The organism is Rhizobium leucaenae USDA 9039, from assembly GCF_000426285.1.
Classification (GTDB): Bacteria; Pseudomonadota; Alphaproteobacteria; order Rhizobiales; family Rhizobiaceae; genus Rhizobium; species Rhizobium leucaenae.
This window is the reverse complement of the sequence record NZ_AUFB01000032.1, coordinates 1-44,514: the sequence shown is the minus strand read 5'-3', so window position 1 is coordinate 44,514 and position 44,514 is coordinate 1. Positions and strand designations below refer to the sequence as shown.

The 44,514-nt window shown below is 57.2% G+C and carries 40 protein-coding genes and 3 pseudogenes; 25 read left to right on the top strand and 18 right to left on the bottom strand.

What is annotated here, in order from left to right; translation table 11 throughout:
• Positions 1-91: 91 nt before the first annotated feature.
• From K290_RS36635 to K290_RS0128665, 9 genes and pseudogenes are all read right to left on the bottom strand, one after another.
• Positions 92-442 (bottom strand): annotated as a pseudogene (locus K290_RS36635) (transposase); the annotation flags it as partial.
• A gap of 441 nt (positions 443-883) precedes the next feature.
• Positions 884-3,241 (bottom strand): hypothetical protein, encoded by a 2,358-nt coding sequence (locus tag K290_RS0128700; protein WP_004118330.1) that lies wholly within the window; start codon positions 3,239-3,241, stop codon positions 884-886.
• Positions 3,238-4,452 carry a DUF2357 domain-containing protein gene (locus tag K290_RS0128695; RefSeq protein WP_240535433.1) on the bottom strand — a complete coding sequence of 405 codons (1,215 nt, stop codon included), beginning with the start codon at positions 4,450-4,452 and terminating at the stop codon, positions 3,238-3,240. Before K290_RS0128695 ends, K290_RS0128700 begins: the two co-directional genes overlap by 4 nt.
• A 287-nt stretch (positions 4,453-4,739) precedes the next feature.
• Positions 4,740-6,758: an McrB family protein gene (locus tag K290_RS0128690; RefSeq protein WP_004118326.1), complete on the bottom strand. Its 2,019-nt coding sequence runs from the start codon at positions 6,756-6,758 to the stop codon at positions 4,740-4,742.
• Between the two features lie 33 nt (positions 6,759-6,791).
• A complete protein-coding gene (locus K290_RS0128685) occupies positions 6,792-8,186 on the bottom strand; it encodes a coiled-coil domain-containing protein (RefSeq protein ID WP_004118324.1) in 1,395 nt (464 codons plus the stop codon).
• The gene (locus K290_RS35280; protein WP_004118322.1) at positions 8,158-10,356 is read right to left on the bottom strand and encodes an AAA domain-containing protein; all 2,199 of its coding nucleotides are present in this window, start codon (positions 10,354-10,356) and stop codon (positions 8,158-8,160) included. The genes K290_RS0128685 and K290_RS35280 overlap by 29 nt, the downstream gene beginning before the upstream one ends.
• 138 nt (positions 10,357-10,494) lie before the next feature.
• Entirely contained in the window at positions 10,495-11,289 is a 795-nt protein-coding gene (gene istB, locus K290_RS0128675; protein ID WP_004118321.1) for an IS21-like element helper ATPase IstB, read from the bottom strand.
• Positions 11,279-12,799, bottom strand: coding sequence for an IS21 family transposase (gene istA, locus K290_RS0128670; protein WP_028754964.1), 1,521 nt, complete (start codon positions 12,797-12,799; stop codon positions 11,279-11,281). The genes istB (K290_RS0128675) and istA overlap by 11 nt, the downstream gene beginning before the upstream one ends.
• A gap of 55 nt (positions 12,800-12,854) precedes the next feature.
• Positions 12,855-13,742: a hypothetical protein gene (locus tag K290_RS0128665; RefSeq protein WP_183932624.1), complete on the bottom strand. Its 888-nt coding sequence runs from the start codon at positions 13,740-13,742 to the stop codon at positions 12,855-12,857.
• Positions 13,743-14,501: 759 nt separating this feature from the next.
• Here K290_RS0128665 and K290_RS35275 point away from each other — a divergent pair.
• Positions 14,502-15,230, top strand: coding sequence for an SNIPE associated domain-containing protein (locus tag K290_RS35275; protein WP_051043305.1), 729 nt, complete (start codon positions 14,502-14,504; stop codon positions 15,228-15,230).
• Here the strand turns inward: K290_RS35275 and tnpC (K290_RS0128650) are convergent, their stop codons facing one another.
• Genes tnpC (K290_RS0128650) through tnpA (K290_RS37535) form a run of 3 tightly spaced genes read right to left on the bottom strand, consistent with a single transcriptional unit; the run spans position 15,231 to position 17,607 of the window.
• Positions 15,231-16,796, bottom strand: coding sequence for an IS66 family transposase (gene tnpC, locus K290_RS0128650; protein WP_004118315.1), 1,566 nt, complete (start codon positions 16,794-16,796; stop codon positions 15,231-15,233). It lies immediately after the preceding gene.
• A 54-nt stretch (positions 16,797-16,850) separates the two neighbouring features.
• Positions 16,851-17,204: an IS66 family insertion sequence element accessory protein TnpB gene (gene tnpB / locus K290_RS0128645; RefSeq protein ID WP_004118312.1), complete on the bottom strand. Its 354-nt coding sequence runs from the start codon at positions 17,202-17,204 to the stop codon at positions 16,851-16,853.
• Entirely contained in the window at positions 17,185-17,607 is a 423-nt protein-coding gene (gene tnpA, locus K290_RS37535; protein WP_240535431.1) for an IS66-like element accessory protein TnpA, read from the bottom strand. Before tnpA (K290_RS37535) ends, tnpB (K290_RS0128645) begins: the two co-directional genes overlap by 20 nt.
• Here tnpA (K290_RS37535) and K290_RS37530 point away from each other — a divergent pair.
• Complete coding sequence (locus tag K290_RS37530) at positions 17,494-18,438, top strand: GIY-YIG nuclease family protein (RefSeq protein ID WP_240535430.1); 945 nt, start codon at positions 17,494-17,496, stop codon at positions 18,436-18,438. The two genes, tnpA (K290_RS37535) and K290_RS37530, sit on opposite strands and share 114 nt — an antisense overlap.
• A gap of 244 nt (positions 18,439-18,682) precedes the next feature.
• On the opposite strand, the gene K290_RS0128630 is transcribed toward K290_RS37530, so the two are convergent.
• On the bottom strand, positions 18,683-19,405 hold the full coding sequence (locus tag K290_RS0128630; RefSeq protein ID WP_245276698.1) for a hypothetical protein: 723 nt from the start codon (positions 19,403-19,405) through the stop codon (positions 18,683-18,685).
• Positions 19,406-19,956: 551 nt separating this feature from the next.
• Between K290_RS0128630 and K290_RS35265 the strand changes: the two genes are divergently transcribed.
• Positions 19,957-20,367: a helix-turn-helix domain-containing protein gene (locus K290_RS35265; protein ID WP_004118308.1), complete on the top strand. Its 411-nt coding sequence runs from the start codon at positions 19,957-19,959 to the stop codon at positions 20,365-20,367.
• Positions 20,368-20,694: 327 nt separating this feature from the next.
• Here K290_RS35265 and K290_RS0128620 read toward each other — a convergent pair whose 3' ends face one another.
• Positions 20,695-21,729, bottom strand: coding sequence for an IS110 family RNA-guided transposase (locus K290_RS0128620; protein ID WP_004118306.1), 1,035 nt, complete (start codon positions 21,727-21,729; stop codon positions 20,695-20,697).
• A gap of 114 nt (positions 21,730-21,843) precedes the next feature.
• Between K290_RS0128620 and K290_RS0128615 the strand changes: the two are divergent.
• The 4 genes and pseudogenes from K290_RS0128615 to K290_RS0128600 all read left to right on the top strand — a co-directional run.
• A pseudogene (locus K290_RS0128615) lies at positions 21,844-22,371 on the top strand (IS630 family transposase); the annotation flags it as partial.
• Complete coding sequence (locus K290_RS0128610) at positions 22,287-23,648, top strand: hypothetical protein (RefSeq protein WP_240535429.1); 1,362 nt, start codon at positions 22,287-22,289, stop codon at positions 23,646-23,648. The pseudogene K290_RS0128615 and the gene K290_RS0128610, both read left to right, overlap by 85 nt.
• A 36-nt stretch (positions 23,649-23,684) precedes the next feature.
• The gene (locus tag K290_RS0128605; protein WP_004118303.1) at positions 23,685-24,005 is read left to right on the top strand and encodes a hypothetical protein; all 321 of its coding nucleotides are present in this window, start codon (positions 23,685-23,687) and stop codon (positions 24,003-24,005) included.
• Between the two features lie 32 nt (positions 24,006-24,037).
• On the top strand, positions 24,038-24,361 hold the full coding sequence (locus tag K290_RS0128600; protein WP_004118301.1) for a hypothetical protein: 324 nt from the start codon (positions 24,038-24,040) through the stop codon (positions 24,359-24,361).
• Positions 24,362-24,753: 392 nt separating this feature from the next.
• On the opposite strand, the gene K290_RS0128595 is transcribed toward K290_RS0128600, so the two are convergent.
• From K290_RS0128595 to K290_RS0128585, 3 genes are all read right to left on the bottom strand, one after another.
• Positions 24,754-25,344: a DUF433 domain-containing protein gene (locus K290_RS0128595; RefSeq protein ID WP_004118299.1), complete on the bottom strand. Its 591-nt coding sequence runs from the start codon at positions 25,342-25,344 to the stop codon at positions 24,754-24,756.
• Between the two features lie 81 nt (positions 25,345-25,425).
• A complete protein-coding gene (locus tag K290_RS0128590; RefSeq protein ID WP_004118296.1) occupies positions 25,426-26,715 on the bottom strand; it encodes a type II toxin-antitoxin system HipA family toxin in 1,290 nt (429 codons plus the stop codon).
• Positions 26,715-27,062 (bottom strand): helix-turn-helix domain-containing protein, encoded by a 348-nt coding sequence (locus tag K290_RS0128585; RefSeq protein ID WP_004118293.1) that lies wholly within the window; start codon positions 27,060-27,062, stop codon positions 26,715-26,717. Before K290_RS0128585 ends, K290_RS0128590 begins: the two co-directional genes overlap by 1 nt.
• A 272-nt stretch (positions 27,063-27,334) precedes the next feature.
• Between K290_RS0128585 and K290_RS0128580 the strand changes: the two genes are divergently transcribed.
• The 15 genes and pseudogenes from K290_RS0128580 to K290_RS0128520 all read left to right on the top strand — a co-directional run bounded on the left by K290_RS0128580 (position 27,335) and on the right by K290_RS0128520 (position 41,331).
• Positions 27,335-27,988 (top strand): DUF433 domain-containing protein, encoded by a 654-nt coding sequence (locus tag K290_RS0128580; RefSeq protein ID WP_004118290.1) that lies wholly within the window; start codon positions 27,335-27,337, stop codon positions 27,986-27,988.
• The gene (locus K290_RS37730) at positions 27,985-28,401 is read left to right on the top strand and encodes a hypothetical protein (RefSeq protein ID WP_004118284.1); all 417 of its coding nucleotides are present in this window, start codon (positions 27,985-27,987) and stop codon (positions 28,399-28,401) included. Before K290_RS0128580 ends, K290_RS37730 begins: the two co-directional genes overlap by 4 nt.
• A gap of 195 nt (positions 28,402-28,596) precedes the next feature.
• The gene (locus tag K290_RS0128570; RefSeq protein WP_004118282.1) at positions 28,597-30,240 is read left to right on the top strand and encodes an MFS transporter; all 1,644 of its coding nucleotides are present in this window, start codon (positions 28,597-28,599) and stop codon (positions 30,238-30,240) included.
• Positions 30,241-30,620: 380 nt separating this feature from the next.
• Positions 30,621-32,258: an MFS transporter gene (locus K290_RS0128565; protein ID WP_004118281.1), complete on the top strand. Its 1,638-nt coding sequence runs from the start codon at positions 30,621-30,623 to the stop codon at positions 32,256-32,258.
• Positions 32,259-32,383: 125 nt separating this feature from the next.
• A pseudogene (locus K290_RS36615) lies at positions 32,384-32,623 on the top strand (helix-turn-helix domain-containing protein); the annotation flags it as partial.
• A 404-nt stretch (positions 32,624-33,027) separates the two neighbouring features.
• Positions 33,028-33,369: a hypothetical protein gene (locus tag K290_RS0128555; protein ID WP_210305352.1), complete on the top strand. Its 342-nt coding sequence runs from the start codon at positions 33,028-33,030 to the stop codon at positions 33,367-33,369.
• 463 nt (positions 33,370-33,832) lie between these two features.
• The gene (locus tag K290_RS35255; protein WP_183932622.1) at positions 33,833-34,618 is read left to right on the top strand and encodes a transposase; all 786 of its coding nucleotides are present in this window, start codon (positions 33,833-33,835) and stop codon (positions 34,616-34,618) included.
• Positions 34,619-34,636: 18 nt separating this feature from the next.
• Positions 34,637-35,899, top strand: coding sequence for a tyrosine-type recombinase/integrase (locus K290_RS0128545; RefSeq protein ID WP_004118273.1), 1,263 nt, complete (start codon positions 34,637-34,639; stop codon positions 35,897-35,899).
• A complete protein-coding gene (locus K290_RS0128540) occupies positions 35,896-36,885 on the top strand; it encodes a tyrosine-type recombinase/integrase (protein WP_004118271.1) in 990 nt (329 codons plus the stop codon). Before K290_RS0128545 ends, K290_RS0128540 begins: the two co-directional genes overlap by 4 nt.
• A complete protein-coding gene (locus K290_RS38550) occupies positions 36,882-37,133 on the top strand; it encodes a site-specific integrase (RefSeq protein WP_240535427.1) in 252 nt (83 codons plus the stop codon). The genes K290_RS0128540 and K290_RS38550 overlap by 4 nt, the downstream gene beginning before the upstream one ends.
• A 2-nt stretch (positions 37,134-37,135) precedes the next feature.
• A complete protein-coding gene (locus tag K290_RS0128535; protein WP_240535426.1) occupies positions 37,136-37,885 on the top strand; it encodes a tyrosine-type recombinase/integrase in 750 nt (249 codons plus the stop codon).
• Between the two features lie 85 nt (positions 37,886-37,970).
• Positions 37,971-38,861: a transposase gene (locus tag K290_RS35250; RefSeq protein WP_200863263.1), complete on the top strand. Its 891-nt coding sequence runs from the start codon at positions 37,971-37,973 to the stop codon at positions 38,859-38,861.
• A 14-nt stretch (positions 38,862-38,875) separates the two neighbouring features.
• Entirely contained in the window at positions 38,876-39,631 is a 756-nt protein-coding gene (gene istB, locus K290_RS0128525) for an IS21-like element helper ATPase IstB (RefSeq protein WP_015342034.1), read from the top strand.
• A gap of 383 nt (positions 39,632-40,014) precedes the next feature.
• The gene (locus K290_RS38090) at positions 40,015-40,539 is read left to right on the top strand and encodes a hypothetical protein (RefSeq protein ID WP_172831086.1); all 525 of its coding nucleotides are present in this window, start codon (positions 40,015-40,017) and stop codon (positions 40,537-40,539) included.
• 396 nt (positions 40,540-40,935) lie between these two features.
• Entirely contained in the window at positions 40,936-41,331 is a 396-nt protein-coding gene (locus K290_RS0128520; protein ID WP_004118260.1) for a DUF6941 family protein, read from the top strand.
• Positions 41,332-41,479: 148 nt separating this feature from the next.
• Here K290_RS0128520 and K290_RS0128515 read toward each other — a convergent pair whose 3' ends face one another.
• The gene (locus tag K290_RS0128515) at positions 41,480-41,854 is read right to left on the bottom strand and encodes a hypothetical protein (RefSeq protein ID WP_004118259.1); all 375 of its coding nucleotides are present in this window, start codon (positions 41,852-41,854) and stop codon (positions 41,480-41,482) included.
• Between the two features lie 165 nt (positions 41,855-42,019).
• On the opposite strand from K290_RS0128515, the gene tnpA (K290_RS0128505) reads away from it, so the two are divergent.
• From tnpA (K290_RS0128505) to tnpC (K290_RS0128495), 3 genes are read left to right on the top strand one after another with little or no spacing between them, the layout of a single operon-like run.
• Positions 42,020-42,475, top strand: coding sequence for an IS66-like element accessory protein TnpA (gene tnpA, locus K290_RS0128505; protein ID WP_004121997.1), 456 nt, complete (start codon positions 42,020-42,022; stop codon positions 42,473-42,475).
• Positions 42,456-42,809, top strand: coding sequence for an IS66 family insertion sequence element accessory protein TnpB (gene tnpB / locus K290_RS0128500; protein WP_004121998.1), 354 nt, complete (start codon positions 42,456-42,458; stop codon positions 42,807-42,809). The genes tnpA (K290_RS0128505) and tnpB (K290_RS0128500) overlap by 20 nt, the downstream gene beginning before the upstream one ends.
• 54 nt (positions 42,810-42,863) lie before the next feature.
• Positions 42,864-44,459, top strand: coding sequence for an IS66 family transposase (gene tnpC, locus K290_RS0128495; protein WP_004121999.1), 1,596 nt, complete (start codon positions 42,864-42,866; stop codon positions 44,457-44,459).
• Positions 44,460-44,514 lie beyond the last annotated feature (55 nt).

Sequence of the window (44,514 nt, the reverse complement as noted above, 5' to 3'; positions counted from 1 at the left end):
CCGAAGCGTGGATCATGATCGCCCACATTCGTCTCATCACCAGACGGCTAGCAAGGTATGGATATCGTTGAACGCTTTTCGAATCCGACTCTTAGTCGCCCGTGAAGAACCGTTTTCGGTGTGGCGGCGCATGATTGTCGGCGTCGAGAGTTTGCCTGACGAGCAGGCACAAAAGTAGCCTGAACCACCTGAGCAGAAGCGAGAAATTGTAGCCGGCGGCAGCCAGAACGGCATTGAGGGCATCGCCCTGCTGTCCGGCAAGATAGTTGCGGTCCATTCTGCGCTCGTTCTTGAGGTGCCCGATGACGGGCTCGACGGCTGACCGCCTTCGCATCAGACGTTTGATGGCCGGCGTCACGTGGCGCTTCTGGCCACTGGTGAAGACCCGCAGCTTGTGGCTCTGGGGCGCATTGTGGCCGCGGTATCCGGCGTCGGCCAGAATGCCAGGATCAGTCCGAGAAATGGCCGCCTTCAAATCGGAACGCCCGCCGGAATGAAATCGGAATGACTGGCCGGCTTCAAATCGGAATCGATGGCCGGCTTCATCGGAATACGCAGCCCATGAGTCGATTTTAGTGAGACGCCGTATTAGTTGCTGGTCTTTTGGGTCGTCGCCTCGGTGCCTTTGTTGTTCGCTCGAGTACCTAATTTAATGCCGCTGACATCAGTGAGGCGCCTTGAGAATGACGGCAATCAACCCCACGCTTCCCTTCACCTTGCCAAAGATATCGATGCCCTGAGCCAGCCTATACCGCCCGCATCAAGGCCTCACAATGAGCTCGTCAGGTACTCTTCGGTGAGCTCATTTGACGGCGCGTAGATCAACCTTAGATCCCCGCAACTGAAAATCGACGGGGCGTGGACGCCGCATACCAGCGATCTACTATTCGTCGGCATCGCTCCCATCCGCCCCACCAAAAATATCAAGCAGAAGCTCTGGGTTGGACCCCTCGCCCCGTAGTTCCTCAAGAACGTGTTCCAGGATGCGCCCGTACTTTGCCAGTGCCCTTAAACGATCCTGGTGCTTGAGATCACCTATCGTCCTCTCGACTGCTCGAACCAATTTATCCGCCTTAGGGTCCTGCCCCTCAACCAACGCGAATGGCTCGACCACCCTCCAACGGAGAAGGCCAACAAGCAGCATCGGAGCGTATTGGAATCTGGTGTACGTCGAGCCCAGATTTTCTTCGAACTCCCGGAGAATCCGTTTGGTCAACCGCTCGACATCTTTGCGAGTAAGCAGCCGAGGCGCGGTTTCAGAGCGCGAAAGTAGGAACGCCATGGCGGCGGTTTCTTTCTGCCACTTCCATTGATCTATGGGCTTGCCCAAGACCTTGTGGATTGCCTGCAGCTCAAAATGCTGGTTGCTGGCGACCCGCCCCAACCCCTGGTAAGCGAGCTTCCAGTGGGCACCTTGAGTGAAAATTGGGTGTCCCCGGGCTTCTTTGTCCCAAGCCTCCAGCAACCAGCCCGAGACGTCTGGCGGGCATCGGCGGAATTGCCATGTCAGAAACCGCAGTGATTGGGTTCCAACAGCTTGGCCCCTCAGCCCGCGACGGACTTCATCTAACGCTCGTTCTACAAGTCGATCCAAGCGCGATAGCGCGACAGCATCTACTCCATTCGGGACATCACCGTCACTTGATATCGCGTATTTGCCGCCAGGTCGAGCCGAGAGCCGATTTGCGAGTGCCGTCCAATCGACGGCAGTCCGGTCAACGTTCTTTTCAAGCAACGTGAAAAGCCCGTCTCCGCGAGGGCTATCGTTCCAACTATCGATTCCGCAGGCGAGCACAAGCCGTCCCGGTATTGTCGGTGCTGGTCTCTGGAACCCTTCGATCAACGCGTCCCAATTTTGTTCGAGTTCGGTCGCGGCATCCCAGTCGACCTGGAATTGGTGACCAAACTTCTGAGAGTGAACGAGGATTTTTGCTCGACCGGACGCCGGGCTCTGTTCCACCCAAAGTTCGACGGGAACTGTCTGGTCGACTTTCACACCGATGTTGACTTCTGCCTTGCGCGGAAGCTCGGAAGTTTCCTTTCTAAGGAAAATAGAAAAACGATCCTGCCCCGCTTGAATGGCCAATCTTGCCGGTTTCGGGCTCCGGTACATCTCACCTGCCGGAAGCGTCTCATCGTAATCAACGAGGTCGAAGTTTTCGACCGCGTCACGCCGCTGCACAATCGTTGAAATCTGCGGCAGGAAATCGAAATAGATGGGATCGCGCTTGCTTAGGCGCCGCGCGGCATGAAGCGCACCATCTGCGATCGAGTTGTCAGCAAGTAACACAACATCTCCACCGATGCTTTGTATCACTGCTGAATGGAATGCTTTTCTGATCGCACCTTTGGACAGAGTTTCCAACAAGACCACATCGCACCCAGCGACATCATCTCGCACATCCTGCAATCGAGGTATCTGCTCGTGATCGATCGTGTCGGGCGGCCTTAATACCTGCCAGTCTCCGTTTCCTTGGCGTAACACCTCGGGCTCTGCCTGGAATCCGAGCGCAAGGCGTCCATTCGAACGTGCCCATTCCAAATGATCGGTTCGGTCGACCGACGAAACTCTAGAAATTGCAGACTTTGCCAACTCCGCCAATCCCCGGTATCCCCAACCCGAACGGATCAGTTTTCCTGTCGAGCGACGCTCCGGCGCTAAGACAGTCTCTCCATGGCTACGCTCGCGACGAATGCGCAGCCTTTGAACCGTGACACCGTCTCCGGTGTGCGAAACCACACCTACGGCCTGGCCTTCTTCAACTGTTCCCCTTTCGATAGCGAACAATGTCGCCAACACGGATCGCCAAACCAGAAGCGGCGTCGAGACCTTTGCCTTGCGCAGAGCCGCCAACAGTCGTTCCTGCAGTAGCTCGCCGGTTTCAGCATGATCATCAAGGCTGGCGATGCCAAAGCTGGCACCGGATGACATCCCTTTCAGCGCTGCAGTCAGGTGGGGGACGGATGGATCGTCGTTCAGCAGATCAGTCACCCTCAACCGCTTCTCGGCAGCTCCGACCACACCCCAACCAGCACCCAGGCCGTGCGGAGAAATTGATGCCTGCGCACCACCCACAAGGCCCCCGTCGGCCTTCGCTCCAGTTTCAACCACGACACCGAAAATGCCGCCTTCGATGAGAGAGCTAATAACCTCCTGCTCCTCGCCGTCCGGCAAAATGGTCCAGTTCCTCGCAGCGCTATCGCGCCATCCATTCAGATCGTACCCGCACAGTTTCCTCATGGCGTCGTCGCGTATATTTCGCTACGTGCGAACGCACGGATAGCGTCCAACCCTTGCCGCAGCCCCTCGCCAGAGGCCTCCAAGGCAATTCCATCAACGCGCGTGCTAGCCTTACGGGATAGGCAAGTCTCGAACTGACCGTGAGATGGGGTCAGTATCAGCCCGTTACGCAGAACTTCAGTTTGGCCGAATGGCTGAATCTCGACCAATCGCTCATTTGCCCGTACGACAGCGTCGTTGAGATCTATGCGAGCCATCGTGTGCGGGGTCCAAACTGCTACGCGGCGCGGCATCCCGCCTCGGTCGATGTCGGAGATGCGGAGAGACACGTGGGCCCGCGTCAAGGCCAGCATACGGCCTGGTGCTTCAGGGCGGGATTGTACCTCGACTATACGACCTGTGTTCTTCAACCAGAACACGGCAATCGGTCGATCCTGCTCGAACCATCGTCCGAGCGATGCCTCTGAACGCCAGACGATGGGCGATTGCGCAATTAGCTCGGCTTCTTCGAGTTCGCTGAGAGCGAGCACGACAGAAAGCACAGAAAAATCCGTCCAGGTCTCCGCTTGCCATGCCCAGAGGTCATCGAGGACCCTGTCTTCCTCCAGCAGGCGGCGCCAGGCTTCATAGATGGAGTTGTAGCTCGGGTCCTGCATCAGAACGTAGTTCGGAACAATCCCGGCATCGGCTACGCTCACTTCAAGATCTGCCAACATCTGCGCGAAGGTTTTGCAGAACCGGCCGAAATGATTGACTTGCGCGTAGCGGCGGCTATGCCGTGCTCGTGGATGCTCCTGCATCCATTCGCGAGCAACCTGGAAAGCAAGTGTCGTATACGCGTGGAGAACCCTGTTTTCAGGGGTATCAAAGTTCTCTCGCCTGACTGTTGCGAGAATACGCTGGCTTGTACCGGCTCGCTCCGCAATCGTCCGCCCCGGTTGACGGACGAGCCAGCGCATCGACGCCCGATCCATTTCCTGAACTCGGTCCAAGAATGTAAGCTCTCTCGTCCGACGAAGCACGCGCCTGATCCTCGGCTCCAGCGCTTTCAGGCGCGGAAGGACATCTTGAGCCTGCCTTACGATCTCCGCCATTCGCGGATCGTGTTCATTCTCTGCGCGCTCCCACGCATCGCGCAATCGGGACCATACATGCAAAGGGTCTTCAAGGGCCTCGCCAAGCTCCTGGACCCGCGCCAAAACCTCGTTCATCCGCCGAAGAAGCTCTCTCGCCCGCACGTCTTCCGGGGTCTCATGCTCCTTTACACCACGAGGGCGAACCGGAAACCCAATTCGCTCCGGTCGCTGAGCATTCGCCGTTTTCGGGTATGGATGGAGAATAAGTTCCACCGGTCCATCTTGAAGCCGGGCCGACATAAGACGCGAGTGTCCGCCGTTCTTGGGTGCCTCGCCACGGACCTCGCTGACCAAACAATCACCAGGACTGAACTTCGCATTGGCAACTCCTCTGCGATCCCAAGGTCTGCCGAGATGGAGCATTACCGCGAAACCCCGTTCCATACGAACTGACCGGAGCCCTCTTTCGCAGCACGGATCGACTCATCGATCGCCTTCGCAAGGTGATCGTCCCGCAGGGCATCACCAACGAAACTTATGAGTTCGGAGAAAGCATGATCGTTACCGTCTTCAACTTCGATACCGCGAAGCTTTGGTAACAAGCGCATTTCAACCTGATCTGCGAGCGGGACACGCAAGTCCTTCGCCTGGTCGAACGAGGTGTAGTTCGCGACATACCCCATGATCGCGCGGCCGAGACGGTGACCGAAAGGTCTCTTGAAGCCCTTCATGAGGCTGACCATTCTATCCACGCTGTCGATAACGGTCTGCTCACTCTCCACAGTCGAAACAGGATTCACCCATGACCGCCATCTTGCCGCCGACAGCGCCTCGGGCTCGGCGATATTTGCTTTCTGCGCAGTCGTCCTGATGGTTCTTGGTGCCGAGAAGCGAAGGACATTCGCCCGGTCCACAACCTTATCAGAGAGCGACTGCGTGCTCTCGTCTTCGTTCATCGTTCCGGCAAACAGAAGGTTGTATCCTGGGAAGATGCGGGGAGCGTCCATACCTCGCGGCATCGGTATCTCAAGCTCGATCTCAGCGTCTTTGCGCAGGGATTTATCCGACACACGGTTCATCGGCGGGCGGCTTTCCAAGCGGCTGAGGAAGTCCGAAAAATAATACTCAACACGCGCAAGGTTCATTTCGTCGAGCAGGATCATTATCATCTGATCCTGAAACTCGCTCTTCTGGTTGTTCAGAATGTCCAGGTGATAGAGCGCCCGCGCCATATCGGTCGGACGGTAGCGCTTTTCGATATAGTTGTAGAAACCCATCAAATCCTGGGGGCTATCCCAGCGAGGTTGAACCGGCACCTGCAGGAACCCGATCCCTATGCCTGCCGCGTACTGTCGCGGCAGCTGGCTCTTGCCAGTCCCGGAGATACCGGCAAGCACGGCCATCTGGGTCGTGTCGTTTGTTTTCATTGCTGTATGGAAGGCATAAACAATGCGACGGTCGTAATGGAGGCCGCTTTGTTCAAGGCGCTGAAGCACCCGTTGGACTGCCTCAGCCTCATTTTCAGCGGCGCGATCTTTCCAGCTCCGCATTTGTGCCAGCACCGGCGGAAGCGTGGTCAACTCCTTGAGACGTTCAACGATTGCCTCCTCGCGGCCCGGCGCATCCCTACCGCTCGCCTCAGCAACGTCTTCCTCCATCTTAGCGACCTGTGCCATTAGCGACGAACGGCGATCTTCCAACGATGAGATGTCGCTTTCGATGGAACGAGCACGCTCCTCGGCGGCTGCGAGTTTCGCCGACGTCTGCGTGAATTCAGCATGAACGGCGGCGGTCGCCTGACGCTCGACAGCGAGGTCTTCTTGAACCTGAGAGAGTTGGGAGTTTGCCGCCTGGAGGAGGCCTTCGACACGTGCGCTTTCTCTACCAAGTTCCTGCGACAGCGCTTCTAAGCGTTGCACTCGCTCCTGCGCTTCGCTCAACTCAATCGCTTGGGACCGCATTTCTGCAATCTTCTTTTCAAGCGCTGCCTGTTCACGCTTCATCTCATCGTTGAGAGCGAACAGCCGCTCGGCGGCAGTGAGGCGGTCATGGACAGCGTCGAGATCTGCCCGGGCGGAAGCCAGCTCAGCGTCAACTGCGTGTTTTTCAATGATCTCCGCTTCGATCACCTCGCGCAGCGCACGGATTTCCTCGCGGCGCTCATCCTTCTGAAGCCATTCAGCATTCAAGTCATCGAGCTGTCTCTTGGTCGCATCGTAGTCAGCCTGGACGTCGGCAATATTGGCTAGGGCCTTGCGGCGCTCTCCTAGTTCATTTTCGATATCGCTAAGGGCCATCCGCTTGTCGGCAATGGCTGTCTCCAGAGACTCCAGGGAGCGCGTCGGCCCGGAGGCGGTAACGGCTCTGTCATGGAGCACCGCGAGGCTTATCTGCACGACGATCAGAGCTACGACAGCCATTGCTGCGAAAAGCAGTATCAAGATGTTTCCTGTTAGCATGTCGACGCTCTCTAATTATGGCCTCTCAGGCTGTGGCTGGGTAGTCGTCGGGGCGTCAATAGCTGGCGGCGCGGGTGCCACATCCGTCTGCTTTGGCGTCTTCGCGTCTGAAAGAGATGCAATTTCCTGAACAAGCACCCCTTTCCTGCCGTTAAGCTCGGCCAGCTCCGCTTTCACAGTATTTAGGTCGCTCTGACGCAAGCTCAGCTCTTTGGCCAGTTCTGCTTGTCGGTTTGATAGGTCTGCGACAGCCTTTTCCAGAGCAGCTTTTTCAGCTGCTGCGCGATCAGCATCGGCTTTGTCCGCCGAAGTTCGAGACTTCAGTGCCTGAAGACTGCTTAACTCTTCTTTGAGCGTGTTACGTTGCGTTGTGGCAGCTGCGACATCTGCCTGGAGATCATTTAATTGTGCCTTCGCGACCGGAAGAGATTTTTCCGCCTCTGCAAGCGCGTCCTGGGCAATTTTTAGCCTGCCTTCAGCCGCTGCAGCATCTGATCGTGCGCGGTCCGCTGCTGTGGTCACGCTCGTGAGATCGCCGTTCAATGCAGCCTTCCGCATTTCGAGAGCGCCGACTTGGTTGGCCAAGTCCGTACGGTTGCTGTCCTGGCGGGCCAAGTCGGCATCCGTTTTAGCTGCAGTGACCTTCGCCTTGGACGCCTGATCCTGGAGCTTTGCGATCGTTGCGTCTAAATCCTGCGAGGCACGTTGTTTGTCGCCGATATCTTTCGTGATTTTCGTCATTTGCGCCGTCAACGAGGCCTGACGGGCGGTAAGATCGGCGACCTGACGTGTTTTGTCGTCAAGGTCCTGAAGCTGGGCGTTTAATTTGGAGATTTCAGCCTCCTTATCGCGCCGGACCTTTTCGCTGACTGCAATCGCGTCGTCGGCAGCACTTTTTCGATCTTCTGCTTGTGCAACGTCGGCATTTGACTGATCGATCTTTGCCTGATTGACAGCAATCCGCTTTTCAAGGTCAGCGTTCTGAGAGCGTAAGGTCGCAAGCGTCTTCTCGGCCTTAGCTGCTTCCGCAATAGTATCGGCGGCCGCTTTCGATTGCTCTTGGCCCGCCTGAAGCTTCTCAACGCCCTCGGCGAGCGATGCCGTCTGTTGGTTTATCTCTGCGTCGAGGCGATCTCGCTGTGCGGTCAGATCAGCGATGGTTTTCCGAATACCATCGGCTTCTACACTTCGTTGAGAGATTTCCGAAAGGACACTATCGCGTCGGCCCAGCGCCTCTGTCCGCTCATTGTTATAGCGCTGAATGTCGGAACGCACGGCACCGTAGTCGCGCTCAAGAGCGTCGACCTGAATCAACGCGACAGAGATCGCGGCCGCTGAGAGCAAGCCAAGCGTCAAAGCGATATAGGTAAACCGCCGCGATCTAGGAAAGCTGTTTTGCGACGCGTTCAATGCACCCCTCCAAATCCTGAGCTAGTTCGTCCACCCAAAAGCGCTGGATTTTCCAGCCAAGCGATTTCAACTGATGGTCTCTCCAATAGTCGCCAAGCTTTCTTTTGCCGTCGGTGTCGGCATGCCAATGTCGACCATCGACTTCCAGGTCGAGCTTGACATCGCCGCTGCCAAACAGTGCAAAATCCAGGCGACGACCGGCGACTTCGAATTGAGCAACGGGGTTCAAGCCGCGCTTCCTAAGCGCCGCGTCCACAATTCGCTCCCAATTGCTGTCAAACGTGCCCTCGCCGATGCGGCCCTTTGGTTCGGTTGCCGTAGCGGCTAGCCGTTGAAGACTCCGCACCTTGCCAGATCGCGCATACGACAAATCGCCAAAGACATGGGCGACGGCCCGGGCGCGGCTAATGGCAACGTTCAGGCGGCGCCAGTCTTTCTGCACGAACGTGACCGCGCTGATCGCACTCGAATGGCCGAGCGTGGGTGAGAAAAGGATAAGGTCTCTTTCTTGACCTTGGAAACTGTCAACCGTGCCGACACGCAGTTCAGCCTTGACACGAAGCTTTTCATTGACTTCTGCGTGGATCGCTTGCTCCAACGCGTATACCTGCGGCCGGAAAGGAGCGATGACCCCGATCGACCCGCTATATCCTTGATCCACGAGGAGCATGCGGACATGCTGCACTATCGCGGCGATCTCAGAATTATTGATGTTGCCGATCATTGGTGATGTTGGCGCCGGTACATCGGTCCACGCAATACCTGGCTTCATGCCCCTTGGTGATTTGAGCTTGTCCTGGTCACCTGCAACCCGCAATTGACCACCATAAAAGTGTTCGTTGATGTAGCCAACGATATCGGCAGCGGATCGATATTGATCGCGAAGCATAACCTTCGCCGCCCCGGGCGTGAGGTCCGCCAAGTCGAATAGCGATCTCCGGCTCTGCGCGAACCGACCCATCTTTGATACCGGCAGGTTCTGGGCCTGCATCAGGTTTCGATCATGCGCAATGCCCAACTGGCTGATGAAGGAAAGCTGGCGATTGTCACCGACAACGACAGCACGTTTTGCCCTAGCGAAGATCGGCAGTGCTGACGCGATATCGCACTGGCTTGCTTCATCAAAGATCGCGAGATCGAATAAGCTGTCTGACAGCGGCACTCGCCGTGCCGCGCCAAGGACTGAAACCAACCACAGGGGCCGGTGACTTACAACTTCACCGGCCAATTCAGATGGCAGCGGCCCGGTGTTTTGAGCAAGCTCTAGGTTGGCAAGCTCCTCGCCTAGCCTCCGTCGGTCGATCTCAGTCAGGTTGACCTTTGACGCCAGAACTTTGGGAAGAAGCTCCCGAGCGACCTCTCCTATCTCCTGCGTAATCGCGACTGGATCACCCTTTACTTCGATCGTAGCTAATTCAGAGCGGAGCTGTTTTAGACGCTGCCTGAGGGTGGCGAGCGTTGTCTCTCCACCGGAACGTTGGCTGCCTACCAACAACTTCGATTTAAGACCGAAAGCTCCCAGTATTGTGTTGATCAACCGAATGACGAGGTTTTTTTCGGGCTCTACCAATGTCTGGACTCCGCGTTCAGCGCTGCTCGCCTCCTGCGCCTCGAGCCTCTCCAAAAGCTCCGCAATCAACCCGTGGATACGCGAAAGCTCGTCGATCTGGTCGAGCAGCCGATTTCGATTTTGCGCGAGCGTCGAGAGTTTCGACAGTAGAACCAAGTCTGGCTCAGCCGCACCTCTTGTGGGCTCGCTGACAAGTTCGCCAAGCACCTGATCGAACGATTGATCGATGTCGCGTGTAGGATCAAGCGTCCTCACTAGGAACGGAGACTGCGGAGCGATGCCACCAAGCCTGGTCTCGACAGCATCGAGGGCTTGGTGGTTCTTCGATGCAACAAGTACGCTTCCACCATCGGCAATCACGGAAGCAGCGATGGACACGATGGCCTGGCTTTTGCCGGTCCCCGGCGGACCGGTTACCACCGTAAGCGGTGCGAGGAGAGACCGCCTCACCGCATCAATCTGCTCCTTATTCAAGTCGCCCGTGTTGATGACGGGAGCAAGCCTAGTTGCAACGGGTGCATCCAAGCCGAGGATCGGCGCCAGCGCAGTCGTGGCCAATTTTTCCTTCGGCCACGCTGCAATTGTATCGAGGTCACGCACAGCTCCGGCAGTGAAGGTAGTATCGGTCGGTAGAAAGAGTGCGGCGATATCATGGATGCCGACGATTGTTGGTTTCCACGCGGAACTGAGCCGGTTTTTCCACCGAGAAGTGAGCCACCTCTGAGTATGGTTTTCTGATCAGGGTTTGGTCAATGGGCTGGCTTTTTCTCCTCTCTTTTGCGCCGCGGCGGCCGAACTGGCCTTGAATCGAAAGCTGTCATTTCCGGTTTCCAGGATGTGGCAACGGTGGGTCAGGCGGTCGAGCAAAGCGGTCGTCATCTTGGCGTCGCCGAAGACTGTGGCCCATTCGCTGAAGCTTAGGTTGGTGGTGATGATGACGCTGGTGCGCTCGTAAAGCTTGCTCAGCAGGTGGAAGAGCAATGCGCCGCCCGAAGCGCTGAACGGAAGGTATCCGAGTTCATCCAAGATCAGCAGATCGAGACGAACCAACGTCTCAGCGATCTGACCGGCCTTGCCTTTGGCCTTCTCCTGCTCGAGGGCGTTGACCAATTCGATGGTCGAGAAGAAGCGGACCTTTCGGCGATGATGCTCGATCGCCTGGACACCGAGAGCGGTCGCGATATGTGTTTTTCCCGTGCCAGGCCCGCCGACGAGCACGACATTCTGCGCTCCGTCCATGAACTCGCATCGGTGCAGTTGGCGCACCGTCGCTTCGTTGATTTCGCTGGCGGCGAAGTCGTATCCGGAGATGTCCTTGTAGGCCGGGAAGCGGGCAGCCTTCATGTGATAGGCGATGGAGCGGACCTCGCGTTCGGCCATTTCCGCTTTCAGCAACTGGGACAGGATCGGCACGGCCGCATCGAAGGCTGGCGCTCCTTGCTCGATCAGATCCGTGACCGCTTGGGCCATGCCATACATCTTCAGACTACGCAGCATGATGACGACGGCGGCGCTGGCTGGATCATGACGCATGGCGACCTCCTACGATCCGGACACGCAGCCCGTCATAGCGTTCGACATTGGCCTTGGGTTCGCGCAGCAAGGTCAGCGCCTGTGGTGTGTCGATATCGGGACCATCACTGGTCTTGCCGTCGATCAGCCGATGCAGCAGGTTCAACACATGCGTTTTGGTTGCCACGCCGGCATCCAGAGCCAGTTCCACAGCGCGGAGGACGACCTGTTCGTCGTGATGAAGAACGAGAGAAAGGATATCGGCCATCTCGCGATCACCGCCGGGGCGGCGAAGCATCTGGTCCTGCAGTTGTCGAAAGGCCGGTGGTAGTTCCAGGAAGGGTGCGCCATTGCGCAAGGCACCGGGCTTGCGTTGGATGACGGCAAGGTAGTGTCGCCAGTCGTAAATCGTCCGCGGCGGCTTGTCGTGACTGCGCTCAATGACCCGCACATGTTCGCAAAGAACGTTGCCCTCGGCTGCAACGACCAGCCGCTCGGGATAGATTCGCAGGCTGACGGGCCGGTTCGCAAACGATGCGGGCACGCTATAGCGGTTTCGTTCGAAGGTGATCAGGCAGGTGGGTGAGACCCGTTTGCTTTGCTCGACAAAGCCGTCAAACGCGGCAGGCAGTGTCATCAATGATGCCCGCTCATCAGCCCATACATCCGCAATCGTGCCGGGCAAGGTGCCATGCGGTGTCTCCCGCCACAGGTCCTGGCAATGCTGTTCCAGCCAGGCGTTCAACGCCGGCAGATCGGGAAAGTCCGGCATCTGTTGCCACAAACGTGGTCGGGCATCCTGAACATTCTTCTCGACCTGCCCTTTCTCCCAGCCCGCAGCAGGATTACAGAACTCGGGCGCAAAGACGTAGTGGTTCGTCATCGCCAGGAAGCGGATGTTGACCTGCCGCTCCTTGCCGCGGCCGACGCGATCGACCGCGGTGCGCATATTGTCGTAGATCCCTCGCGCAGGCACACCGCCGAAGACCCGGAAGCCGTGCCAGTGGGCGTCGAAGAGCATCTCATGGGTTTGCAGCAGGTAGGCTCTGACCAGAAAGGCCCGGCTGTGCGCCAACTTGATATGCGCGACCTGAAGCTTCGTGCGCTCGCCGCCGATCACGGCATAGTCTTCACTCCAATCGAATTGGAATGCTTCGCCTGGGCGGAAAGACAGAGGAACGAATATGCCTCGGCCGGCCGTCTGCTGCTCAGCCCGCCACTCACGGGCAAAGGCAGCGACGCGACCGTAGGAGCCGGTAAAGCCCAGAACCACCAGATCGGCATGAAGTTGCTTCAGCGTTCGGCGCTGCTTGCGTGACCTCCCGGCCTCGGTCTTCAGCCAGCCCGAGAGTTTCTCTGCGAATGCATCAAGCTTGCTCGGCCGCTCCGGTACCGTGAACGTCGGCTCGATCGTGCCCGCGCTCAGATACTTCGCGATTGTGTTCCGCGACAGCCCGGTGCGCCGACTGATCTCGCGGATCGATAGCTTCTCGCGCAACGCCATCCGGCGGATAATGTTTAAAAGTCCCATGTGGATCACTCCGTTGCCCCCGTCGCTCTCCGCGCTGGGGGAAGGTTCACATGGCTCAATTCTCAATGGAAATTATGCGCCTAACCGGCTCAGTTCTGCGTGGAAACCAACAGACGATGTTAGGATCCAGCTCAATTCGCATTTGCTGGCCTGAGATACGTCCCCGAAAGGTGCCCGAAACAGCCTCCTTCAATCGGGAGAGAAATTCATCCCGCCGGAAGCCCAATCCCTCGGCCTGCGTGAACACGTCGCGCAGCCCTGCCTCTTTCCAATTGGCGCTTCTCGCCACGCCCTTGATCCAGTCGGGGTTTGCGACGATGTCATCCGTATCGATCGATACTTCTAGGTGCGTCGGACTGCGCTTCCAGTCAGCGCTGATGAGACCAACCGGCCAGACAACAGCTACACCTTGCTTTTTCCCAACACCCAGAGGCCAGCCCACGGCGAGCGACTGTTCGTTCGCTTCCCGCTTGACGAGAGCCTGCCGAAAGTCATCTGGCAACTCGTCGAGAGGTATCGAGATGGTGAGGACCTGCCCCTCTTCGGGCGTCAGAGGCCCAAGGCCAGTGAACAGTTGCCATTGAACAGAATGGCGATCTTCAACTTGAGTGATCGCACCTCTCGGGTCTGATCGTAATGCGGATCGATAGTATCGAAGCAACGCATTGGGATCGAACGCCGCGAAAGTATCTGCGACTTCACCTTCGCCGACGGAAGACCTTGAGGTCCGGAAAGTCGCGTGGACGGGCCTGAGGGTAAGATTGTCAGTTACTATGGTATTGGTGGCAATTGAAGAAACGGGTTGGGTGCCTGTCTTGTTCGCGGTGGCAATTGGGCGCCACCGACCATCGCGGCCTTTGGCCACTTTTCCAGCTTCGCTGAGGGCAGATAACTCGGCGTAAATTTCCGTACGCCTGCGCGGATCAAAATCGACATCAAGCAACGCAAATAGTTCGTTCGTTGTCCGGCCCGTCGGAAACGCCGATATCGTTCGCAGTAGTATAGACATGACTTACAAATAACCTCAGCCGAGCGCTCCCTCTCAGCTGATCCATTGAATCGCCCTCCTCCAATAAGCGATTGAGGCGCTTTGCGTGTCAACGGTTTGCAACTTGAAATACACGCCCATTTTCGACCCGAGGAGTTCAAGATGGAAGATTTGCATGAATAGTGTTCTTCAAGACACGAAAATACAAACGCCTTTTGCCGGTTAGGTGACCATACTGTTTCGCCCCACCGGCTTTGCGCGGTGAACTTGAAGGCCTCACTCAAGCGGATGCTGCGTCTATGCGATGAAAGCCTGCCGTTCTTTCCATTGACCTAAAGGATCGAGACCCAGAATTACCTTATCGAAGCCAAATTGGATATGCTGGCCGCTTCCCAGAACAAAGCGGTATGGGTGAGCTGGCAGGAACTGCAACCAATACCTCGTCATCAAGCCGCAAGGCTTCCGCGAGTTGTTTGAGCCATAAACTCTGCTCCTGGATGCGTAAGACACCGAGATACATGGGTAAGATGATCATCTTCGCAGATCTCCGTTCCTGGCGCAGCTCTGCACAGCTCGCATCATTCGGGACGCGGCACCTGCTCAGTCGGCAGGCGAAATTAAACCGCTGCACAACTAATGTTATCCGTAACATCCGCTTGCAAAGTCGAGATCGCAGCTTAACGTCCTCATCCAGGGGTGGCAGGGGAGTTCATAATGACAAGCGGTCAAATCATTGGGCTTGTATTTATCATTGGGTTTCCGCTTTGGGCGATTGTTGCGAGCGTCATTGCGTGGAAACAGTCCATACGCAAAAAACGTGCCGAGGGCAGCGTGCGTGCGTTGGAAGTAAAATATAGCCCTATCCTAAATGAGGAAGCAGAAGTCCAGCGACTACGCGATATCGCGAATTCAGTCTCAGTGGACATTTCAAATTTGAGGTCTTCCTATAACGAAAAGAAAGCGATCTTCGACCGCCTCGCAAAGGAGGTAGCGATTTTCGATGAGAAATTGGCGTTCGCCGAGATGGGCGTATATGAGCCTCATTTCGATTACACCGACAGTGAGCAGTACAAACAAACGATCATTGAGAACCGCGAGACCCAGAAACGGATGGTTTCGAACAAGATCGCTGCAATCGCAAAAACGGAGTGGACGGTTAGTGGCAGTAAGGCCAAGGGCCAGACGATGAACAATCGCAACGTGAAGCTCGCGCTCAGAGCTTTCAACAACGAGTGCGATGCAGCGGTCGCAAATGTCCGCTGGAACAATGCGAACGCGATGGAAAAGCGGATCGTCAACGCTCGCCAGCAAATAGACAATCTGAACGCTACGAACGACGTCCATATTACCGATGAGTATCTAAAACGTAAACGCTCATTTCCCTGCACGTTGACGCCCGCGATTCCGGCGCGGTGTTCGACTTGGGAACGGTTTCTGCGTTGATCAGGCCGCTGCGGCCTTTGGAAAGTTGAATGGCAGCAGGTCAGAGATGTCGGCGTCGTCGGCGCGCTGCGGCAACTCGGTGAGGACGTGGCGCAAGTAGGCCAGTGGCTCGACGCCGCAAGCCCGGCATGTCAGCATGAGGCTGTAGACCACGGCGCTGGCCTTTGCTCCATCGACGGTGTCGCTGAACAGCCAGCTTTTTCTGCCAGTTGCAAAAATCCTGATGTCACGCTCCAGAAGGTTGTTGTCGATCGGCATCCTGCCATCATTTGTGTAACGCGTCAGATATTCCCATTGGTTCAGCGTGTAGGAGATGGCATCGCCAAGCTTGCTGTCCGGCAAGACCTTCGGGGCGATTTCATCGAGCCATTTTTTCAGGGCATTCAGGATGGGAACGCTATGTTCCTGGCGAAAGCGGCGAATGCAATGATCTCGCGTTTCGCCGTCATCCGGTATTTCGTCGCGCGCTTGCTTTTCAATCCGGTAGAGTTGTTCGAAGAACTTGAGGGCCTGCTCCGGTGGGCCGCCGGGTTTGTTTCTCGTCTTGAGAGCATTGACAAACCGCCGTCTTGAATGGGCCATACATCCAATGTGGGTGGCCCCCTCCAGCGTGCGCCAGGCGGAATAACCATCGCTCATCAATATGCCGCGGTAATCGCCGAGAAAGGCCTGCGGATAGATCTGTCCGCGGCCCGGCTGATAATCGAGAAGCACGATCGGCTCGGCACTGTCCTCACCGCTGCGATAAGCCCACATGAAGGATGTGTCGGTGGCCGCTCTGTCCTTTTCCTTCAGGACCTGAACAGTCGTCTCGTCGCCATGGATGAGAGACTGTGATCGAAGCCGCAGCTTCAGCGCGTCATAGATGCGGACGAGATGCTTCTCGCTCGAGCCGATCACCCAGTGCCCCAGAGCACCGCGGCTGACAGGAACGCCGGCGCGCTCGAAGGCCTGTGCCAGACGATAGAGTGGCGTGCCATCGACATATTTGTGCACCAACGCGAAGGCTAGCGTCGAGGCCGTGGCAATGCTGCCCGGCAAGGGTTGCGCGGGCATCGGCGCAATGATGACCGGCGTGTTGATGCCGGTGCGGTCGCAATTCCGGCAGGCATATTTGAACCGCACATTCTGAAGGACCTTTGCCTTCACCTCGATATGAAGCTGCTCGCTAACGGCCTCACCCATGCGATGCATTTGGTGATGGCAGCAGGGGCAAGCCTTCTGATCGTCGGGCAGGTCATATTCGACGCGTTCGCGCGGCAGGTTTTCCGGTAACGGTCGGCGGCCGCGCTTCTTGCCTTCCTGCTTTTCTGCCGGCGGCAAGCCGGTGTCCGGAAGATCGACGACATCGCCTTCTTCGCTGTCATCCTCACCGGCGACCTGTTCGGCTTCATTGAAGAGGCGATCAATGTGCTTTTCGCTCTTCGGCGCAAAACGATGTGAGCGAGCAAGCGCCAGCTCTTCCTCGAGTTTGACGACGCGCTCGGCAAGTTGACGGTTTTCCGCCTGCAGCGCGGCAATGCGCGCCATCAGCTCCTCAACAGTCGGTTCGCCAGTTCGATTCATCAGATTCTTGAATCGAAAGCATGCCGCCGCGTCAACCGCTCAATTCGATATCCTTCAGCCAGCGACTTGATATTGCCGCACCGGATGGCGAACCATCGCGTCAATGTCGATGCCGTCGAGAATCCAGTGGAGCTGCTCGGTCGAAAGCGTCACCACCGCAGTCTCCCGGCGTGGCCATCGGAACCTGTCTTCCGTCAAGCGCTTCAGGACCATCACAAAACCGGACCGATCGAAGAACAACAACTTCATCCGGTCGCGGCGGCGATTGCAAAACGCAAAGATCGCAGGCGCGAACGGGTCAAGCTCCATCACCTCCTGCACCAGGACCGCAAGGCTGTTGATGCCGGCGCGAAAGTCGATCGGTTCGCGATGCAGATAGACGTTGAGATCAGCGCCCAGTCTGAACATGGCCGAGAGCTCCGATGATTGCCGTCAATGCATCCACATCACCGCATTCCAGCGTCAGCTTCACGCCATTCGGCAAAGCCGCGCTCACCTTGGCTGGGAGTGGCGACGACCTCGACAGCCGCTCCTCACCAGGCAAAGCAGGCCAGCCCACCGAACTGCTCTGCATCGGCAAACTGTGCTGCGCAGCGCTGACTTGAACCGGAATGAACGCCGACAGCGCAGGTGGCGGCAAAGCAACGGCGTCCTTGGCCGTCTTTATCCATTTCCGAAGAAGGTTGGCATTGATCCCATGTTCAAGCGCAAGCCGCGATACCGACACGCCGGGCTCCAGGCAGGCAGCAACCAGCCGCTCTTTCGACGCCGGATCGTATCGACGGCGGCCGTTGCGCAAAATCCGCCTCACCGCCAGTTTCTGTTCATCGCTCTCAATCACGTGGTGTCCACCTCCGTTAAGTGGACACTTCATGCCAAAACACGCTCAATGCAAAAAGGTGCGGCGAAATTCGCGCTTACTCTAAAACAGAAACTCGTCGAGTTGCAGGTCACCCACGAATACCGTGAAAAGCTGAAGGCCGAGCGGGAGGAACGCGCCGAGATGGCCCGCGCTGCGCGAGAGGAACAGAAGCTGCTTCGGGACATGGAAAGAGCGGAAGAGGAGGAGAATCGCTATCTGCGCCTTCTCGACAAAGCCAAATCCGATGCGAATGAGGCCGCCGCCGACCAAATTGGAGCATACGACGAAAAGATCCGGATGCTGGAAAAAGACCTAGCTGATGCCCACGCGAAGTTTGAGCGTGCGCAGGCGATGGCCGAGAAGACGCGGTCGGGATATGTCTACATTATCTCGAATATAGGTTCTTTCGGCGAAGAGGTCGTAAAGATTGGTCTGACCAGGCGCCTGGATCCAGCCGATCGCGTCCGCGAACTTGGTGACGCCGGCGTCCCGTTTGTCTTTGATACTCATGCAATCATCTACAGCGACGACGCTCCCGCCCTTGAGAGAGCGCTTCACAACGAATTCCAGAAGACCCGCATCAACGCTCAAAACTTTCGCAAAGAATTCTTCAGAGTGTCGATTGACGAGGTCGAGCGGGCGGTAGCGAGGCTCGCGCCTGGTGCACCATTCTTTAAAGACGTTGAGGCTCAGGAATACCGCGAAACCCTCGCTCGTCGAAACGCCATGTTGGCAGCTGTAGAGCCAATTGAATTGGTTGCATTTCCGGCAAGCATTTAGAACACCGACTCCACGCGAATGTGTCCTCCTGGCACCTCGTCCACCTGCCAACCCGCTGCGATGGCGCGATCGACCAGAGCAGTTTGAGCGCATCCCGGCAGACTGCTCAAAGAGAGCTTGGATGTCGGCGAGAAACGTTCGCTGCCAAGCTGTCATGTTTTGTCGAAGCAAGGCCACTTGGATGTCTTTTTGCAGGTTTCCTGCCGGGTCCATTAGAATTGTCACGTGGCATGCGCAGCGATCTTCAAGCTCTTCGTCCTGACTTCGCTGCCGAGAGCGAGGCTGTCGCCTGCTCGACGGATTTAATGAACGCGCTGTAAACTTCGTGTGTCAACCATTCGTGCCGAGTGCTCTGCAGGCGGTTGAAACGCTTCATCTGCGAATGAAGTCGTTCGAACCTGTCCGCCTCCATCAAAGTGAGAGGACGCGCACGGCGACCATCAACGTGTCGTCGAGCAACAGCACCGATGGAGCGAGCATCAAAGTTTTCGGCACCTACCCTGCTCTTCAGCTGCTCCGTCAACGTGTACCAGCGATCCCGAATATCATCATACATCTGATCAACGGAAAGAGTGGGGAGGGTTGCTTCGACATTTTCGACAGAACCGTCGGATTCGACCGACTGTGCCAACGACCGGCTCCCCTCGGTAATAGCCAAGTCTTGGGTCGTGATGTTGATGTCCTGTGTCGTACGCCTCAGACTTTCCAATTGCTCGGCAATTGAGTGCAGTTGTATCTGCAACTCGTCCACCCAACCCGTGGAATTTCTCAGGGCTTCCTGCGTCTTGTGAAAATCGGTTGCGATTATTTTGAAATCATGCACGGCTGACGTGATTCCAAAAAGCTTGACCGCCACTTCGCCCAAGGTAGTTTTTAACACGCCAAACGGTCCGAGAATGACGATGGCTGTCAACGCGACAGACGGCCATGCTATTCGGGCAACGAAGTCGAGAATTTCATGCGGCATGGTATCGTGCGTTCCCATTTAACTGTTGTCATTCGAGATAGATTGCCCAGTTCAATACGGCCATTTATCGATTCGCGCTATGCGAGCCTACATCACATGCTTGGCGGGCGTTTTTGCGATTTTGGGTGCCCCGATAATTCCCGGCCATGTGGACCAGTTGGGCGCGGAAATCTGGATTGGCGGCGAAGTAACGACATGCATTGAGGGTACCGTCACTCTCTGAAATTCGGATCGATATCTAAAGAGCTGGAGCGGGGGCGCCCATCAGGATGAAAAAACCACGAGGGCGGCAAGCGTCGAAATGCAGTAACCCGACGCAATATAAAGCAGCCAACACTGAAAAAAGCTGTGCGCAATGCTCATTGTAGGTCTCAGAATGGGTATATCTGGTAATCGGTAATATATTATCTCCTTAAGTGCTTGATCTTGGGAGACGTTTATCCATGCGCGGCTATCGTTCTGGCTCTAATACCAATCGGCATTGCTGCTGACTCTTGAGGGTTCACAAAACGCGATGAATCTGAATCCATGGTGCAAACGGGAGGTTTGCCATGGGATCAGCACTTCGGCTTCGGACGGATTATGTTGGCGATGACTTGCGCAAGGCGGCGCGGCTGTCGAAAGATGCCGCTCAGACGCGGCGGCTTCTGGCTCTCGCGCAGATTTATGATGGAGCGACGCGCGGCGAGGCCGCGAGAGTTGGTGGCGTGACTGTGCAGATCGTGCGGGACTGGGTCGAGCGCTTTAACACGCAAGGCCCTGAGGGTCTTTTAAACGTGAAGGCTCCGGGCAAGCGTCCGAAACTCAACGACGATCAGCGCCAGGAGCTTCGTCGTCTTGTGGAGAAGGGGCCGATCCCGGCGATTCACGGCGTTGTGCGCTGGCGGTTGAAGGACCTGGCACGCTTGATATTCGAGGACTATCGGATATCGCTGGACGAAAGCACGTGGGACGTGAGTTGAAGGCCATGGGCTTTGCCAAGCTGTCTGCCCGTCCTCGCCACTATGCCCAGAACGAATTGGCGGTGGAGGATTTTAAAAAACGTATGGCCCGCCCGTCTGCAAGAAGATTTTACGGTGTTCTGATCAGTCTGCGTCAACGTATACGGTCTCATGGGTCGCCCCCATGGCCAAGATGGACATCCGCGCGTCTAGAGCCCCATAAGTTTCTCGGCATCATGTGCCATTTTTTAAACCGGGCTTTCCAAACGCCGATCGACTGTCAGGCCATCTTCACGATCCTTCCTGCAAACCTCATTGGGCTACGTGCGATAGCATGTTCCGACCCAATTATGCCGTCGCTACCAGGTAACCGCGTTCGAAGCGTGTCTCTTTGCGTAAAGCGGCCCAAGCGATACGCGCCAGCTTGTTGGCCAACGCCACCACCACTGCGTTCCGATGCACGCCTCTCTCGATCATTGCTGTCAGCCATCGCCCCAAAGGAGTGTCGCTTTTTGAAAGCGATGGCAATGCCGCACGCGCGCCATGGATGAGCAAAGTGCGCAGATAGGTGTTGCCACGCTTGGATATCCCAAGCAGCCGTGCCTTGCCGCCCGTGCTGTATTGTCTCGGAACCAACCCAAGCCAGGAGCCAAGGTCTCGGGCCTTGGCAAAGCTGCTTGCATTACCCACGGCCGCGACCAAAGCCGTCGCGTTGAGCACCCCAATGCCAGGGATCGAGGTCAACCTGCGTGTGGCGGCATCGTTGCGCGCCAGTTGGACAAACTCATCGTTCAGCGCCCCAATCTTCGCGTCGAGCTCTTTCCATTCGGCACGCAGCCCGTCAATCAGCTGACGCATGCGGGGCGACAAGGTCTCATTGCCCTCGGAACGCATGCGATCCAAATCAAGCTCGAACTTTCGCCTGCCAGCAGGAAAGATCACCCCGCGTTCCAGCAAGATCGCTCGCAATTGGTTGAGAAGGTTCGTTCGTTCGGCTACGAGGCGCGAACGCACCCGATGCAACGTCTGGATATCTAACTGCTCCTGGCTCTTGAGTTCAACGAAACGCATTGTCGGCCGTGAAGCGGCCTCCGCGATCCCCTCCGCATCGCGGTCATCGTTCTTCTGCGCTTTGATATATGGGCGAACGTATTCGGGCGACATCAACCGGATCTGGTGGCCTTGCGCCATAAACAGGCGTCCCAGATGATGCGCGCCGCAACATGCTTCCATTGCGACCACACAGGCCGGAAGCTTCGTCACATAGTCGATCAGCGTCTGCCGGCGCATTGTACGACGAACGACCACGGCACCGGCCGCATCGACGCCAACTATGCTGCAAGAGTTCTTGCCCAGATCAACACCGAGGATAGCAATAGACATTCGCTCGTTCCTTTCTCTTTCCCGATATCAGCATCCTACTCGATGCTGGGTGAAAGGGCGGGCCATTCCATAAGTTTCCCGGAAGAGATCAGCGCGATCAGCAAGACCCTCGCTCCAGGCACAGAAATAGAGCTGTGGTGGCAAGATGAAGCCCGCATCGGGCAAAAGAACAAGATGACGCGGCGATGGGCGCAACGGGGAACGCGTCCATCGGCCCCCCACGATCAGCGAACGCTATGGACCTACATATTCGGGGCGATCTGCCCGAAGAAGGGTAAGGGTGCAGGCATTGTCATGCCCTGGTGCGACACAGAGGCAATGAACGCGCACCTTCAGGAAATCAGCCGCGAGGTCGATAACGGTGCGCACGCGGTTCTGATCCTCGATCAGGCGGGTTGGCATTCATCGGCCAAGCTGATCGTGCCGGAAAACATCACCCTGCTCTTCCTGCCGCCGCGATCCCCAGAACTGAATCCTGTTGAAAATGTCTGGCAATTCCTGCGCGACAACTGGCTGTCGAACCGCGTCTTCACATCCTACGACGACATCGTCAATCATTGCTGCGCCGCTTGGAACAAGCTGGTCGACCAGCCCTGGAAGATCATGTCAATCGGAATGCGCGACTGGGCACATCGGTTCTGACCAATGCCGATTGGTATAATGACTACCTTTTCAACAAAGGTGACTGGTTCGCAACGCAAGAGGCGTGGAGGCAAAAGCTGATTGCTACTGTCGAGGCCAAGAATGGCGACGAGCTTCTCAATACGTCTACCACCGATCTGGCTCGTTACCTTGTGAGCGAATTCGCGTTCGAGGTTCCCACGATTTACCCAGATGATTTGGTGGTCGACCAACGGGAAGCTCAAATCGATATCAGTCAGGATCAAAACAGGTGGATAGATGACCGTTCGCGCCCGCATTACATTACTGGAACGGCAGTTGACGTCGAGCTGCCTTTCACCGGCGATAAAGTCGGATTTGATATCCAGCCCACGACCAGCAATTTCAACAATCCCCGGGCGCATGTGGACGATGGCGTTATCTCGTTTTCCATCGCGGGAACCGATCTTACGGCAGAGCGCGTGAGGCAGCAGATCGATGGAATGGTTGCATCGATCAATCTGCATTTGAGCTGGTTGACAAATGACGCGCAGGCCTACAACGCGAGCCTAGGGGACTTAGCGATGAGAACAATTGACCATCGCAAGGAAAAACTTCTCCGAGGCAAATCGCTTCTTGCTGGGTTGGGTTTTAAAATGAAGGAGCGCCCCGGCGCGAGCCAAACGTTCGCAGTTCCTTCCGTCCGTCGTACCATTCATCCTTCTGTCCCAAGGCCCGTTGCTTCTCGCGATCCGTACAAGCCAGAGCCTATTCTCACCCCAGAAGACTATGAGCATGTTCTATTGGTGATGGAGAATATGGTCGGCGTCATGGAGCAAAGCCCCGGGGCGTTCCGGGAAATCGATGGAGAGAGCTTGCGGACCCATTTTCTAGTCCAGCTCAATGGGCATTTTGCCGGCGATGCGACGGCCGAAACTTTCAACTATGAAGGAAAGTCCGACATTCTGATCAAAGTCGATAGGAAAAATATCTTTATTGGCGAATGCAAATTCTGGACCGGCGAAAAGGGCTATCTGGAAACCCTTGATCAGGTGCTTTCTTATCTTAGCTGGCGAGATACAAAAGCAGCGGTCCTTATCTTTAATCGGAATAAGGATTTCAGCGCCGTCCTTGCGAAGATCGGAGAGGTTACTCCAGCGCACCCCAAATTCAAGAAGCTGGTCCAGAAACGTTCTGAGAGCAGTTGGACCTACTTGTTCGGGCACAAGGATGATGCCAACCGTGAGCTTACGATCACCGTGCAAGGGTATAATGTTCCGGAGCTGATAAAGCCACGCATTTTAATATTACCGGGTTGAAAATGACTGCGTGCCGGGATCAATGGAGGGCCGTCGATGTCTGAGGCGAAGAAAGAGCAACTACGGGCTCAAATCGCGTATTTTAACGGTGTAGCGATCTCGATCTTGGCAGTCGGTGGCTTCTCAACCTTTATTTCTCTGTCGATTGAAAGGGTTCAGCCCAATTGGATTCCCTACGCAATGGCCGTCAGCAGCCTAATAGTTTCCGTTTTAGTGCATAAAGTCGCGGCGCTATCGGCACGGCAGCTTGGCCACTTGATGGACGAAGAGAAGCGGCTTAGTGCTCCTCTTTTTGAAGCCAGCAGCTTGCCCAAAGTTGAGATCAGCGAGACTCGGCCAGTTCACTCTGACCGGTAGCAATCTTCTGGCGCGATCTACACTTAACCAGAATGCTGCCTGGTCGTCAGCGTTTCAATAAGCCTGCAGAAGAACGCAGCGCATCAGCGCGCGATCGCTACAACGCGTGGCTCGACAAAATCGATGGCGAAACATTAACCAAGGCGAAGAAGGAAATTTTGCGCGCTCGCGCCCGAATGACGAGAGCGATGTTCGACATCGAGCTCGCGGAAGCTTTTAGAGCCGAGAGCGGCATCCCAGCACACCATATCGACACCTTGTTGCATGAAGAATGCGGGCTCGACCACAAGCACATTTCGGTCGCTCAACCGGGCACCGTCTCTTTTGCAATAATCATTTTGGCTTTTCCGCACTAAACGAACTAAATGCATTTTCGAACATGATTAATCGGCAGACGAGCCTGGCCAGGCAGGTTTGGCAGTCTTCTTAAACGGGTCCAGGATTGTGACGCCCGCCCTTGAAAATCAGCGGTGTTTCGGGTGACGACGACAAGGTCATTTACCTGCGCCGTCGCGGCCAAACCGATAACGTCGGAATCTTGTCCGATTGTCCCGGCATTTGCCCCCACCGGCGGGCGACAGCCTCGTCGGTGTTCCGCTTTCTCTCGATGCTTTTCGGAACCTCTCGAACCGAGATCACGCTGATCGCGAGATCAGTATCGTCAACCGTATCGAGGCCGCCACATTTTCGTGCGGCTCGGGTCGACCGATTTCCTTTAAGACATTTGTATGGAGCAGATATTTCAAGCTCAGTCATCCAACGCGCTAAGATCGGCTGCGCGCATGGCGGCTTTTGCCGTTTGCTTCGGATACGGCCGCCCCGCCTTCGGATGCGCCTCCGCATAGACTCCCGCGGAAACGACCTGTTGCTCCTTCAAGGAGGGATAGTCGCGAAGGACATCTTTGACAGTCGCGCCGGCGTCGAGGAGAGCGGCAATCCGATGCGCCTCGATTTGCGTTCCCCGGATTAGCGGTTCCTTGCCGGATAGGTCGATTTGAGCAGTGAGCTTGTCGAGTTCCTTCAGCTTACGCTCGACGAAGACCAGGTGCTGACCAATGTCGTAGCGCTGTTTACCGAACACGACCTCTTTCGCGTGACCGCGTTTGAGAGAGCTTCGCAACGCCTCGTAGAATTCGGACTGGCTCTTGGGTGTCAGCGCCTGTTTGAGTTCGTCATAGGCATGGAGAAATACCAGCTCGGCTTGACCGAACTGCCTAATATTCCGACCGCCTCGCTTCACGAGTTGCGGCTTGATCGGCGCGCGCTCGACAACCTTTTTGAAAGTGTCTAGAGGCGCATCAACCACAAAAGCCGCTTGTGCCGTTGTCAGATGTTCCATCCTATTGCCCTTTCTAATCCACCCCCAAACATAGGGGTGAATTAGAGAGAGTGCAAGGCCCGGACCGACGTGAGCCAAAGACTACGATTGACGCCGCACTTCGTCCACCAGGCTCAGCGTGCCAAGGCGATCAAGAAGCTGCTTTGCTTTCTTTTCCCCCAGTAGTTTAGGCGCCGATGTCGGCCAATGCTCCAGCGCACGCCTGACTGTCGCAACGACCTCGCGTGTGATCAGCTTCGCGTCCAGGCGAAGAAAACTTGCGACCCTCTCAAAGCGATGCAGGTTCACGCTTTCGAAGCTGTGGGTTTTGACGAACCTCAGCGCCATAGTGTCGGACGGCATGTAAAGAACGGTCGGGACAATATCGTAGGCCGGCGACAGCCGGATTTCGCCAGGTGCCGGGAAACGGAAAGACCAGTTCTTGAGATGGTTGTCGCCATTGCCTAAAAGCACGTCTGCAACTACCCTGCGGATGGCTTCCAATATGTCATCGCGATGGTCGGTGCTGAAGCGGCGCACCATGTTGATGATGGTCTCGGTCGTCGCCATCGTATATTTTCGATCGCCGATCGCTCCTAGAATTTGGGCTGCGTCTTCGATGTGAATGCGACGATCATCGTCGGCACGGTCGAAGCGATCGACGACGAGAACGCGCTCACCATGAGCCAACAGTTCCGCAGGGATGCCGCTGATCGCGGTGCTGGAGACAAGCCGGCAGTTTGCTGTCCGCACGCCGATCGTCCTTGCCATCTGCATGGCCGCATGTTCAGCTTCCGGCAGCCCTGGGTATCGCTCGCTTGCCACCTTGATGATGCAGCGGCCGGTGTTACCGCGACCGGGAACCGTCAATCTGTCGCCCTCGACGTTGGCCGTGAACTTGAGCTGCACACCGGCGAGCGAGAATTTGACCGTGCCATCGGGCAGCGGGACATCCACACCATCTTTCTTTTCAATGGTGATCGGGCCGGCTGACGCTGGAACCGCTGTTTCGGGGACGACGAGGATTGCGCCGGGGAGATCGCCGCCGAGGCGGGTCAGGACGTCGAACTCATCGTGATCGCCCGGCCCCATCTCGTTCAACACGAGGTCCCTGAGGGCGCCCTCTGGAAGCAATCCTGAAAACCATGGTGGCAATGTGCCGTGAAGCCCAATTTTGTCCCCACGCCGCGCCAGACGATTGCGTGTGCCCTCGTCATCGTCAGGATCGAACCAGCCCAGGCTCAAAATTGGCCGCCTTGGATCCCGCAGGAACGTTTCCGCAACGACAAACGCGACCGCGCCGTCACTATCGCGCGTCAGGGTCCCTACCCTCACCTTCCCGATGTTCTGATCCAGAAGATGGACGCCAAGGATCGCCGAAGATTTCGCCATCACGGTTCCCCATTGTCGTCTTCATCGAGATCGACGAAAAGTTCCTCAAATGCGCTGGCCGCCGTACCTTTATTCTGGTGTTCTCTAGCATCGCCAATCAACTGCCTCACTTCCCCCATCCGGGACTTCGGCAGCAGGACCGGCACAAGGTCGAGGGCATCGCAGATTTCGGCAAACAGCGTCAGTCGATCCCTACCCCGTCGATCGGTTGCAAGGTCCCTTTCGAGTTCCGATATTCGTGCCCGGTCCCGGCCGAGCCTTGTCGCAAGTGCAGGCTGGCTGAGACCGCGTCGTTTGCGGGCGGCCAGCAGTTGCTCGCCAAGAGTATTGAAAATCGTAGTGCTCATGCGGAATATCGCTCGCCTGCTGGCCGGTGTCCGGAATTTCGTATGACTCTAAGATAAAGCAAAATGCGGAATTCCGCTAGAGGACGTCATAAGGAGCGAAATAGCGCACCAATATAACGATTGCCCAGCGGCGATTTCGATCTTGGCTCGTCCTCATCAACCCAATGCCTCAAGTCCAACCGGCGACCGCCGATCCGTCCCAGGCCTTGATATCGCCCCCAACAAGTTATATATTCCGACCCATCGGAAGAATTAATACCGATGGCTCAACCATGCCAGCAGTTGCCGAGATGCTGAAGGCGAGCGAGGCTGCCGTTGTCTCGCGCGTGAGCCTGCGCGACGTCAATCGCGTTATCGACGAGCACATCTTGCCGGAAGCGTTCATATCGCTCGACAACGGTCGTCATGTCCTCGCCGGAGCCTGCTCGCTTATCACGTTTTACTTCGAAAGCGCCCGCCGCCTTACCTCGGAAGAACGCCTGTCTACTATCCGGACGGCGGAGGCCCGGCTTGCGAGAGCCCGCACCCTCCCGTGGTCCGCCCTGTTGCTTGAAGATTGGACCGTGCACCACGAGTTTCTGACGATCGATCTCATGCCCTTTATGAGGGGCGCGAGCGAGCGGCTGGACGACCTTGCCGCAGCACGGGAGGTCGTCACATCGTCGGCCGACATCCTTGGTGGGACGCCTGTCATTCGAGGCACCCGCGTTCCTGTCCATGATGTTGCCGCGTCCGTATCCGCGGGCAATTCCACGGAGCGCATTCTCGAAACCTGGCCTGGCCTGGACAGAGAGAAGATCAGGCTCGCGACAATCTATGCGGAAGCTAATCCCTTGCGCGGGCGGCCCCGCGTGCTGGGCGAGCTTCCCGAAGGTTCGGTCATCCTCACAGATCGTCGCGTCCCCCGTCGCACGAAGGCGGGATGAAGTTTCTGATTGATGAGTGCCTCAGTCCTCAACTGGCTAAGATGGCGCTGGAAAAAGGTTATGGCGAAACGAGCCATGTCGTCTGGATGAAAACTGGGTGGCCTGAAAGACTGGGAGCTCACACCGATCATTCTTTAGGGCGACTGGACGTTCGTCACGAAGAACTCGGTCGACTTCCGCGGGCCGAAAGACAAGCCCGGGACGAAGGGGCAATATGCAGACGTTGCCATCCATGCCGGGCTGTCTACCTAAACCGCCCGCCCGGTATGGACCTCGATATGCAGATCGAGCTGTTCGAACAGGCTATGGCCGAACTCGACGACGATGACGATCTCGCCAATCGTGTGTTGGAAATTTCCCTCGGCGATGAGGACGAATTGCGCGTGCTCCGGTACGCACTTCCGAAGGGATAATCGTTCAGGAAGGAAAAACGGCATACAAGCTCAATAATAAGCCAGCAACGTGCTAGAACTGGTCGGACTGCCTGATACACTCCCGCTCAACGCAGGGTTCCTGCGCCAAGAACTCCAATAACGCCGAAATTCGTATCCGAGTTGCGGATAATCTGTGGCGTCACGGTGTCAATGCGAAGCTCAGAGCCATCAAGAATGCAGATCGAAGACGTCACCGCGCGCGGGCCAACCACCCTTGATCCGCTACGCAGTATAGCATTCCGTTCGATCTGGAGTTCCACGCAAGTCGCCAACCTGGGATGGCTGGTGCAAACCGTCACGATCAGTTGGCTCATGGCGACGATCTCCGCTTCGGATCTGATGGTCGCGCTTGTGCAGGCTTCAACGACGCTTCCGGCATTCATACTCTCCATTCCCGCCGGAGCAATCGCCGACACCTATAGCCGTCGATCGGTCATGATCACCGGGCTCTCATTGATTGCGCTCGCTTCCATCGTACTGGCGATTGCTGCCGCCTTCGGCTTCGTTAGTCCCTGGCTGATTCTAGGTCTGGGATTTGTCGCAGGCTGCGGCTTTGCGCTGAATGACCCCGCTTGGCATGCCTCGGTGGGCGATATCCTCGACAAGCGAGATATTCCGGCTGCGGTGACGCTTATGTCGGTCGGATACAACATGACGCGCAGCGTTGGACCGGCTTTGGGCGGAGCCATTCTCGCGTTCCTCGGTCCGTTGGCGGCCTTTCTCTTTGCCGCCTGCAGCAACTTAGCGCCTCTCGGCGCGGTGTTGCGCAACAAGTGGCACGTCCGCAAGTCTCCGCTGCCTGCAGAGCGAATTTCAACAGCAATCCATGACGGAATGCGGTTCACGGCGCTTTCTTCCGACATCCGGGCGGCGATCATACGTGCCACCCTTTTCGGCCTTGCCGCCATTGCCATACTTGCTCTTCTGCCGCTTGTCGCCCTCGATCGTTTGGCCGGCGGACCAATCATCTACGGCATACTGTTTGCCGGTTTCGGAACAGGCGCTTGCATCGCCGGACTGAACAACCGGCTCTTAAGGAGATTGATTCCTCAGGAATGGCTGATGGCGATCGCTTCCATCGCTTGCGCGTTTTGTTGCATCTCACTTGCCCTCACCTCCTCAGTACCTTTGGCGACACTTGCGCTTGTCATCGGAGGCGCCGGCTGGGTCATCACCTGGACCGGGTTCGACGTCTGGGTGCAATTGGCAAGTCCGCGCTGGGTCGTCGGCCGTACGCTCTCCATCTATTACGCATTCCTCTCCGGCGGCATGGCAGCCGGCAGTTGGATCTGGGGCACCGTCGCCCAGACCTATTCGCTTGCATCTTCTCTCGAACTTGCCGCAGCGGCCCTGTTACTCGTCGCCGCATCAGGGTTCGTCCTGCCGGTGCATCTGGCGGCCGAGGCAGACCAGCAGGGCTCGGTTTATCCGGCGCCAACGGTGGCGCTTGATCTGAAGCCCCGAAGCGGCCCGATTGCAGCGAGGACGGAATATGCCATAGACGACAGCGACCTGGACATCTTCCTCGATCACATGCGCACTCGAAGATACGCCCTGGCCCGGGCAGGCGCACGTGACTGGACGCTCCAGCGAAATCTTCGAAAGCCTTCCCGTTGGACAGAAACATTCCGCACGCCGACCTGGATGGATTTCCTGCGTTTGCATCATCGTCTCTCCCCGTGGGATCAGGAAGTCGTACAGCTTCTCGCCGCTTTGCATATGAGTGACAAGCCTCCGGAAACTGATCTTGTGATTGAGCGCACAACAGACACGCGACGGACCCGGAGCCAACCGGTCGCGCGCGTTTCGCGTCCATGAGGTGATCTTGCGATGAGGCCATTTATCGAGCAGCGGCAACGGTCCCATAATGGCGTCGGCCAGAAACAAAACCTCACGGTTCAGACTGTGGAGACTAGCCGCAAGCCGAACACAGCTCCTGGCCTGGGAGTGGCATCAACCCCTGCCATCCTGGTTCGCTCGGCTGTCGTCGATCCCTGCTCGACGACAGCCGCTTTTCCCTCGGTTTTCGATTCCGGCCTTGCCGCCACGCGCCGATGCCTGGCCCGCGAACTCTTGGACAAAGCGTCGACTGGGCAAGCGACAAATGATGGCAGACCGAAGTACGACTCCTTTCCCTCATCGCCGAATACGCCCGTCAAGCACGGCCGAAGTGACCCGCCCGAAAGAGACTGAATGACATGCCTTCAAAAGAAGAGACAGCATCCATAGGGCTATTGGCGCCACTGAAGAATTCGACGTTCCGTTCGATTTTCTTCGCGTCGCAGCTTTCCAGCCTGGGCTGGCTGATGCAGACGGTAGCGCTCAGCTGGCTCATGGCCACGGTTTCGACGTCCGATGTCATGGTTGCCCTCGTTCAGGCCTCATCCACGCTGCCAGCCTTTTTTCTTGCGATCTTCGTTGGCGCGATTGCCGACAACTACAGTCGGCGCATGGTCATGATCGTCGGTCGAAGCCTGATGATGGCGGCCTCGGCGATGCTGACGATCCTCATGGCCTTCGGCATCACCGATCCATGGATGATCCTGGCGTTCAGTTTCCTTGACGGCTGCGGTATCGCATTGAGCGATCCTGCTTGGCGCGCTTCGCTTGGCGATATGCTGGAGCGCCGCCATCTGCCGTCGGCCGTGACACTTCTTAATGTCGGCTTCAACACGGTCCGTAGCGTCGGTCCCGCCCTCGGCGGCATCATCGTTGCTGTATTCGGGCCGCTCGTCACATTCGCGCTCACCACCTTCGGCTTCGTCGCGCCCCTCACCGCCCTGTGGCGAAACAAGTGGACCGTGAAAGCGTCGCCCCTCCCCCGGGAAGCGCTCATGACGGCCATCTATGATGGCCTGCGCTTCACCGCGATATCCTCCGAAATCAAGGCGACCATTGTCCGCGGGACGCTCTTTGGGCTGACCGGAACCTCAATGCTGGCGCTCCTGCCGCTCGTCGCGAGAGACCTTTTGAAGGGCGGCCCGATCGACTACGGTATTCTCATGGGGGGCTTTGGCGCCGGCGCGCTGGTCGCGGGGCTCGTGAACCCGCCACTCAGGCGCGCGGTCACGCAGGAGCTGCTGATCGTTCTGGCATGCGTCGCGTGTGCGGCATGTGCCATCTCACTTGCTCTGACGTCCTCCCTTATCATCGCAACAGTCTGCCTTGCCTTCGGGGGCGCAGGCTGGGTGACGGGATGGTCGGGGTTCGGCGTCAATGTGCAGTTGGCAAGCCCACGTTGGGTCGTGGGTCGCACGATTTCCATCTACAGCGCCTTCACCTATGGGGGGATTGCCGGGGGCAGTTGGCTCTGGGGAATTATCGCGGAAAATCATTCCCTCTCCCTGTCCCTGGCATGTTCTGCTGCGTCCTCCTTGGTTGTTGCGGCACTTGGGGTCAAGCTCCCGATCAGCAACCGCCTAGAGTCGGAGCTCGAAGCCTCCGGCGCTTTCGATGCGCCTGTGCCGGCACTTGATCTGAAGCCGCGAAGTGGCCCGATCCTGGTCACGACAGAATACGCTGTGGCGGACGAGAATGCTGACCTTTTTCTTGAAATCATGCGCAGGCGTCGGCTGGTTCAAAGCCGCGTCGGTGCACGCCAGTGGACACTCACGCGCGACGTTCAGCAGCCTTCGCGATGGCTCGAGACCTTCCGGACGCCGACCTGGACGGATTACCATCGCCTTCATCACCGCCTCAACGAAGCGGACAAGCGCCTGGACGACGAGCTCAAGGCGTTGAGCGTGGCGTACGACCTCCCGCGAACAACCATTCTGGTGGAGCGCCCGACGGCTGCGCGCAAGTCCGCGCCCGTGCCATACGTTTCGCAGAAGTAGGGATGTCAGCAGACATCTTCCCAACGGGGTCTATATTGGTGGCTATTTTTCTTTGGAAAGCTTCGAGCGTCACCGGAAAACCGCTCTCCAGTTTCATATTCCTGATTACGCCACAGCTTGTCGTTATGCACTATTCGCAATTGACCCTCGCCGATCGGCGGCGCCTGCATCATTTAGTCGAGCGCAAGGTGCCGATCAACGAGATAGCACGTAAGCTCGGCCGTCACCGATCGACCATCAATCGTGAGATCAGGCGCAATACGCTCCATGACCGCAAACTTCCCGAATATAGTGGCTACGTCTCGACGGTTGCCGACGATATCGCCAAGAAACGCCGGCGACGCTTGAGAAAGCTGCGACGTCATCGGCGACCACAGGTCGGGTCGCTCTCATCTTTTCCCTCCCATGAGAACACCGCCCCCACCGCTGCAGTAGTCAGCTCGCAAAATCTGATTTGAGGAGCGATATGATGTCGACTTCGATTTTGACTGCTTTGACAGTGTGCGCGGGCCTAAGCACGTTGGTGCTGATGGTGGCGCAGCTTCTTCATTGACGCACGAAGCTTTCAGCGTCCGCTTGGTGACCAACCATTAGTCTGAACTTTACGGCGAGGCGGAATTCTGGCAAACTTCTGCCATCGTGGTCAGGACATGACGTCCTTTAGACCAAAGTTATCGGAGCTCCTTTCCATCCGATATCTCTCACTTCTCTGGCCCTGCGGATTCCCCCTCAGGGCTTTCCTTTGTGCTGAGCCGTGCCGGGTGCCGAAATGATGGACGAAACCAGAGAATACCTGATGGATCAGCGCAGCACGCTACTGTTCCAGATCGAGCGGGCGAAGCATCATCTTGCCGGCCTTGAGGCTGATGCGATCAAGATCATCAACAGCAAGGCCTCCCTGCCTGCTGCCGATATCGCCATCATTACCGAGGACTTGGCGGAGCACCTGAGAAGCGAGATCGAGGCGCTGTGCTGGGCGATCGACCATATTGACCACGAGCTGGAATATCTCGACGGCGATGATGAGTTTGAGCCGTTCACCGGGCGTGAAGCTCGTTCGCGCGGTACAATCGACAGACCTGGTAATGCGTTGTTTCTTCGGACTTCATGACAACGGTGTTTCGCACAGCAACGCCCAAGCGGGCACCCAAAAGCAAAAAGCCCCTATCCGATTAGGGATAGGGGCACAGTTTCCATGAAGTGCTCTGTTTCAATCGTCGGAGGCACACTTCCGACCGCTGAATTAGAACGTGATAATGGCGTGGATCATATACGCCCTTCGGCCTGCGGGCGCGGCCTGTTCGGGAATCAGCATTTTATGAGCGGCGTTGCTACTTGCAGCGCCGTTATTGTTTTGAAAGATGGTGGGACGGGTGCCGAGGCGGGCGCCCGGGCAAAACCTTTGAGTGTAGATTCCGATGATTTACCGGACGGCGTTCCGATCAAAAACCGGACACGATTCCGAGAATTAACCGGACGCGATTCCGATTTGATACCGGACGTTTTTCAACGTAAGCAGTGCCCCTGGGTCAGCAACCTTGGCATGCATTTCCTTTTGAACTTGAGGAGATGGCATGTCGAAGAGACGAAGGCTGACCATGAGACAACTACGACATTTACTTCGACTGCGATCAGATGGCGTGAGCGTTCGCGATATTGCCGATCTGCTCGGGATTGCCCGCAGCACGGTGCAGGACGGGATCGGGCGAGCTGCGACGGCAGGGCTATCCTGGCCTTTGCCTGCCGATCTGACGGACGACGTCCTGGAATGTAAACTTTTCGCCCGGCAAGGCACCAAACAAGGGGTACGGCGACTACCAGAGCCGGATTGGAGTGTCATTGCGGTCGAGCTGAAGAAGCCCGGCGTGACCCTGACGATCCTGTGGGAGGAATATCGAGCCGTCTATCCTGATGGCTACGGCTTCAGTCGGTTCTGCGACCTGTTCCGCGGCTTTGAGCGGCGTCTGACGCCAACGATGCGGCAGGTCCACATTGCTGGCGACAAGGTGTTCGTCGATTATTCCGGCAAGAAGCTGCCGATCGTCGATCGCAAGACCGGCGAGATCCGCGAGGCGGAGATCTTTGTCGGCGTGCTCGGTGCATCGAGTTATGCCTTTGCAGAAGCCACCTGGACTCAGACCCTGCCGGACTGGATCGGCTCGCACGTGCGCATGTTCGCCTATTTCGGCGGCGTGCCGCGCCTTATCGTCTACGATTACGTGCCCGGGCACGTAATCGGGGTTTTGTGTCCCGAACGGTTATGCGCCCCGGCGGGCGTAAGTTTCTGTGATCAAACGACCAGATTGTCTGTGGCGGCACATCTCTGGCGAACAACGAGCGCACCCTCCTATTCCCCTTAATTCAGAATGGAGGTTGTCATGTTGGAACACTTTTTCGTCAAACCACAAACTATCGATCGGATTATGGATTGCTGGCTAGGGCCGCAGATCGAGCAGTATGTGAAGGCTTTGTGCGAACGTGCCTATACGCCTCGAAGCATCTATCGCCGCGTTCCCGTGCTGGTGAAGTTTGCGGCATTCACTGCCGGCCAGAATGTCGAACGTATAGAACAAGCGGAAGGGCTCTTCGAGCCGTTCATCGCTGATTGGTTGTCAAATCGTCATTCCGGTCGATCGGCTGATGCACGTCGACGCGACCGCAACTTTGTCACTGGCATCATGCGGCATTTCTTCAGCCTGGTCGTATGGAAGGCAGGCGATGACCGCACCAGACCTTCGCTGCCCGATCCATTTGCAATCCAGATTCCAGGGTTCTTCGATTATCTCCGAGATGAGCGAGGGTTGCGGCAAAGCTCCATCGCGCATTACCGGCATTACCTTCGCGTCTTCGAGCGACATCTCGGCGATATAGGATGCGATCCGAAGTCGCTTACATTACCGGTGGTGACGACCTTCATCACGACACAGGCCTCGCATTTCGGCCGCACCGTGATGATCAGTCTTGCCAGCATCCTGCGGGTCTTCCTGCGATACCTGCATCGGGAACACGTCCTTCAGCGCGACATCAGCAAGCTGGTCGAGATACCTCAACGTTATCGGCTGGCCGATATCCCTCGATCGATTAGTTGGAGTTCGGTCCAGGATATGCTCGATCAGGTGGACCGGCGCACCGTGGTTGGCCGGCGCGACTACGCCATGCTGCTGCTGATGGCCGTTTATGGGCTGCGCTCCCGTGAAGTAGCGCTGCTGACGCTCGACGATGTCGACTGGAAGCGCGATCGGCTGCATGTGCACGGGCGCAAGGCCGAGCACAGCACCACCTATCCGCTGGCCCCCGTCGTTGGTGAGGCGATCGTGGATTACCTCAGGAACGGGCGGCCTGACGTTCAAAGCCGATTGCTTTTCTGGCGGCATTTGGCCCCACAATCGCCACTTACACACTCTGCGGTGTCGGCCACTGCCAGCAAGTATCTTCATCGCGCGGGGATTCCGGTTAGCCGTCCAGGATCACACACTCTCCGTCATGCCTGCGTCCAGCGCCTGGTAGACACGGGGTTTTCGCTCAAGACCATCGGCGATTATGTCGGGCATCGCGCTGCCTCCTCGACCATGATTTACGCGAAGGTCCAGGTCGATGGCTTGCGGGAAGTAGCTCTGGGTGATGGGGAGGATCTGCAATGAGCCCGCGTCTTCCCGAGCCTTCAAGCCCGATCGCACCCTACATCGTCGCTTTCCTTCGCCACAAGCGCGCGCTCAACCGGCGCTATGACGTCGAAGACAAGGTGCTGCGGATGTTCGACGGCTACCTCAACGCTCAAGCGGTGACGAACCTGACCGAGATCACCCCGGCGCTCCTCGATGCATTCTTCCTGAGCCGTCCGCGCTCGCGGCCTCGAAGCTTCAACCATCTGATCGGCGTCGTCGGCCGGCTGTTCGAGTGGATGGTCGAGCATGACTTTATTGATCGTTCTCCTGTCACGATGAAGCCGCGCCGCCGAGGTAATCCGAGACCGCCCTGCATCCTGGATCTGCGGACCGCTCAACAGCTCATCGATCGCGCCGCCGAGCTCCCGGATCAGAACAACGCCCCGCTTCGCGGGCCTGCCTATGCCATCATCTTCAGCCTGTTGTTCGGGCTTGGTCTGCGCGTCGGCGAGGTTGCGCGCCTGCGCTGGCGGGATGTCGATCGGGATCGTGACGTGCTCACCATTCGCGAGACGAAGTTTTCCAAGTCAAGGCTCATTCCCATGGGGCCGCAGCTGGCACAGCGCCTTTATGCGTTCATGACGCTGCGATCACAGCACGTAGTTTCGGTTACCCCCGACACGCCGCTGTTTTCTTTCCTGCGGGGTCGAGCGGTGAACCCCGGCACGATCAGTATCATTTTCCGTTCGCTGGCCGATCAATTGGACATACCAATCCCAGCGGGAGGAACGCCGGCTCACGTGCATGATCTGCGACACAGCTTTGCGGTCGGGCGACTTCTGCGGTGGTATCGCGACGGACATAATCCCACCGACAAGCTCGTTAAGCTGTCGACCTTCATGGGCCACGTGGACCCCGCTTCCACCGCCGTCTATCTCACCGTTACAGCCGATCTCCTTGAAGCCGCCGGCCAGCGCTTCGAACGCTTTGCAGCACCGCTTTCGTATGGAGGACGGCCATGAGAACCGTCGGCAGCCTCGTCTATCAGTTCTTCGAACACCATCTCAAAGCCGAGAAGGGTCTGGCGTCCACCTCGATCCGGAGCTACCGCGACGGGATCCGGTTGTTTCTCCTATTCTTGGCCCGGGAGAACCGAACCCCGATCAGCAAGCTCAGGCTGAGAACCTCAGCGCCGACAATGTGCGGGCATTTCTCGCCCATCTTGAATCCGAGCGCGGCAACGGCATCCGAGCACGGAACCACCGGCTAGCAATGCTGCACACCTTCTTCGCCAATGCCGGGGGCCAGGAACCTATAGTGCTGCCGGAGGCCGAACGCGTCGCCGCCATCCCAAGGAAGCGTGCGCAGCCAGCAGCCACCTATTATCTCGAGCGCGACGAGGTCGAACGGCTCTTCGACAAACTGCCGCGCAGCGGAAAGCTGGCCATCCGCGACAAGGCGCTGCTCATGTTCCTGTACAATACGGGCGCCCGCGCAACGGAAGTCACCGGACTGATCGTCGATCAGTTGGTTTTGACCTCCTCACCGCGGGTGAACCTGCACGGCAAGGGCGACAAGTGGCGGACCTGTCCACTATGGCCCGAGACTGCCCGCCTGCTTGGCGAGATGCTGCGTAACCGACGCCACCCAGCCGCTACAGAAAGTCCGGTATTCCTCAGCAACGTCGGGAAGCCGCTGACGCGGTTCGGCCTATATAAGCTTGTCCGGCGTCATGGTTCGAATATTCGCATTGGCAATGGACAGAGGTCCATATCTCCACATGTTTGGAGACACACGACGGCCGTTCATCTCCTCGAGTCCGGCGTCGACGTGAACGTCATAAGAGGCTGGCTTGGCCACGTCAGCCTCGATACAACCAACCGATATGCCGAGATTAGCATCAGGATGAAGCAGGAGGCGCTTGAGGCTTGCCAGGGACTTGCTAGTTCTTCGGTGGGACCTCCCCGAAAGCCAGTCTGGCAGAGCGAGCCAAAGCTTCTCGAATGGCTCGCCGACCTCTGATCGTTATGTGCCCCGTGTCGGCGAGAGCGCTTGGATCACCAGGCTGCGGGGCACATAACCGTTCGGGACACAAAATCCGGATAATTTGAAGTCCGGCGTCAACAAGGCGAGCTTCTACGATCCGGAGATCAACCACAGCTTCGGCAGGATGGCTGCCCATTACGGCGTCGGCGTGCTTCCGGCGCGACCGAAGCGGCCGAAAGACAAGCCAAAAGTCGAGGCCGGCGTACGTTTCGCCCAGAGCTGCATCCTCGGCCGGCTACGCAATCAGACCTTCTTTTCACTGGAGGAAGCTAACGCCGCCATCCGGGATGCCGTCGAGCGGATCAACACGCACGTCATGAAGCGGTTGGGCCAAACCCGCCAGGAGATGTTCAAGACCATGGAACGCCCGGCACTCGCGGCTCTTCCGGCAGAGGACTACGAATACGCCGAGTGGAAGCTGGCGCGGGTCTCGACCGACTACCATGTCGAGTTCGAGCACTATTTCTACTCCGTGCCCCATACCCTGATCCGACAGCAGGTGGATATCAGGGCCACGGGCCGCACGATCGAGGTCTTCTTCAAGGGCAAGAGGATCGCAGTCCACCAGCGTCGTTACGGCGGATCACGCTACGGAACCGATCCTGACCATATGCCCAGCTCGCACCGGCGCTATGCCGAATGGTCGCCTGCAAGGTTCCAGCGCTGGGGCGCTTCCATTGGGCCTCAGACCGAGGGGCTGATCATCGCTATCCTGGCCAGCCGTCCTCATCCGGAACAAGGCTTTCGAACCTGCCTCGGCGTGCTGAAGCTCTATCGGGCAATTCCTACGATGCAGGCCGAGGCGGTGTCCGCCCGTGCCGTCGAGATCGGCGGACTGACCTGCAAAAGCATCACCGCGCTCATCAGCACCTACAAGGCACCACGACATTCCGCCGAACCTGCCGCCGTCGGCGAGCATGCCAATCTTCGCGGCAAAGCCTACTTTCATTAACGAGACAATCAAGAATGCTGACCAATCCCACTGTAGATACGCTGCGCCAACTCGGCCTTTCCGGCATGGCTTCCGCCTTCCAGGAACTGGAAATGCAACCGGAAGCGAGAAGCCTCCAGCACGGCGAATGGCTCGCGATCCTGCTCGAACGGGAACAGACCTCGCGTCGCCAGAAGCGCTTCGAAGCCAGAGCCCGTGCCGCCAGGCTGCGCCATGACGCCCAAATCGAGAATACCGATTTCCGAGCAGCGCGTGGTCTCGATCGCAACCTCTTCCTCAAGCTTTCCACCTGCGACTGGATCAGACAGCGGCACTCCCTGCTATTGATCGGTCCTGCCGGCGTCGGCAAAAGTTGGCTGGCCTGCGCTCTCGGTCAAAAGGCGTGCCGGGAGGATCTTGCCGTCGCCTATCACCGCGTGCCACGGCTCTTTGCCGCGCTCGCCCTGGCACGAGGCGACGGTCGCTACGCAAAGATGCTCAAGAGCCTGGGCAAAGCCGATCTCCTCATCCTGGACGATTGGGGGCCGGAGAAGCTCACCGACGAGCAACGACGCGATCTCCTGGAGATTGTCGAGGATCGATACGAGAAGCGCTCGACCATTGTTACCAGCCAAATCCCCGTGGACCACTGGTACGATATGATTGGAAATCCCACGATCGCCGACGCCGTGCTGGATCGCCTTGTCCACAACGCCTACCGCATCGAACTTTCCGGTGAGAGCCTGCGCAAACATCGAAACCTGTCAGCCGAGAATGCAACTCAGGCTTGACCTGCCCGATATTCGCCGACAATGATCAACTCAGACCCAGAGACGCTGTACATCGTCCGGCTTCGCCTCGGAATCGCGTCCGGTAAAACGCTGGAATAAGCGTCCGGTTAAAGATCGGAATTCCTGTCCGGTTTCATTGGAATACACACCTTTGAGCGAATTGTCGGCATCGACATTCGCCTTTTTTTGATATCGTTGACAGCAACGGGTGGGATATCTATGGCCTTGATCAGCCACCTAAGGGCCAAATTCCAAATAACCGACGCTTAACATGAAGAAATTTACGAATCGGCTCTCTTGCTGTTGGAACAAGGCCGGGGTGGCAATGAAGAACCGCCAATTACCAAAAATTCATTCAATAGCCGATTGCTGATAGAGGTTTGTTGACTTATATGTCAATATTGGAGGAATTGCAAAACCACGTTTCAACAGGCCGACTGTCGTTCGTAAGACCGATGCTTCCTGGGCGTGGAGTGGAAAGAAACATTTTTGTATCAACGGAAGTCGGTGAGTTTCTAAATGGTGGAGCGTCTGTTCATGCTCGATTTGATAGAGTTGCGGGTGAAGCGAGAGCTCAAATAGATGCTTTCACCACCGGAAGGGCAATTCGATTTGCCATGGACCCGATGCGAAAAGACCCCGCAACTCTTGTGGCGAGAAATGCTCCTACAAGTAAGGGAATCGTGGATATGCGAATACGACAACCGCGCCCGCAAATCCGTATCTTCGGCGCATTCGCCCAAGTCGATAGTCTCATCCTGCTTACATGGGAAGCTAGGGACAATCTTCGTTTTGGCGCAGCAGTAAAACGATGCCGAGCCCAATGGGATCTCCTGTTTCCTCAAAATTCGCCTTTGATTGGGGCCACACATGCTGAATACATCTCACGAAACATCATTATTGGCTGAGCCATCTAGCGACGATCGTATCAGCGATCGCACACTTGGTTATGTCACTCAAACCGCGCGAGACGATGTTTTTGACATGGTTGCGAACGCTTGTGTCGAAGCCGGTATAACACGCGCAAACATTGCCCGCCGGCTCGGTAAAGATCCTGCTCAAGTATCTCGTCTTCTGAATACGCCCGGGAACTGGACGATAGACACGATAGCAGAACTACTTTTTGCTATCGATGGTAGCTTCCTGCGAGCTGAACGGCACTGGCCCCAGAGAGAAGCACTATCCAATCGGAGGCATTCCACATGCGTCACGGAAAGCTCCGGTTCATTTGGCAAAGCAGAATGGAATTCTAGGGCCCCAACCCAAAATGTCGCCAAGACGGCCGCTGGTCTAGGGGGCGTACATTGGCAGAAATAAGGGCTCGCGTCGTATTTTGCGACGACATACGTCAAGAGTTCAACGGCAAACTCATCCTGATTGGGGTCTATTCTGGCGAAATCAGGCTTCAAGCCCCTTTCATTCAACCCATGGCCACATGGATTCAAATTTTCGGTCTGCCTGCTGGCGATCATAAAACAAGCGTAACAGTCACCTATGAAGACGGCAAAAACTCTGTCATTTTGGGAAAGATAGATGTGCAGTTTCAGATTTCTGACGCAGCACTACCAGCCCACGCGTTTCCAACTGGTCTGCTGGTTAATTTTGATCGGCCAGGTGACATCGTTGTCAACATCTCTATCGACGATCAACCAACATTCATCGCCGATCGCTTAAGAGTATCGATTTCAGAGAATTCATGACTCCTCCCATATTTCCTACAACTCCCTTCGCGGAAGCGACCTCGACAATCCGAAGGCATCCAGAGACCCGCTCGGCGGATTTTTTTGCCTCCTCAGCGCTGATTGCCGCTCTGCCGATCCTGCCGCTGCAGAATCTCGCGAACGACCTTCACATCCCATTCAGCTCATTGACGGATGACGTCAGATCCTTGATCGAGGCGAGTACGGACCCGACCGATTGTTCGCTTGCTGACATCCGAAAGCCGAGCGTCTTGATATCGCCTTCGGCGGTCGACTGTCGCGTTTCGATCGCCTGCAGGCGCTGATCGACGCGGGCTGAATTCGCTTCGGTCTGAACGATAAAGTCCTTCCGCCAACCCTGCAGGTCCTCGATATCGCGGCTTTTGTTCGCCGTGACCCAGACACCCATGCCGACCGAAGAGGCGATCGAGAGAATTCCAACGAGGGTATTGATATTCGCCCCCATCCTCTTCGCGCGTTCCGGCATCTGCATCTCTTCATCTCCGGTTTCGTCAGCCACCATCTTTCACGTCTTTCAATGCGGTATGGAGAGGAGGCCGGCACCGATGGCGATTGCAAGGGTGCCGGCCGTGATGAAGAATAGCGGTAAGCGCTCATTTCGTTGCGCCTTTTCGCGTTGAATTCTCTGCCGCATGAAGTGTCCACTTAAAATAGGTGGACACCAAATATGAGTGACGAAGAGCAGAAACTGCGAGTGCGGTTGGTGGGACGTGATGGGCGACGCCGCTATGATCCGGGATCAAAGGAGCGGCTTGTTGCGGCCTGCCTTGAGCCTGGTGTGTCGATATCCGGCCTTGCGCTTACGCATGGGATCAATGCCAACCTACTGCGCAAATGGGTCAAGGATGCCAGGGAGGCTCGCTTCTCGGCGGGATCTGCAAGCTCGCGGTTTATCCCGGTCGTCGCGGCAGACTGCAGCCTGCCTGTCGGGACCTCCTCGTTGGAGATGCCGGTCGCGTTTAGGGAAGACCAACCGGCGTCACTGGGGAAGGCCAATCTGTCAGGTTCTTCCAAAATAAGCGCGTTGCTACCAAACGGCGTGAAGCTGACGCTGGAATCCGGTGATGCTGATGCTTTGAGGACAATCATCGGAGCTTTGGGTCATGTTCAGACTGGGCGCTGATCTCAAGGTCTACCTGCATCGCGAACCGATCGACTTCCGCGCCGGCATCAACAGCCTTGCGGTCCTGGTGCAGGAGACTATGGCGCTGGACCCGTTTGCGCCTGCGGTCTTTGCCTTTTGCAATCGCCGCCGTGACCGGATGAAGCTCCTGTTCTTCGATCGGTCCGGTTTTGTGATGGTGCTGAAGCGATTGTCGGAAGACCGGTTCCGGTGGCCACGTCGGGAGATGATGGTGGTAACGCTGACGACCGAGCAATTACACTGGATTCTCGACGGCATTGATATCGACGCGATGGTCCGCCATCCGGTTCGGCAATACCAGATCGCCGGCTGACAGTTCGCAACGTCTGCGGTTGACGGGGCGAAACGGTTCAGATTCAAGAATCTGATGATCCGACCCGGCGAACCCACTGTTGAGGAGTTGATGGCGCGCATTGCGGCGCTGCAGGCGGAAAACCGTCAGCTCACGGAACGCGTGGTCAAGCTCGAGGAAGAGTTGGTGCTGGCGCGGCTGCATCGTTTTGCGCCGAAGAGCGAAAAGCACGTGGACCGCCTCTTCGATGAAGCCGAGCAGGTTGCCGATGACGACGCCAGCGGAGAAGATGGCGAGGTCGTCCACCTGCCGGACACCGGCTTGCCATCGACCGAAAGGCCGGAGGGCAAGAAGCGTGGCCGCAAGCCCCTGCCGGAACACCTGCCGCGCGAGCGCGTCGAATATGACATTGCCCACGATCAGAAGGCCTGCCCTTGCTGCCGTCACCAGATGCATCGCATGGGTGAGGCGGTCACCGAGCAGCTCCATATCGAGGTGAAGGCCAAGGTCCTGCAGAATGTGCGGTTCAAGTATGCCTGCCGCCATTGCGACCGCACCGGCATCAACACGCCTGTCATTCTCGCGCCAATGCCCGCGCAGGCCTTGCCGGGCAGCATCGCCACGGCCTCGACACTGGCCTTCGCGCTCGTCCATAAATATGTCGATGGCACGCCGCTCTACCGCCTGGCCCAGGCCTTCGAGCGTGCCGGTGTTCCCGTCAGCCGCGGCGCTCTCGGGCATTGGGTGATCGGATCGAGCGAGAGGCATCTCTCCCGAATCTATGACGCCCTGAAATTGCGGCTCAGGGCGCAGCCGCTCATCCATGGTGACGAGACCACGGTCCAGGTCTTGAAGGAAAAGGACAAGGAAGCCACCAGCACATCCTTCATGTGGGCATACAGGAGCGGGGAAGACAGCGGCGAGCCAATCGTGCTGCTCGATTATCAACCCGGCCGCGGCCAGATTTATCCGCAGGCCTTCCTCGGCGACTACCGCGGCATCTTGATGAGCGATGGCTACACCGCCTGGCGCACATTGAACGGCGCGACCCATGTTGGGTGTATGGCCCATTCCAGGCGTCGCTTCGTCGACGCGCTCAAGGCAAGGAAGAAAGGCGGCGGTCCGCCGGAGCAGGCGCTCAAGTTCTTCGCGCAGCTCTACCGGATTGAAAGCCAGGCGCGCAATGAGAAGCCGGATAAGGACGAAACGCGAGATCACTGCATCCACCGCTTCCGCCAGCAACACAGCGTCCCCATCCTGAACGCTCTCAAGGCATGGCTCGACGACATCGCGCCGAAGGTCTTGCCCGATACCAAGCTTGGCGATGCCGTGTCCTACACCCTGAACCAATGGGAGTACCTGACGCGCTATACAGAAGACGGCAGGATGCCGATCGACAACAACTTGCTTGAGCGCGACATCAGGATTTTTGCCACGGGAAGAAAGAGTTGGCTGTTCAGCGACACCGTGGACGGAGCCAAGGCCAGTGCCGTCATCTACAGCCTCATGCTGACATGCCGCGCCTGCGGCATCGAACCCTTGGCTTATCTGCGTCACGTCCTTACCGAATTACCGCAGCGTGTCATCGAAGCCGACATCACCGACCTGCTGCCCTTCAACTTCGCTGAAACGCTGAAACCGCCGCTGCATGATCCAATGGCAGCCGTCTGACGGCGACCCCGGTCAAACGGGCCGCGTCAACGCGCATGGAAATGAGCGCTTACGA

What these genes read in the sequence shown, in the direction of transcription:
- K290_RS0128620 (WP_004118306.1), bottom strand. Translation starts at nt 21,729, where the DNA reads ATGTCTATTGCTATCCTCGGTGTTGATCTGGGCAAGAACTCTTGCAGC.
- istB (WP_004118321.1), bottom strand. Translation starts at nt 11,289, where the DNA reads ATGCGTCATGATCCAGCCAGCGCCGCCGTCGTCATCATGCTGCGTAGT.
- K290_RS0128585 (WP_004118293.1), bottom strand. Translation starts at nt 27,062, where the DNA reads ATGAGCACTACGATTTTCAATACTCTTGGCGAGCAACTGCTGGCCGCC.
- K290_RS0128630 (WP_245276698.1), bottom strand. Translation starts at nt 19,405, where the DNA reads ATGCCGCATGAAATTCTCGACTTCGTTGCCCGAATAGCATGGCCGTCT.
- K290_RS38550 (WP_240535427.1), top strand. Translation starts at nt 36,882, where the DNA reads ATGAGAACCGTCGGCAGCCTCGTCTATCAGTTCTTCGAACACCATCTC.
- K290_RS0128595 (WP_004118299.1), bottom strand. Translation starts at nt 25,344, where the DNA reads ATGGAACATCTGACAACGGCACAAGCGGCTTTTGTGGTTGATGCGCCT.
- K290_RS0128540 (WP_004118271.1), top strand. Translation starts at nt 35,896, where the DNA reads ATGAGCCCGCGTCTTCCCGAGCCTTCAAGCCCGATCGCACCCTACATC.
- K290_RS0128565 (WP_004118281.1), top strand. Translation starts at nt 30,621, where the DNA reads ATGCCTTCAAAAGAAGAGACAGCATCCATAGGGCTATTGGCGCCACTG.
- K290_RS0128545 (WP_004118273.1), top strand. Translation starts at nt 34,637, where the DNA reads ATGTTGGAACACTTTTTCGTCAAACCACAAACTATCGATCGGATTATG.
- K290_RS0128695 (WP_240535433.1), bottom strand. Translation starts at nt 4,452, where the DNA reads ATGAACGAGGTTTTGGCGCGGGTCCAGGAGCTTGGCGAGGCCCTTGAA.
- K290_RS0128600 (WP_004118301.1), top strand. Translation starts at nt 24,038, where the DNA reads ATGCTGCCTGGTCGTCAGCGTTTCAATAAGCCTGCAGAAGAACGCAGC.
- istB (WP_015342034.1), top strand. Translation starts at nt 38,876, where the DNA reads ATGCTGACCAATCCCACTGTAGATACGCTGCGCCAACTCGGCCTTTCC.
- tnpC (WP_004118315.1), bottom strand. Translation starts at nt 16,796, where the DNA reads ATGAATCGAACTGGCGAACCGACTGTTGAGGAGCTGATGGCGCGCATT.
- K290_RS0128555 (WP_210305352.1), top strand. Translation starts at nt 33,028, where the DNA reads ATGATGGACGAAACCAGAGAATACCTGATGGATCAGCGCAGCACGCTA.
- K290_RS0128535 (WP_240535426.1), top strand. Translation starts at nt 37,136, where the DNA reads ATGCTGCACACCTTCTTCGCCAATGCCGGGGGCCAGGAACCTATAGTG.
- K290_RS35265 (WP_004118308.1), top strand. Translation starts at nt 19,957, where the DNA reads ATGGGATCAGCACTTCGGCTTCGGACGGATTATGTTGGCGATGACTTG.
- K290_RS35255 (WP_183932622.1), top strand. Translation starts at nt 33,833, where the DNA reads ATGTCGAAGAGACGAAGGCTGACCATGAGACAACTACGACATTTACTT.
- K290_RS0128590 (WP_004118296.1), bottom strand. Translation starts at nt 26,715, where the DNA reads ATGGCGAAATCTTCGGCGATCCTTGGCGTCCATCTTCTGGATCAGAAC.
- tnpB (WP_004121998.1), top strand. Translation starts at nt 42,456, where the DNA reads ATGTTCAGACTGGGCGCTGATCTCAAGGTCTACCTGCATCGCGAACCG.
- K290_RS37730 (WP_004118284.1), top strand. Translation starts at nt 27,985, where the DNA reads ATGAAGTTTCTGATTGATGAGTGCCTCAGTCCTCAACTGGCTAAGATG.
- tnpC (WP_004121999.1), top strand. Translation starts at nt 42,864, where the DNA reads ATGATCCGACCCGGCGAACCCACTGTTGAGGAGTTGATGGCGCGCATT.
- K290_RS0128570 (WP_004118282.1), top strand. Translation starts at nt 28,597, where the DNA reads ATGCAGATCGAAGACGTCACCGCGCGCGGGCCAACCACCCTTGATCCG.
- tnpB (WP_004118312.1), bottom strand. Translation starts at nt 17,204, where the DNA reads ATGTTCAGACTGGGCGCTGATCTCAACGTCTATCTGCATCGCGAACCG.
- tnpA (WP_004121997.1), top strand. Translation starts at nt 42,020, where the DNA reads ATGAGTGACGAAGAGCAGAAACTGCGAGTGCGGTTGGTGGGACGTGAT.
- K290_RS0128605 (WP_004118303.1), top strand. Translation starts at nt 23,685, where the DNA reads ATGTCTGAGGCGAAGAAAGAGCAACTACGGGCTCAAATCGCGTATTTT.
- K290_RS35275 (WP_051043305.1), top strand. Translation starts at nt 14,502, where the DNA reads ATGACAAGCGGTCAAATCATTGGGCTTGTATTTATCATTGGGTTTCCG.
- K290_RS37530 (WP_240535430.1), top strand. Translation starts at nt 17,494, where the DNA reads ATGTTCAAGCGCAAGCCGCGATACCGACACGCCGGGCTCCAGGCAGGC.
- istA (WP_028754964.1), bottom strand. Translation starts at nt 12,799, where the DNA reads ATGGGACTTTTAAACATTATCCGCCGGATGGCGTTGCGCGAGAAGCTA.
- K290_RS0128700 (WP_004118330.1), bottom strand. Translation starts at nt 3,241, where the DNA reads ATGAGGAAACTGTGCGGGTACGATCTGAATGGATGGCGCGATAGCGCT.
- K290_RS0128515 (WP_004118259.1), bottom strand. Translation starts at nt 41,854, where the DNA reads ATGGTGGCTGACGAAACCGGAGATGAAGAGATGCAGATGCCGGAACGC.
- K290_RS0128580 (WP_004118290.1), top strand. Translation starts at nt 27,335, where the DNA reads ATGCCAGCAGTTGCCGAGATGCTGAAGGCGAGCGAGGCTGCCGTTGTC.